This is a genomic window from Oscillospiraceae bacterium (assembly GCA_009780275.1).
Classification (GTDB): Bacteria; Bacillota; Clostridia; order Oscillospirales; family UBA929; genus WRAI01.
In genome coordinates this window covers 1-57,671 of sequence record WRAI01000004.1, presented here as the reverse complement: position 1 = coordinate 57,671, position 57,671 = coordinate 1, and the positions used below count along the sequence as shown (strand labels likewise).

Here is a 57,671-nt window from a genome sequence, read left to right as displayed (position 1 = left end):
CGCCTTAATGCCCTCTTCAGCCAACACCGAGCAATGCATTTTAGCAGGCGGCAAGCCGTCAAGCGCCTCAGCTAAACGTTTATTGGTCAGTTGCAATGCCTCTTCAATGCTCTTGCCTTTAATCAACTCCGTCGCCATTGAACTGGTCGCCACCGCTGCGCCGCATCCGAAAGTCTGAAATTTAACATCAATAATCATATCATTTTCAATTTTAAGATAAATTTTCATAATATCGCCGCACTTCTGGTTGCCGACCTCGCCGACACCGTTGGCATCGGCAATTTCGCCAATGTTGCGCGGACTGTTAAAATGCTCCATAACTTTATCGCTGTACATGTATATATTTTCTCCTTAGTATGTTATTTCTGTCACGCATCTAGCTATTCGTGGCATAAATGCTTCCTATTCCGGCCTCAACGGTGACATCGCCCGCAGTCGCTCAACAACAATCCGTAATTTTTCAACAATATATTCCACATCGTCATCTTCCGTGCTTTCGCCAAGCGATAATCGCAACGAACCATGTGCCACTTCATGCGATATGCCCATTGCCAATAATACATGCGACGGATCAAGCGACCCACTTGAACACGCCGACCCGCTCGACGCACAAATGCCGTGGCTGTCGAGCAGCAGTACCATCGACTCACCCTCAATATATTCAATGGTAAACGACGCCAATCCCGGCAGTCGCTCAATTGGGTGACCCGTCAGTGTAGTATAGGGGATTTGCAATACGCCTTTAATCAATTTGTCCCGCAGCGCAACCAGCCGCTTACTTTCGGCATCCATGTTATCAACAGCATACTGCAACGCCGCTGCCATGCCCACCGCGCCCGCAACATTTTCCGTACCTGAACGCTTATTGCGCTCTTGCCCGCCGCCGTGCAGCAATGCGCCGATTTTCGTGCCTTTTTTGATCACCAACGCACCAACACCGCGCGGCCCGCCGAACTTATGCGCCGCCATTGACAGCAAATCGACACGCGAGGCGTCAACTGCAATATGCCCGACGGCCTGCACCGCATCGGTGAAAAACGGCACGCCCTTCTCACGGCAAATATCGGCCATCGCATCAACATCTTGGATTGTACCGACCTCATTGTTTGCCGTCATGCAAGTTGCCAGCACAGTATCGTCGCGCAAAGCGTCGCACATCGACTGCGGTGTGACCATACCGAACTTGTCGCAGGGCAGCACTGTTACTTCATAGCCATGCGATTTTTTCAGATATTCCACAGCGTATAATACAGCATGGTGCTCAATGGCCGACACAACAATATGCTTGCCGTCGCGCTTTTCAGCAACCCCTTTCACCGCCCAATTTCCTGCCTCAGTGCCGCCCGACGTGAAAAAGACTTCCTCGGGTTTAACGTTCAAGCAATCGGCAATTGTGCCCCGTGCTTGTTCAAGCGCACGGCGGGAATATCCGGCAATGCTATACATCCCGTTTGGGTTGGCGTAATGCTGGGTCAAAAACGGCATCATGGCCTCACGCGCCGCTGCGCATAACGGTGCAGTCGCCGCATAATCAGTATAAATAATGGGTTTGGTCATAGACTCTCCTTTGTGTATATCGTAGGGACAGATAGCAATCCGCCCATTGCACAAATATATAACGGGGTGATGGCACCGCCTCTACATAGTTTACCCTATTCTTTGAATAAAATCAAGTACTTAATGTCGCCCCCGGATAATAATGCGCCAAAATCTCGCGCCACCCGCTGCCATCCGTGGCCATAGCAATCGCACCCTGTTGACTCATACCCACACCATGCCCCCAGCCGCGCACACTAAACGCAAATCCATCCCCATCTACACTGATTGTAAAATTCGCTGAACGCAACCCTACCAAGTTTCGTAGCTGCACGCCACGCACACTTACACCACCAACGCTTGCCTCCATAATGCCACCTGTCGTGCTCCGCTCAACACCGGTAATCCATGCATCCGGCGCAGCAGACAAATCAGCCTCAGGCCACTCAACCAAAGCCTTGGCACGAAAGTCGGCAACAGCAATTGTCACCTCACTTGCAAACCCGTCCGCGTCCGCGCATCCCGCACTCTCTACCCCCGACAAATATGGGTGGTCACCACCCCAAACATCGACAATATTCTCAGTATGGCCCGCGCTGATGGCATGATACACTGCCAAAATCGGCGCGTCACGATACAACAGTACCATACCGTCAGTCCCACGAATAGCTCGTTCAAATATAGTCTGATTATATTCGGCATCAGTATACGCCGCCCAACGTTCCATAGCCTCATCGCGCGGACGGAACGCCAAGCAATGCGTATGATGGGCGCAAATATCCGCGCCGCTCTCATGCAGATCCCACTCGCGATTCCGTTCGATATTTCGCAACGCAAACGTCCGAATGGCAACCACTTGCGCCTTCAACGCGTCAAGCGGTGCTGTAGGCTCCATCTCACCTCCCAATACCGAAAAAATATAGTCACTCATGGTCATGGTCGCCACCGATCCATCGGACAGCTCTACATTGATGGTGGTTTGAGCGTCCCAAAGCGTCTCTTCACCATCATTTAAAATATCCGAATTGGCCCCTTCCGCGGGTGATGGTCTATCGGATATCATAACGTTTTTTCCACCTCGCAGCACCGTAAATAACGGCATAACAAAAACCACCACAAGCAACAGTGTAGTTAAGATAATCAATCGTTTAAGCATACATTTTCCTCCGTATGTAAGCACACCCTGCAACATTATATTCAAGCCTGTCCACAATATACTTGTAAATCCATCCAAACTATGATATGCTACATATAAGCATTGGAGGGGTCATTATGAGCCTATTTTTACTCAGCCTGATTTTTGGCATCGCAGGCGGCACGCTGCGAGCCTTAGAATTGCGAAACGCCTTTGGCGATATTGACGCCGTCGGACGTATGCCTGAACCTTGGCATGTCTTAACCATTGCCATGATTTCCCTATCAGTTGTCTTCGTGGCATTGGCGTGGGTGTTTTCACGGCGAGAGAGTAAGCTCATACCACAAATATTCCCGCGACTGCTCCGTCTGTTGGCGGGTTTGGTACTGACCACCACGGCCGGCTATGAACTCTACCTTGCCATTACTATAACACCACGCGCCGAATGGTCGCAACTGCTCTATGCGCTGTTGTTCTTGCTGGCGGGGCTGGCCGTGTTGATGGCTTCTGTCAATGCCCTGCGCTGCAAAGAGTTTCAATACAGCCTGGCTTATCTAATTCCTGTCTTTTGGAGCTGCTTCCGGTTGATGAACGCCTTTTTTCAACATGCCGCCAACCCCATCGCCAACAGCTACATCTATTCTCTGTTCAGCGACATCGCGTTGGCATTGACACTGTTGTTTTTCGCCGGCTGCTATTTCGCTAACAGGCGCGGCAAGACCTTGCGTTTCGCGGGCGGACTGGCATGTTTTTTTGGTATAGTCAGTTTTCTTTCACCGTTACTTTACCGCATGCAAAACACGGCACTATCCACTCTACCGCATGTCGGCTTTTCACGGACATATCCATTTAACCGCGAGGCAATGCTTGTCGATTTGGGTGTATTCGCCTTTACAGCACTGTTCGGTGCAGCGGCGCTATTGACCGACGGTAAAATATCCATGACCGCCGCCGAAGAGCTTCCTTCCGAAAACATTTACCCCGGCGTACCGCCAATAACATCCGATCCACCGTCATCAGCCGAGTTCATTGTGGAAAACACGTCCCCGCGCCCACCGCAATCTACAACCTTATCCACAAATGACACACAGCATGATGACATTAGCATGCCGATGGCACCACGCGAACCCGAACAACACGTCGAAGAAGACATCTCTATGGACGACATCAACGCCATGCTCACACGTCTGGGCATCGACACAACTGAGGAGGAATAGCGCCATGCCCGCCACTTCCGTTGAACAACTGCAAGCCTTGCCGTACGGCATTGTCGCCCTACACGTCACCAGCGGCCGTCCTGTTTATGCCAACGCAACGGCACTTGAAACATTAAGTGTGACAACGCTTGACGCCATGGGCCGTTGGTCAATTTCCTGCCGCCCCGATGTCGTTGACCCGCCGTTGTTTGATGCCGTGGCCATTGTCGAAATTACTGACCAACCCCGTGTACGTCTGCAAGGCACATGGGTGCCATTGCCATTAAATGACATTAGCGACAGCGACGCGCTGGCACTTTTTGTATTGCACCTCACGCCATTGGTACATCCGTGGCGACAAATGCTCAAAGAAATCGCGGCAATGGACAGCGCTTTGCCACTATTAGCTGCCCCTGCTCCTGCCGAAAATCTCCGACCTACAGCAAAATGCCATCACAACCTTGACGAACACGATGAACGTCTGCTGTGGGAACGGGCACGCTTTGCCGCACTGACATGGGCTATTGAACAAGGCCCGCGGGCGGTTTTGCTGTGGGATGCCGAATCTGGTGTTGTCAATTATGCATCGGAAAACATTGAAAAATGGGGTCTCAGTGCGCCCATTTATATGGATGAATGGCTCAAACTGGTACACCAGGATGATCTGCCTGAACTAAAAGGCGGACGCGCGCGCTTAAGTAATCCGGACGCTGACATCACCGTCTGGTCGTACCGCATCCGCGGCAACGATGACGCAATACTCACCATTGGCGAGCATTCACGCCGCGTACCGGCGCCTGACAATATCGCATTGGTCTGCACAACATTAGAAAACCGCACACTACCCACCGCGCGGCGCAACATAGACCCATTGCGAGAAAGCCGTGGCGGCACGCGCAGATGAGCGCCGAAATCGCGGCGTGCCGAGATCGCCGCACTCTGCAAAGAGGCGCAAAGTTAGCCATCGCAACCGTGCTGACGTTTGCTTTTTTCAGCATATTGACAACCGTCGTCGACAACACTGTACGACGCGACCACTGGCATACAACGGCACTTTTAGCGCCCACTCCGTTTAACACCTATTCTTTACAAGCCGAGCGTTGGTGGCAAGGTCACTTAGATTTGGGTCAACTCTGCGACAGTTGCCAACAACACCTTTATCATCGCTGTCAAGACTTCTACGGTCTGGAGCTTGCACGCTTCAACGGGCAATATTTCAACAGTTTCCCACCCGTGCCAACCGCCACGCACTTTTTGCTCTATCCCATCTTCGGTTTACACCAGCCTGACCGGGTTATCGGTCTATTATATTTGCTCACAGGCGCGGTTTTCCTCGCGCTTTTTTTAATGCGGCATATGAATGAACGCGCGGCAATATTTTGGGCATTTTTCGCCGCATTCGGCAGCAATTTTCTGCCTATCACTGTCCACGGCGGCATATGGTATTTGGCGCAAAATATGGCATTCATGTTCTGTTGTCTGGCACTGTGGGCAATTGATTCGCCCAAGCCAAAACTTTGGCCATCGGCGTTTTTATTTTGGGCGTTGGCGGTAGGTTGTCGACCGTTTCAAGCAATTTATCTGCCGTTGTTGGTGTGGTGGCTGTGGCGAAACTGCAAACAATACGCGAGCGACCATAATGATGTGCCGAGCGCACAGGGGCGTATTCCCCACAAAATATTTGTATATTGCATTATCCCTGTTGCCGTCGTCGCCATTGCGTTGATGTCATTGAATTTTGCGCGTTTTGGCAATCCGTTGGAGTTTGGTCATAATTTCCTGCCTGAGATGCTCAACGCGCCGTATGGGCAATTTAGCTGGCGATATGCTTTCATTTCGGGCAACAATCAAGCTGCCAGCAATTTGGCTGCTGTATTGCGTCTGCCCAACATTGAAGGCGGACAACTTATCTTTCCGGCGTTTGACGGCTTCTTCTTCCCACTGGCAAATCCGATTTTTATTGCAGCGTATGCGTCAGTATTTGCGCTGGTGCGCAAACAGAAGATAGAGGATAGAGAACACGGGATAGAGCGAGAGCGTGGATTTTTTTGGATGGTACTGGGGCTCTCCACACTCCAAATGCTCCTCTTTCTTTTCCACACATCCAACGGCGGCTGGCATTTTGGCGTACGATATTTCGCAGACGCCATACCGTTTTTGGTATTGCTCATCCTCGCGCGCAAAAAAACAGCACCACGCATTGCTGACATGGTGTTGTTTGTATTGGCAATTTCATTACAGATATATGGCACGCTGGGGTGGTTGGGGGATTGGTGGCGATAGGGCGGCCGTGCACGAGGCGCGACAGACTAGAACAACCCCGCAATCTCTCCGCCGCCACTCACATCAATCATTTCCGCCGACGGCACTTTCGGCAATCCCGGCATGGTAATCATATCGCCTGTCATTACGACAACGAAGCCGGCGCCTGCCGACAATTTTACACCACGTACCGTCATGGCAAAGCCGCTCGGCGCATTGCGCAATGTTGGTGTATCGGAAAAAGAATACTGCGTCTTGGCAATGCAGACGGGCAAATCACCAAAACCTTGCTCTTGCAGCCGTGCCAACTCTTTTTCAGCGGCAGGCATGAATGCCGTGCTTGCCGCACCGTAGTAACCCTCAGTCAGAGCGATGACTTTATCTTTCAACGGCAATTTTAAGTCATACACAAACCCGCAAGTCGGCTTGTCCATCACGTCAATGACGGTTTGCGCCAACGCCATCATGCCCTTGCCGCCCTGCGCGTGACCCTCGGCGAGTGCCACGGGAACACCACGCTCTGCGCATGCGTCGAGCAATGCGGCAATCTCTTCTTGGCTGTCATTGCCGAAACGATTGATCGCCACAACCGCAGGCACACCAAGCTTTTGCGTGACGTTATCGTAATGCCGCCAAAGGTTATCAAGTCCTCTAACCAAGGCATCGACGTTGGGCTGCCCAATGTCTTTTTTCTCGACCCCGCCGTGGAACTTCAACGCCCGCATTGTGGCAACAATCACGCAAACGGACGGCGCAATGCCCGCCGAACGGCACTTGATATCGATAAACTTCTCAGCGCCCAAATCAGCGCCAAACCCCGCTTCGGTGACGACATAATCGGTCAACGATAACGCCAACTTCGTCGCCGACACGCTGTTACAACCATGCGCGATGTTGGCAAACGGTCCGCCGTGGATAAACGCAGGCGTATGTTCCATCGTCTGCACCAAATTCGGCAAAATGGCATCACGCAACAACGCCGCCATGCTACCCTGCGCACGCAAGTCGCCGGCCGTGACAGGTTCACCGGCGCGATTGTATGCCACAACAATGCGCCCCAGCCGCTCTTTCAAGTCAGCCATATCAGTGGCAAGGCACAGAATCGCCATGACCTCGCTGGCAACGCTAATCTCAAACTTATCCTGCCGCGGGAATCCATTGGGCTTGCCACCGAGCCCTACAACGCAGTCACGCAAAGCGCGGTCATTCATGTCAAGGCAACGTTTCCAACTAATTGCACGCACATCAATATCCAACGCGTTGCCGTGATGGATATGGTTGTCCAACAACGCGGCGAGCAAATTATTCGCTGCCGTAACGGCATGAATATCACCCGTGAAGTGTAAGTTGATGTCCTCCATCGGCACGACCTGCGCCATGCCGCCGCCCGCCGCACCGCCTTTGACGCCGAAAACAGGCCCGAGCGACGGCTCTCGCAAGCACAGCGACGTATTCAGCCCCAACTGCGACAGCCCGTCGGCAAGCCCGACGCTCGTCGTCGTCTTGCCCTCACCCGCAGGCGTCGGCGTAATGGCACTGACCAAAATCAGTTTGCCTTTGGGTTTGCGTTCTGCGGCGCGCACTTTGGCCTTGTACTTGCCGTAACACTCCAACTCATCAGCCGTCAAGCCAACCTTTTCGGCGATTTTCGTAATGGGCTGCATGGTACAACTGCGAGCGATTTCGATGTCGGTTCTCATGATATTTTCTCCTTTGTACGCCTATTGTGGTAATGTAATAGTCACCGCCGATGGCGGTAGCGCGTCAAACTCTGCGCGAAGGCGTGTAATAATCTGCCATCGCAAATCTTCCCGCACCCCACCTGCCGATTGCTCAAATGGGTCGCTTTCGCCTTGCGCCCATTCAAAGTATAAATCGATGTCAAGGTCGAACGGCCCTTTATTCCAACGATACAATCGATGGAAACCAACATCATCGCCCCACGGGCTGTCGTAATACACCAAGACATCGGGAAACCCGTTGCCATCAAAATCAATTATGTTAAAATCCATCGCCCACAGCGTCCACACCTGCCGTTGATCCCATTCCGTTTGCCCCAAATCTCTGGGGTGCAAATGCAGAATTGTTGACGGCATATTGCGCCACTCCCCATCTCGGGTTAACAAAGAACCTACCATCTGATTGCTGTGAAAAAATAACGGCGATCGCGACGGCAACACAAACTCAGATGGCGTATCCCATCTCACCGCATGGAATGTTTCTGTATCCTGATTATACACCCCAAAATAGTCGGAAAACGCCTGCACTGTCACCAACCGCCGCACAAACGCCTCAATCTTCGCCACAGCCGATGCCTCCGTACCGTCCCACACCGTCCAAGGCGGCAAAATAATCTCTACCGTTGACGGTAAACTTGCAAAATATGCAAGGATGTTTTTGGTGATTTCTTCTGCCAATTCGTCCATACGAAGTTCGTAAATTGCCACAAGAAGGTCGTCATCAAAATAGTCTTCATCGTGTTGCGGAAACGCAGGAAAATACGCCATCAAATGCGCCGCAGAAGCAAAATCCATGCCCTCATCTGTCATTGTCACATAATAATATGTGCCACCCCCCCACCAATGGTGCGATGGTCCGTTATCACGCAAAATCAAATTGCCCTGATTGTCATTAAAGAAATTCAAATGCCCGCCCTCAAACACCTCGCGATACTCGCCGTCAATAAACTGATACACCACCGAGAACATATGAGAACTTCCTACCGCTAGAAACATCACAACAATCACCGGCTCATCGCTATCATCGAGGTCGAAAAGGAAAAAATTACTTGCGCTGCCGTCATATTCAACCGTATGCACTTCATCATCGCCGTCCCACGACCACGAATACTCAAATGTTCGCAGAAATATCCCATCGGTAATCAGCTCACCGTCACGGTCGAATACGATAACATCTTCTTCGCTCCAAGTGCTACTCTCAAAATGCTCACCGCCAAAGCGACCACCGGTAAAATACAACGGCGGTTGCGTCAACTCGTCAACATAGGCCCAATAACCGTGCGTTCTGGCATAAAACGCGCCGCTATCCATATCATAAAAGCCGTCATACACCGAAAACATCGTCACAAACTGCCGCAAAAAAAGCTCTGCCTCTGCTTCGCCGCCTCTCGGCAAAACTTCCGGCGGCCGTGTTGTATGTACCGCGCCTTCCGGCATATCCTCTTGCACCACAAAAAACACAATGCCCACCGCAAGTCCAAACGCACACACCACAGTCGCTGCAAGAATAATCATAATTTTCTTCATGGATGGCTCCTTTATATGTAGGGCTCCCCCCGTCCCCGTTTCTGCATTATTAATTACAACCTGCCTGCGGCGGCCAACGTATGCTTCATCAACATCACCCGCGTCATGGGCCCAACGCCGCCGGGTACAGGCGTGATATAGCTTGCCACTTTCTCCACGCCTTCAAAATCCACATCGCCTGCCAGCTTGCCGTCAGAAGTTTTATTCATGCCCACATCAATTACTACCGCCCCCGGCTTGACCATGTCGGCAGTAATCAAGTGCAATACACCGACAGCCGCGACCAAAATATCGGCACGGCGCGTCACCTCAGCAAGGTCTTTGGTACGCGAGTGCGCCACTGTCACCGTGCCGTGCTTTTGCAGCAACAACATGGCCTGCGGCTTGCCCACAATGTTGCTCCGCCCGACCACAACACACTCTTTGCCGGCAATATCAATACCGTACTCTTCCAGCAGCAACATCACGCCCGCCGGCGTGCCCGGCCAAAAGCGCGGCCTGCCAATCATAAACAGTCCAACATTTTCGGGGTGGAAACAATCGACATCTTTTCGCGGATCAATGGCTTGCAGCACTGCCGCCTCATCAATATGTTTCGGCAACGGCAACTGGCACAAAATGCCGTCAACAGCACTGTCGGCATTGAGCTTAGCAATCAATGCCAGCAATTCTTCGGTTGTCGTTGCGGCAGGCAAATAGTGCGCATGCGGCGTAATGCCGCACTCTTCGCAGTCGCGAATCTTCCATTTAACGTACACTTGCGACGCGGGGTCGTCGCCGACAAGCACAATAGCAAGCCCCGGCTTACGTGCCATACCGCCAACTATTTTGGCAATTTCTTTCTTATGTTTAGCAGCAATCGCCTTCCCGTCCAGTAATATCGCCATTAATTATTCCTCACTGTCATCATTATCGTCAATTTCCAACACATCGGGCAGGTCATTGATATCAACCAACTCATGCGCTTCGGGCATAGACTCAGCCATCTCAGCGGCAACCTCCTCAACATCGACTTCGATAAACGCAACATCATCTTCGTCTGCAGTTTCATTCACTGACACATCAACTTGCGGCATGTCATCGTCAGACGCATCGGTTTGCGAGGCAGTGGAAACAATATCCTTTTCAACAGGCTCGGCAATTGCCTCATCATCGCAAGGCGCACTATCCTCATCACATGGTGAGTCAGCCACGACAGATGCGGCAACCGCCGCCGGCGTCCGCAACAATAGCAACATACCAATCACACCAATCGCCGCCATACCAATCGCAACCGCCAAGCTGGTATTCACGCCACCGACAAACAGCACATAGCTCGGCGCACGCATCGTTTCAAATACCGCACGACCTGCGCCATACCACACCAAGTACATCATAAATACTTGCCCATTGCGCGTACGCTTTTTGGACAACACGTGCAGCACAATCAGCCCTAAAATACACCACAATGATTCATATAAGAACAGCGGATGCACATAGCTGTACGCCCCATCAGCTTGCATGATACCCATACGCCACGGCAAAGCCGTTTCAATGCCGTAGACTTCTTGATTAATAAAATTGCCCCAACGCCCTACAGCCTGCCCGATCAACAATCCGAGCACGCCGAGGTCAAACATGGCCAACGTGTCAATTTTGCGCACACGACAAAAAATCCATGCCGTCAATACCGCACCAAATATCGCGCCGTAGATAGCAACTCCACCATCCCATACGGCAAAAACGCTGCCTAGCGTTTCCCAGAACCCCTCAGCACCGCGTGTCGTCGCATCCCAGTTAAACGCCACAAAATAGAGCCGCGAAGCAATAATCGCAGCCGGCAACACAAAAAACATCATGTCGAGCAACTGCTCTTGCTTGATGCTCATCTTTGGTGCGCGTTTCATACAATACAACAGCGCAAGCACCACACCCAGTGTGATAAGTACGCCGTACCACTGAACAGGCAACCGCTCAGTCACGGCGCGCTCGATTTCAACTTGGAATCCAAAGCCGGGAAAACGAATTGGTGGCATTGTTTGTACCTTCTTTCTTATTGTTTTTTATGTATATAGGGGAGCACCCCCCGCCCCTTACAGGGCACCCCCTTTCAAAGAAGGGGGCAAAGAACGCAATGCAAATCCCACCCCCCTTTCGACAAGGAGGTGGCGGACTTTTGACATTTCGCTTGTTGGCAAAAGTCGATAGTCCCGCAGAGTTGGGAAGTTATACCTACCCCGCAGGGTCAATCCGCGACAAACACATCCGCTCAGCCGATAACATTGTATCCAACCGCGCCATCACAGCCTCAATTGTCATATTCTCAAAAATTTCGGGAAACGTAAAGGCGTCACGCTTATTAAAATGCGCATTCATCGCATTGCGGCACAATGCTTCACTGTCGTCAAGTTGCCGCAGCCATTGTCCATATGCTGCACGTTTAAGCCGCACAAAGTGAGCAGTGTCTACACCCGTTTTTTTCACGCGTTGCCATTCATCCAGCAACGCTGCTTGAAACGCCGCAGGGTCGCGGCTCTCACCACCAAACAACCCGCACGCGCCGCCCGAAAAGCCGAAATAGCCATACTGATAGTTATCATTGATCAACCCCTCGGCGTACAGCCGTGCATATAACGGGCTGGACTTACCTGCAATCAGCTCGCACGCCAAATCACTTTCCAGTTCAGCGCAGAAGCTATCGTAGCTTGATGGCGACAACTTGCACCCCAACATGAACAGCGGCAACCCTACAGCCATGTGTTTTTGATAGACAGACATTTTTGCCTTGGCGTGGTTCTCATTGCCGTATTCACGCACCACATCGCCCACCGCAGGCGCACCGCCCGGCACAGCCTCGGCAATGCGGCAAACTTCGTCAATATCAACATCACCCGCCACGCACAACGCCATCTGCGCGGGGTTGTAGAAGTGTTGATAACAGGCATTCAGTGTTTCGTCAGTAATTTTTGCAACCGAGTCCTGTGTGCCCGCAATCGGCACACTGATGGGATGTTCGGCATATAATCCCGTCAGCATATTATAGAAAATCATGCTGTGCGGGCGGTCTTCAATCATCTTAATTTCTTGCCCGATAATGCCTTTTTCCTTCTCGACCGTTTCCGGCGTAAAGTACGGCGTGTTAACAAAGGTGAGCAACGCCGTCAAATTCTCCGCAAAGCGCGAGGTACATTCAATCAAATAGGCCGTTAAATCGACTGACGTATAAGCGTTGGGGTTGGCGCCGTTTGCCGCCAGCGTTTCCAGTGCATTTTGCCCGTCGGGCATATCGAACATCTTATGCTCCAAAAAGTGCGCCACCCCGTAGGGCGTATGATGCGTCACGCCGTTGGCGGTAAAATTCACGTCCACGCCGCCATAATGCGTACCATACAGCGCAAACGTCTTATGATATCCCGGCTTTGGCAGAACATACACATTCAGCCCGTTGGACAACACACGATGATGGATGGCTTGGTTTAATTTGTTATTCATCATGACCCATCACCTCGCAAAAAATAAACCGTATCCAACGACATACCTTGCGCCGCTTGCGCCACCTGCTCAACCGTCACAGCGCGGCACAGTTCAATAAATTCTCCCGCACTGTACTTAAATCCACCCACAGCCTGTCCCAGCGCAAATTCTTCAAGCTCAAACGGGCTGTCCTCAACTGCCGTGTACAACGTTTCAACGGTATTAAACGCCGCTGTCATTTCATCTTGTGTAATATCGCCATCACAGCACTTTTTCCATTGTTCCAAAATCTCTTTGAGTGCCTTGTCGTACTGCCCAAAGTCAATACCTGCCTGCACAAACATAATACCCTTCCATTTATCAATCACCGACTGCGCAAAGTAACACAGCGACAACCTTTCGCGCACATTGACAAACAGTTTTCCTGTCAAGCTGCCACCATAGACCATGTTTGCCATAAATGCAGCGGGAAAATCATCCAACGGCGTACGAAACCCCAGTACAAGATTACCCTGTCCCACATCCATGCGCTCTTCATGCGTCCGCGTTTTCTGCGCCGCCGGCACAATTTGCGTACTGGTGATTTCAAGTACACTGCGCGGCAAAGCTTCTAATTTTCTTCGCAGCAATCCCTCAATCCTCGCCCGTGGCACGGTCCCGCAGTAAAAAATTTCAATTTGCGACGTTGCCAGTACATCCTGCCACGCTTGATATAATTGCTCATTTGTTATATTGGATGCAACATCACGCTGCCCCAAGCTATGGATACCGTACGCTTCATGACTGCACATCAACGCGGTTGCAGCGTGACGAGCATATCCGATTTTGTTGTTGATCAACGCATCAATCTTGTCAACCAAATTGCTTTGTTCGCTATCGAAATAATCGGTTTGAAATTTTTTGCCGTCCTGCACGGGCAATAACAGCGTATCACACAGTAAGCTCAACACATTTTGTAATTGCGCCTCACCATCGGGCGTGTACGTGCCGTCAACAAAATCGGCCTGTAAGCCGATACACTGTACTTCGCCTTTTTTGCGTACCATCGGCGTAATCTTGGCGCCATACAGCTCATCTTGTCGTGCAGCGTATTGCTCCATGTTGGGATAGTCTTGCGTGCCGCGGCGCAAAATAGATGGCAGCATTGCGTTCTGCGATGCCGTTTGTGCATTTAGATTGCGCAATAAATTCACCGATAAACAACTGCTCTTGAATTTTTCGGTTTGCACGGCGGTGAGATATACACCGGGCATAATGGCTATGCGTGTCATAAAGTTTCTCCAATATATAAGTTAAAAAATTGCCGAATCCGCTTCGCGGATGCTTTCTCTGTGTTCCTTACAATATCATGTTCATTCGCCAAATCATTATACAACACATTGCCATATTTTTCAAGCGCAACCGAATTTTTTCTGTGCCAGACGCGTCAATACCGCTCGTAACGTAATTGGACAATGCTTCCAAGCCATTTTCCCTCGCTTTTGCCACGTTTTCGGTAGAGTAAGCGACACCTTTTTTGGTCAAAGTAACGGCGTCGAAAGGCGAGGTGACTCAAAAATGCGAAAAAAAACTATCTCTTTTCTCTTAGCAATTTCAATGGTTGTGACCGTCAGCATCGGCATGGCGCAGCCATTGCCGGCTGAGCTGATTCCCATGGGCAATGCCATCGGCATCCAGGCACACATCAACGGCGTGATGGTCATCGGCTTGACAGCCGTTACCACCAACGCCGGCGAACGTACACCCGCGCAAGACGCCGGCTTAAAGGTCAATGATACGATTACTCATGTTAATGATACCGAAGTCGAAAGCACACAAGACTTCCATGCCGCCGTGCAACAAGCCGACGGCAGTGCGATCAAATTAGGCGTCACTCGGGACGGCAAGACGCTTACAATTAAGATAACGCCTGCAAAAGTGCAAAACGACACACAATACAGGCTGGGCGTGTATATCCGCGACCGCATAGCAGGCATTGGCACGGTAACGTACTTTGACCCCATAAGCAATCGGTTTGGCGCGCTGGGCCATGGCATTCATGACCCCGAAACGAGCCAGCTTCTCCCACTCGAAAGCGGCACGGTTTCGCCCGCCGACATCATTGATGTCAAACGCGGACTGCCCGGCGACCCGGGCGAACTGCGCGGTAGCTTTGACCTCAACGACCACATGGGCGATTTATACAGCAACACCGAAAACGGCATTTTCGGCACGACAAAACCATCGGCTATACCATCAAAAAACAAACCGCTGCCCATCGCGCAAGATAGCGAAATCAGCACGGGCATGGCGACAATATACTGCCAAGTTTCCGATGATCAAGTGCGGCAATACGACATCGAAATCATACGCCTGCTAGGCAACCGCGATTCACGCAATATGATTGTCAAAGTGACCGACCCTGAGCTGATTGCCAAAACTGGCGGTATCGTACAAGGCATGAGCGGCAGCCCGATTGTACAAAACGGTAAACTCATCGGCGCGATTACTCACGTGTTCGTCAACGACGCACAAAAAGGCTACGGCATCTTTATCAGCAACATGCTAAAATCCGGCGAATCTAAGTGTTGCATAGATCACGCGTCGGCAGCCTAACATTGTAGGGGCGGGCTTTCATGCCCGCCCGCTGTGCCTTTACTCATTATTTATCAACGAAATAATTTCATGAATCAAAAACATTCGATTATCCAGCTCGGCAATTTTATCAGCGCAGAGTATCAGTTCGTCGCTCAAATGCTTTGGAATTTCTTCTTTGTACTTGTATTTGGCTTGATGTTCCAGTGTTGCCCAAAAATTCATCGCTTCTGTACGGATTTGTATTTCAATCGGCAAAGTCTCTGTCGTGCCCGAATGATATATTGTAATTTCCAAAATAATATGATAACTGCGATACCCGCTGGGCTTTGGGTTGGTCACATAATCCTTTTCGCTGATAATGTTTCCGTCGGGCATTTCCCGTATCAAATCGACCAAAAAATAAATATCTTTGGCATACGAACAGATAATGCGAATACCGGCAATGTCATTCATATGCTTTTTGGCATTATCGGCGGTCAGTGCAAGTTTCTGTTTATGCAATTTCCCCGCAATGCTTTCCGGCGACTTGATGCGTCCTGCAATATATCCGATAGGATTAATGTTATCACCGTATTTGAACGATTCGTGGATAACACTCAACTTAGTCAGCATGGTCCGTTGCGCCCACTCGTAAGAGAGCAGCAGCTTTTTCAGACGCACAAATTCCTCATCACAAAATTTTACAATCACTTTTTATCTCCTCTGTGTCGTATCATCAGGCAACGTTATGGTAAAAGCCGCACCGCCATTATTTACATTTTCCGCTGTCACCCAACCGTCGTGGCGGTCAGCGATTGACTTGACAATAGACAACCCAATGCCTGTGTTTCCGCCCATACCCTTATAAAAACGCTCGAAAACATGGGGCAGGACTTCAGATTCTATGCCATTACCATCATCTGCAATGCGGATAACGATATTGTTATCTTCCTTTCGGCAAGAAAGCGTAATCGTGGACATGGCATAGCGGATTGCATTGGAGATAAGATTATCGACAGCCCGCGCCATCAACTCGGCGGAACATATATAAAAAATGGCGTCATCATCAGAATCAAAGCTAAAAACAATTTGCTTTTTATCGGCAACAGCCTGTTGCCGCGCAGTGCACGTTTTAATGACCTCTTTCAAGTCAACCTTCTCGGCAGCGTAGAGCGTTGCGATGCTATCAACATTGTCAATTTTAGCGATGTACAGCAAGTTTGCAACCAACTCGGACAATCTATCAGTTTCCTCCAAAATGGTCTCACCCGCCTGCTTTGCGTCCATCAGGTCGTAAATAATGCCTTCGGCGTAAACTTTGATGGACATTAACGGCGTGCGCAACTCATGTGAGGCGTTTTGGAAAAAGTCTTTTTGCGCACTGTCATATACCCCCAACTGTCGCACCGATTTATTCAAAGCAGCGTTTAAGTTTTCCAGCTCAATGTCTCGAAAGGTGAAGTCATTTGTATCAAAATTGCCGTTTCCTATCCCCAACGCAAACTTACCCAACCTTTCAATGGGGCGCGTGATAGAGTTGGATAAAAAGTAAGTGACAACCACAGACACAACAAACATAATCCCGACCAACACAAACAGCGTTATGCCCGCTCGGCCGGTCGTGTCCTGCTCGGCGTAATAATAGCTGTCGCTGGCCGAAAGCAGCCGAATGGCGATATTGAATCCCACCGCCAGCACCAGCAGCGAAAAGAACAGCACCAGCGAAAACGCCGCGAGAATTCTTTGACGCAGCCTTGCTTTCTTTTTGTCCTTATGCACTCTCATTGGCTTCTCCGCCCTCTTGCATCGTGTCCACCTGCTCGGCGTACATCTCCTTAGCAAACTCCATACGCCTAAAAATCGCCTTAATGCGCATGGTGAGTGCCATGGGACTGAATGGCTTGGTTAAGTAATCATCACTGCCCAAGTCTAAGCCGGTGGCGTAATCCAAGTCGCTATCCCGTGCCGTCAGCATAATAATCGGCACCGAACTGATTTTTCGCAAGGCTTTGCAAACAACAAAACCGTTTGACCCCGGCATCATAATGTCTAAAATGACTAAGTCGGCAGGATTTTTAGAAAAGGCAGCCAACAGCAAATCGCCATTTTCAAAATCCTCGACAACATACCCCGCACCCTCCAAAAAGGTCTTGATGCCCAACCGAATATTGGTTTCATCGTCCGCGATGTAAATCTTCTTTGCCTCGCTCATTCAAGTATTTCCTTTCCTTTGCCTTTTAACAAATAGTGTCACACCTCGCGACACGTGCTATCCGGCATGCTACTCGCTGCTTCATTATATCAACAGCGGTCGCGCTTGTCAAAGCAGTGTCGGCTGCCACTTCTACAACGCATACCCCCCCCATATGACGCATACGCTTGACCAAGGAATTTTCAAAGTTTCGGAGGCTCTCTATGCTCTCTTGGTCTTGGATCATCATGGTGGCGGCTTCTCTGGGCTACGCACTGCTCACAGGCAATGCGGCATCCCTTGCCACAGGCGCGTTTGACGGTGCGGCGCAGGCTGTGCAACTATGCATCGCTATGGCAGGCATTCTTTGCCTGTGGTCGGGCGTAATGGCGGTCATGCGGGCATCGGGACTTGCAGGTGGATTAGCAAAATTGCTTTCGCCTGTGCTGGGCCTGATTTTTCCCTCGGCAAGACATGACAACGAGGCGATGGAGGCCATCAGTGCCAATGTTTCGGCAAATTTGCTGGGGCTGGGCAACGCAGCGACGCCGGCAGGCGTACGTGCGGCAAAGCGGTTGCAAAAAATCAATGGCGATGGCAGCTTGGCCTGCAAAGATTTAGTGGCCCTGCTTGTCATGAACACAGCCTCCATTCAGCTGATTCCCGCGACCGTTGGCGGCGTGCGTGCATCACTGGGCGCGGCGTCGCCATTTGATATATTACTTCCTGTGTGGCTGACGTCGATTGTCGCTATGGCATTTTCACTGGCGGCGATTAAAATATTGCAGGCGTTTTCTTCAAAGATTGACAGCCAATGCCATAATGTGCTATTATAAGTGTAAATTGGATGCATTGTATGTCTATGCAAGAAAGGATGATAACTTATGTCCAAATTCTGCACAACCTGCGGCAAAGCTTTTATTTCTGGCGACAAATTCTGCCAACAATGCGGCGCAGCGGCCGTCTGTGAAACAACCGCGTCCGTTACACCTGAACCCCTAATACAATCCACGCAATCCGCTACAGCATATTATCCATTTCTGCGCCCGCAGAATCCTGCTAAAGGGCGCATATTCTTGCTTGTTATGGGCATCCTGTACGTTCTTGCGGGCGCATCCGGCATAATGGTAGCACTTTGGGGGCTGGTTGGCGGCGGCGACATTACCGCTATCTTTACCGAGCTTTTCAATGATCTTTCCGGCCTTTACTACGACCTTGGTATAAACGGCGGATTTTGGGATTCGTTTATTCCAACGGCGACGACCACAATGTGGACGATTTACTTTGGTTTTGCAGCGCTTGTCGGCGGATTCGACTTGTTTATAGGCATTATGGGCATCACCAACCGCGAAAAACTGGAAAAAGCCAAATTCTTGCGCACGCTGGCTATCATTTCAATGGTGCAGATCGCGATTTCCGCTGTACTGGTCGCGCTGGCATGGGGCGGCTGGTTCGGTCTCGCCATAGGATTTGGCGGCATGTTTGCATTTATATACCCGGTGCTGTACCTCGTCGGCGCACAACAAAACCTGAAAGCGCATCAAGAAAAGCAATAGGCCAGACCTCTATTCCAAAGACCGCCCCCCATGGCGGTCTTTTTTTGTTATGTAAGCATATGGTTGTACATATGGCAACGAGTGCTTGCCAATCACGGCGCGTTAAAATTATCGCGCCCTACGAGAGGGATGCAGCATGACACTTATCGGCTCAATGACCGTACCACTTATCCTGCTGCTCGTTGCCGCGCACGGGCTGTCACGGCGTGTTGACGTTTATGGCAATCTCGTTAGCGGCGCGGGCGACGGGTTAAAAATTTTGCTCAACATCATCCCCGCACTCATCGCGCTACTCACCGCCATCGGCATGATGCGCGCCAGTGGGCTGCTCGATTGGCTGACTGTTGCCGTCACGCCTGTGTTTTCGTTTCTGGGCATTCCGCCGGAAACGGCACCACTTGTGCTATTGCGCCCATTTTCGGGTAGCGGCGCGTTAGCGTTGGGAGCCGACATTATGCAAACGCACGGTGTTGACAGCCTCGCCGGACGCACCGCCGCCGTCATGCTCGGCTCAACGGAAACGACATTTTATACCATGACCGTCTACCTCGGCGGCGCAGGCGTTTCAAAGGCGAAATTCGCCTTGCCGGTAGCGCTGTTAAGCGATTTAGTCGGCATGACGGCGGCGGCGTTTTTTGTGAGATTTTTTAGTTGACATAATTTTCATGGCATGGTAAAATTAGACCATGGATGAAATCAAAAAATTACGCCAAGAAATCGAGCGGCACAATCGGCTCTACTACGAGTTGGATGCGCCGGAAATTGCCGACCATGAATATGATGCAATGATGCAGCAATTGCGTGAATTAGAGGCGATGCACCCCGAATTACAGTCGCCTGATTCGCCCACACAAACAGTCGGCGGACGAGCGAGCAATGCCTTTGCGCCCGTCGCCCATGACCCGCCGCTGGATAGCTTAAACGATGTTTTTTCGATTGAAGAATTACAAGCCTTTGATACGCGTTGCCGCGAAGGCTTATCAACCACACCCGAATATATCGTCGAGCCCAAAATCGACGGATTAACCGTTATCTTACGTTATGAAAGCGGAAAATTTGTCCAAGCCGCAACGCGCGGCGACGGCAAAACAGGCGAAGACGTCACACACAATGCTTTGACAATTGAAAACCTGCCCAAAACACTCGACAATGTCCCCACAACACTTGTCGTGCGCGGCGAAGTTTATATGCCCAAGTCCGTCTTCACCGCAATCAATGCCGAGCGCGAACTCAACGAACAACCACTTCTTGCCAACTGCCGCAATGCCGCGGCAGGCGCGTTGCGGCAAATCAACGCCGATATTGCCGCCGAACGCAAGCTATCAGTGCTGGTCTACAACATTCAAGCCATGTCCGATGCTTTGCCCGCAACACAGGTTGAGTGCTTGAAACTCTTGCAACAGTTTGGCTTTGAGGCGTTTGCGCCATCTGTTTTCCAAGGCGTTGTGCAGGTACATGAAACCATTGAACAAATCAGCAGCGCACGCGAGACGTATCCATACGACATCGATGGTGCTGTGGTCAAAATCAACAGCCTTGCCCAACGCCAACAACTCGGCCGCACAAGCAAAGCCCCGCGCTGGGCGGCGGCATATAAATTCCCGCCCGAAGAAAAAGAAACTATCCTTGAAGCCATCACCATTCAAGTCGGACGTACCGGCGTACTGACGCCCAAGGCAACACTTGCACCCGTGCGACTGGCAGGCACGACAGTCACGAGCGCCAGCCTACACAACGCCGGGTTAATTGCCGAAAAAGACATCCGCATTGGCGACACCGTCACCGTGCGCAAGGCAGGTGAGATTATCCCTGAAATCGTGCGCGTAAATGTAAAATTTCGCCCCAATAATACACCAAGTTATCAATTCCCCACAGAGTGTCCCGCCTGTGGGTCAATTGTCGTGCAAATTGAGGGCGAGGCGGCAACACGTTGCCCCAATGCAACTTGTCCCGCACAAATTCATCGGCGCATTGCACACTTTGCCTCCCGCACAGCGATGGACATCGAGGGTTGCGGCACATCTACCGTTGAGCTGTTGCTGGCACACAAGCTGGTAACCAACGTTGCCGACCTCTACCGCTTGACCGTCGAACAATTGGCCGAGCTGCCACGCTGGGGGCAGAAATCAGCTGAAAATTTAGTGCAGAGCATTGAGCAATCGAAGTCGCGCGGACTGGCGCGAGTGTTGTTCGGGTTGGGCATTTCCCAAGTCGGACAACGCGCCGCACAGGTGCTGGCAGGCAAGTATGGCAGCATGACAGCATTACAAACCGCCACCTTAGAAGAATTGACCGACATCCGCGACGTTGGCGGGGTGACAGCACAGTCGCTGCATTCATGGCTGGCGTTGCCGCAATCGCAGGATTTACTACAGGATTTGCAGTCAATCGGCGTTACTATGACACAAGAAAAAACGCAAGTTAGCAACACGTTGGCGGGCAAAACGTTCGTGGTAACGGGGAAGTTGGCAGGCCTGTCGCGCGACGAGGCACACGCATTGATTGATAAACATGGCGGCAAGGTGACCGCCGCGGTGTCGAAAAACACCGATTTTGTGCTGGCGGGCGAGGACGCGGGGAGCAAATTAGACAAGGCAACCAAGTTGGGTGTGGCCGTGTTGAGTTTGGATGAGTTTTATGGTATGATAGGTGTGTAATTTTATCGGAGGGCATGCTTACATGAAAAAAATCATCCTATTGGCTCTTGCGACCACGGTTGCGGCGTTTGTCATTGCCGTCGGCATCCTTTTTTTGCAAGCGCCGCAAGACGGCCGTGATATGTACAACAACTTTACCCCGTCTGCCGAAACATCGGCGGAAATAACGGAGTTGACAGTTCTAGCACCGCCGGCAGAAGTTAACGTTTCGGCGTTGCGCAGTGCGTTAACGGCGTATCGGGATTTTTTGCAGGACGAAATCGCGCGGGTCGGATCATCCCCGCCTGATGAGTTTGGCAATGAAACAGTGCCAACGATCCGATATGCCCGGCTTATCGACTTTGACAACAGCGGCATCCCTGAACTATTGTTGCGTTGGTACTATCCGGCAGGGGTCGAGAGGCCCTTCCTCATTTTTCGCTACAACGGTGAGGTTGAGCAAATTTATCAGGGTTGGGAGATCAGTGATGGCGGCGATTCAGTGCACTATGAAACTGTTGTGTTGGCCGATGGAGAGAGTTTGCTTGTAGGAGTTTATTCTCACACAATAGATGGCTTTAACTCCGATACAAGTCGCGCATACCTTTTATTGGTTGAAAGCGACGAGTTTATGCCTGCGCTAATTGGCTCTGATGAAAACTATGAACTAAATATTATCGAAACACACATTTACGACTGGCGCGCGCCTTTCTGTATAAATGAATTCATCAACGACCTCGGCGCACAAATCGCAGCCTTGTAGAGGACGTTCCCAAGATACAATCCGCGGGATGCGCCTTGTTGCGTGCCCCTTACCACACAGGAGGCTACCTATGCCGATTGACTTTAATGATGATAACGAATTAGAATTAGAAGAACGCGTGATTTCCACTCGCTCAACAACTGCCGACGAAAACGAGCTGTCACTGCGTCCGCAGTCGCTTGACGAGTATCTGGGACAGGAAAAACTCAAAGAAAATCTGTCAATCTACATCGAGGCGGCGCGTATGCGAAGCGAGCCGCTTGACCACGCTTTATTTTACGGCCCGCCGGGGTTGGGCAAAACCTCGCTCGCCCACGTTATCGCCAAAGAGATGGGCGTCAATATGCGCGCCACATCGGGGCCGGTGTTGGAACGCCCCGGCGATTTGGCGGCCATTTTGAACGGCCTGCAAGCCTTTGATGTTCTATTTATAGACGAAATCCATCGCCTCAACAGCACCGTTGAAGAAATCCTCTATTCGGCGATGGAGGATTTTGTTATCGACATCGTGCTCGCCAAAGGGCAGGGCGCAAGCGCGATACGTATGCCAATACAAAAATTTACGCTCGTCGGCGCGACAACACGGGCGGGACAAATCCAGTCGCCGTTACGTGCACGGTTCGGCATGGTAGAGCGGCTGGAAATGTATTCGACCTATGAACTAATGGCCATTGTCAAGCGTTCGGCGGGCATTTTATCCATCGCCATTGAAGAAGACGGTTCGCGTGAAATCGCCTCACGCAGCCGCGGCACACCACGTGTTGCCAACCGGCTGCTGCGGCGAGTACGCGACTTTGCGCAAGTTGTCGGCGGCGGTATCATTACACGCGAGCTTGCCGACCATGCCTTGGCAAAAATGGCAATCGACACACTCGGCCTTGACGAAACCGACCGCAGTATGTTGCGCTCAATGATTGACAATTACGGGGGCGGCCCTGTGGGGTTGGACACATTAGCGGCTACAATTAACGAAGAATCGGTAACCATCGAGGACGTATATGAGCCGTATTTGCTGCAAATGGGGTTCTTGAACCGCACGCCTCGCGGGCGTGTTGTGACGCGCAAGGCGTATGAGCATTTGGGGCTGACGTATATCAGCAACGATGGGCAGATGACGCTATGAGCTACGCATTCACACGCGGTGACGTTGCCGAATCGCTGTCGATTATGCGCGAGGCGGCAGCTTGGATGTTTGAGATCGGTCAACCAAACTGGCCGCTGGACGACGATTATTTGTCGCAGCAAAACATCGGCGCGCCGGCTGAAGAATTTGTCGTTATGTACGACGAATGCGGCAGCAGCGTTGGCACGTTGGTGCTTAGCCCTTTGCGCGACAACGACAGATGGCTGTGGCAGCGCTTGCCGGTTGGGCCCTACGGCTTTCTGCACAAAGTGGCCATTCGGCGCGCCTATGCCGGACAAGGTTTGGCCAAAAAAATGATGCAGTATGCCATCGCCGAATGCAAGGCCATGGGGTTTGCTGCATCTTATCTCGATTGCAATGCCGACCGTCCAAAAATCCGCGCTTTTTACGAGGACTTGGGCTATATTTTGCTGGAAGTGCAAGCGCTGCCCAACCATCCGCGCGTTAAAAATGCGGCGCTGTATCGGCTGGGTTTGTGAGTAACGATGAGTTTTCTACTTTTACGCTCACCCGTTGATTTCTCGCTTGCTTACTTCAAAACATCCCTATGCCGTACCAAGTAATCAACCCCTGACCAAAGTGTCACGGCTACCATCAAATACCCCGCCCATAACGCCAGTTGCGATGCCGTTTCGGCGCTATGCCCCAGTAAGTTATATAGTTGCTCTGTACCGATAACCAAAATAAAAATCGTGCAAGAAATTTGTACGATGGTTTTTAGCTTGCCCGAAAAATCCGCTGCCAATACTTCGCCTTTTGCTAGCGCCACCAAACGCAGCGACGTAATAATAAACTCCCGTGCAATAATCAACATCGCTGCCCACGACGCAAGGTGTCCGTGCTGCACAAAAATAAGCAGCGCCGCTGTAACCAGCAATTTGTCCGCCAAGGGGTCAATAAACTTTCCAAATGTCGTGACTTCGTTGTATTTGCGCGCCAAAAAGCCATCCACCCAGTCGGTAGCACTGGCAACCACGAAAATAATGACGGCCGCAACGGTTGTTGCTTGTGTGCCCGCCAGCAACAAAATCATAAACGCCGGAATCAGTGCAATCCGCGCCAATGTCACAATATTTGCCTTAGTTAACATATCGTTGTTACCTCCGTGGTTGTTTGCGGAATGCCTGAGATTTTCTTAACCCAATTTCGCTTTTATATCTTCTACAATTTGAGCCAAAACCTGCTCCCGCTCCGTAGATGCATCATACATCGTAAAGCCATACTTCACCAGATAATCAGACATATGTTGACCGGATGACATAACGTCTTCATATACCCATCTCAAGTCATCATCACTAAAGCCATATGTCCAATCGTTTTTAGTATCGTATTTTTTGATATCGCTGATAAACTCATCTACTGTTTTCTTATTCTGCATCAGTCCTATAAGGATAAAATTTTCTTTTAACTTTTGTATCCCATACGTTTTCAGAATAGGCAGCATCTTTTCAAAATCAACATAGCCACCTTCCAAAACAAACGCATTTCCTTTTACCGCGCCATGGCTGTACGGCAGCAATCCTCGCCCGTCAGCCGAAAAAAACGCACCAAGAAAGTGACCAAGAAACGGCGCCAAATTAGCGCTTGTTTTTTCTCTGTCCCAAGCAAGCCGAATATCCAGCTGCGGATATGCCTCTTGAAACACGGCGACAAGTTTGTCAAGGCCAATGACAAAATATCCTAGCTCTTCGCCTATTTCTCTTGCCAATGTTGATTTGCCGACTCTTGCCGGACCTGCAATGATTATGTTTTTCAACATGACACCTCTAAAGGCAAGAAGAACATACATTTTCCTCGATGCAGCATACGCGTTAAACGCCTAATTAACACGCTACACCGCCTCGCCGTACAAATCCCCGTCAACAACATCCTCAATCGCCACACTGACAAAATCACCTGCATTGACGTCACCATCAGCTATAAAAAACACCTTGCCGTCCACTTCCGGCGAATCGGCATACGAACGTCCAAACCAGCACTCGGCATAGGCGTCATATCCCTCACACAGCACTTCAATTGTCGTACCAATTTTCTGCGTGTTAAACTCATCCATCAAATCCAATTGCAGTTGCTGCAATTGCGCCTGCCGCTCCGCCGCAACCGTTTCATCCACTTGGCCCGACATCGCGGCGGCCGGCGTACCCTCCTCAGGGCTGTACACAAACACACCGGCACGTTCTATCTTATGCTTGCGCAGAAAACGATATAACCGTTCAAACGCCGCATCATCCTCGCTCGGAAAGCCCACCATGACAGTCGTCCGCAGCACCACATTGTCAATTTTCCCACGCAACTTGGCAAACAACGCATCAAGCTGTTCATAGCTGTCAGGGCGATTCATGACGTTCAACACGCCATCATCAACATGCTGTATGGGGATGTCCAAATACTTGACAACTTTCGGCTGTTTGGTAATCACGTCAATCAACCTATCATCGAGCAACGACGGATAAAGGTAATGCAAGCGAATCCAATGCAAGCCCTCAATCTCACACAATTTTTCCAACAACTCAGCCAATTTCGGCTTGCCGTACAAATCTTCCCCGTAGCGCGTTGTGTCTTGTGACACAATTATCAACTCACGCACGCCATTTTGAACAAGCTTTTCAGCACTTGTCACCAAATCTTCCATCGGTGCGCTGCGAAACGGTCCTCGAATTTTCGGAATGAGGCAGTAAGCACAATGGTTGTCGCACCCCTCACTGATTTTCAAATACGCCGACGCGGGCGAGCTCGACAGCAATCGTTCACCAACTACAACAGGGCTGTCCAACCCATCAACAGCCACAGGCCGCTGCTTGGCCACAGCATTGTTAATAATTTCAACGGCCTCTTCTACACGCCCGCAACCAACAATACCGTCCACTTCCGGCATTTCCACTAAAATCTCATCCTTGACCAGCTGCGGCATACAGCCTGCCACCACAAGCGTATGCAATTTGCCCGACTGCTTCTGCTGCGCCAACTCGAGGATTTCAGCAATGGCCTCCTGCCGCGCCGACTCCAAAAACGCACAAGTATTTACAACTGCCACTTCGGCCTCGTGCGCATGAGTTGTGGGTGTATACCCCGCCTGCGTCAACAAATAGAGCATCCGCTCACCGTCAACGGTATTTTTTGCGCAGCCCAAGGCTACGAATAGTAGTTTCATGTATATTCCTCTTTCTTCAAAGTATACCGTAGACCCCGCACATCCTCATCACTGCCTCTGTACCGCCGCACACGATTTCCATCTTCCAAGATCATGCCTATTTTTTCCATCACTCTAACCGAACTATGGTTTCGATGATCACAACTCGCGATCAGTTTCTCCATACCCAGCATATCAAAAGCAAACGCTTTCAGCGCCTCAACCGCCTCGGTGGCATAGCCGTTGCCTTGGTAGTCCTTGTGAATGATCTAGCCAAGCTCACCCACTTGCCTATCACTCTCGTCAAGGTAGACTGAAACAGCACCGATATGCTGCTCGTCAAGTACGACGGCAAGCTCATAAAACGCAGGACTGCCTTTCTCCCACTCCGCCGTCACTCGCCGCAAAAACGCTTCGGTTTCCTGCTTTGTTTCGTTGGGCAAATGCACCATATATTCCGTGTTCGCCGCATCTCCCGCATAGCGATGTGCGGTGTCTAAATAGTTTATATCGAGCGGGCGCAGGGTTAGCCTTGCTGTGTGAATCATCATTGTTTCTACTCCCAGTGCGATATTCCCGCATTTATCTCATCCCAGCTAAACCCTCTGCGTGACAGCGCCGCCGCCGCCTTACGCCGCGTGTCCTCGTCGTTAACTTTACCGAGCTTGCTTCGCAAAATTTTCTGTATGGCGTCGTCCGGCTCAGGCAGCTGTGTTAACACATCCTCAATAATCTCCTCATCCACGCCGCGTTGCCGCAATTCCTGCCGAATGCGATACGACCCCTGGCCGCGCCCATGCCGCGTCTGTGCAAAAGACAAAGCATACTTAGCGTCGTCAACATACCCATAATCACGCAAATACGACAAGGTTGCATGAATGTCTGCCTCTTCATAGCCTTTTTCTTCCAGCTTGCTGCCCAGCTCATGCTCGGACAAAGCACGGCGACCAAGCATGGCGGCAGCAACTTCTTTGCACTTTTGCAAACTATCTGTCATAAACGATAAACATATTACTCATCGTCATCCGCTACAACAGCGATCGGCTTGCTCGCAGCAGCCGTTCCACTCGCTGCCGCAGGAGGTGTGGCTGCAGCAACCTGTGGCTTGGTATCCTTCACCGGTGCAAATTTCTTCTTGCCCTTGACAATCGACAAATTCAACTGACTCGCCTGCTCACGAATTTTGGCCTCCAAATCGGCGGCAATTTCGGGGTTGTCAAGCATATACCGTGTCGCGCTCTCACGACCTTGCCCCAATCGCGTATCGCCCATCGAGTACCATGATCCCGACTTCTGCACTAAGTCCAGCATTTGTCCCAAATCAACCAATTCGCCGGCACGCGAGATGCCCTGTCCAAAAATAATGTCAAAATCGCCCTCTTTGAACGGCGGCGCGATTTTATTCTTAACAACCTTAGCGCTCGTACGGTTGCCGATCGTGATATCCGATACTTTAATCGCTTCTTTTTTGCGCACGTCAATCCGCACGCTGGAGTAAAACTTCAACGCCCGCCCGCCCGTTGTAACCTCAGGTGACCCATAGACAACGCCGATTTTCTCACGCAATTGGTTGATAAAAATGACAACTGTATTCGTCCGTGCAATGCTGCCCGCCAGTTTCCGCAATGCTTGCGACATCAAGCGTGCGTGTAGACCAACAAAACTGTCACCCATATCGCCCTCAATCTCAGCACGCGGCACAAGCGCGGCAACACTGTCCACAACAACGACATCCAATGCTCCCGACCGCACCAGCGAGTCGGTAATTTCCAATGCCTGCTCGCCATTGTCGGGCTGCGCAACCAGCAAGTTCTCAATATCAACACCCAACGCTGCGGCATACTGCGGGTCAAGCGCGTGCTCAGCATCAATAAACGCCGCCTCACCGCCCATTTTCTGCGCCTGCGCGATGACGTGCAGCGTCAATGTCGTCTTGCCCGAAGACTCCGGTCCGTAAATCTCAACAATCCGGCCGCGTGGCAATCCGCCTACACCCAATGCCAAGTCGAGCGAAAGCGACCCCGTCGAAATGGCTTTGACATTTAGCCGCGCCTCCGACCCCAATCGCATAACAGCCCCCTCGCCGTAATCCTTTTTGATTTGCGCGAGCGCCGTATCCAATGCCTTTTTCTTGTCTGCTGACATAGTGTTATACCGTCCTTTTCTATTGTATTTTTCTCTTTCACATTTATGTAGGGACATTGCTCACAGCGTCCCGCCTACATACATTCTCGATGCAGAACATCTGATATGCATCCCTAATAATCATATCCGCAACGCAATCACTCGCTCAATCCCCTGCGTGTCTTTATGTGCCACTGCCTGCCAGCCCGGGAACAGCGCGATAATTTCCTCATGCTGCCCCAACCCGCATTCTAGCAACAGCATCCCGTACGGTGTCAGCAACTTAGCAGCATACGATGCCAGCGTGCGATAAAAGTCCAGCCCGTCACGCCCGCCGTCAAGCGCCAAGTGCGGCTCATAGTCGCGCACTGTTCTGTCGAGCTCCAGCAGGTCCTCGCGTGGTATGTACGGCGGATTGCATACCACCACATCATACAACCCCGGAGGACGCGATTGCAACATATCGTGCGGCAAAAGCGACACATTAACGCCCAATTTCTGCGCGTTCCGCAGAGCAACCCCCAGCGCCGCCGCCGAAATATCGCTCAATGTCAAATTGACAACCGAACATTTCATGGCAACTGTCAGCCCCACGCAGCCGCTACCGCAGCATAAATCCAACACTTTGGGCATATCTTTTCCGCTCGTCTCAACTGCCTCAATGGCTTGATTCGTCAGCACCTCTGTGTCAATCCGTGGCACCAACGTATCAGGCGTCACCTCAAACGTCAGCCCACAAAACTCCCACTGGCCCAAAATATATGCCAACGGCTCGCCTAACAACCGCCGCTTACACAGTTCCCGCGCACGGCGCACCTTTTCCGGCCAAACCTGCTCACGCGCCTCGACAACAAGTTCCTCTTTGGTCATACCAACCGCCAGTCCCAGCAATTCAGCAGCTTCCAACGCCGGATTGGCCGCCATTTCGCTCAACCGCTCGATCAACTCAATTTTTAACGTCGATATCGTCATAACTTAATATTCCTCAAGCCAAAATATGCAACTATTGTACCATATTCCTCAACACTTAGCAACCACTCACCGGTTGTAGCGTCATGTTCCTATCATATCTTACGGTGTCGCCTATTTGGTAGCTCTATTTTCTTACCAAGCATCTATCCCCTTCTCTTGCGGCACCACCTTTTGCATCGCCGCAATCGCCACTTCGATCATGCCATCGTCTGGCTCTTTCGTTGTTATCTTTTGAAACCACAGCCCCGGCGCGCGCAGCACACGGCTTAACCAATTGTCATTACGTCCCGCCCAACGGTTAAACTCAAATGCCAGCATCACCACAAACGGCAGCAATGCCAGTCGCAGGCCGATACGAATCAGCATATCCCCTGATTGCACCCAAAAGAACAGCAACATGCTGATAACAATCACATTCAATAGGAAACTCGTACCGCACCGCGGATGTAGCCGCGACAATTTACGAACATTCTCAACGGTCAACGTCTCGCCCGCCTCATATGTCGCAATGGTCATATGCTCAGCACCATGATAGGCAAAGGTACGGCGAATGTCTTTCATGAGCGACACCGACAACAAATACACCAAGAATACCAGTAAGCGAACAACGCCCTCAATAAATCCTCGCAGCAATGCGTTGCCGATCGGCAGCAACCCCACCAAAAACGTCGGCAAAATGGTAAACAACCCCACCGCCAACACAATGCCTAGTACCATCGCCACCGCCGTCAACAGCCCTTGCAGGGCTTTATTTTCCTTCTTCGGCATGCTTGCCTCGTCTTTGCCTTCTTTTGCAAAGAGGATACCGTCCGCAGGCGGCGGATGATTTTCCCCCGACGTGCCGTGCTCCTCTACACCACCGGCCTTTTCGGCCTCCTCCTCGGCCGCAAAAATATCAGCCGAGAAGTTCAATGCCTTCATGCCCAACTTCATCGACGAACCAAATCCAAACAACCCACGCAAAAACGGCCACGCCATGATATGTTTTTTGGATCGCGATTTTTGTAGATCCCACTCTTTGCTATGCAACTCACCTTTCGAGTCGCGCACAACAACAGCCGCCTTTTCCGGCCCGCGCATCATAATGCCTTCCAACACGGCCTGCCCGCCGATGGATGTGCGAAATTTTTCTGTCATGTTTAGATTCTCCTAACATTCGTAAGGGACGCACCCCCGCGCATACCGCACTTATTTTAATTATACACCATCACCGTCTATTTGTCCATTCTTGCCATCGAAATTTTTCCGTGCCACACAAAAGAGACTCTCCCGGCCAAACCTGGAAGAGTCTCTTACCAAAACTGTCTTATTCCGCCGGAAACGGGTCGACAAATACCCGCGTCCCCAACTCATTGTCCAGCGTCAACAACATCGCTTCATTGTCGCCAATCAACTTCAGCTTGTCGATAATCTCCGACGCACTGGCCTCTTCTTCGACCTGTTCATTGACAAACCACATCATAAACTGATAACAAGCGTGGTCGGATTCCTGCATGGCAAGCGTCGCAATGGCATTAATCAGCCTCGTCACTTTCTGTTCATGCTCCAATGTACGATCAAAAATCTCACGGATATCAACAAATGCCGTCTGCGGCAAATCAATAGCCGCGAAATTTGGTGCTTCGCCGCGCTCCAAGATATATTGGTAAATATGCGTGCCATGCGCCATTTCTTCCTGTGCCTGAGCAAACAGCCAATTCGACGCACCTTTTAGGCCCATTTGGTCAGCTGCCGCCGACATCGCAAGATACAGGTAAGCCGAATAATACTCAGCATTGACCTGTTCACTCAGCGCTTTGCGTAATTTTTCACTTATCATATGTAGTCTCTTCCCTTTCAATGACAATGGTTATACTTCTGTTTTCCACATGCCATGGAGGTTGCAATAGGCGTAGACAGCCAGCGGCTTGTCGCCAACAAAAGCAAACTTTGCCGTCGGAACGCTGCCGATTTCAAGGCCTTTGCGCTGGCCACCCTTTTCTGTCTCAACATAAATAAACGAGATATGGTGCGCCGCTTCCATCGGGTGCGGCACACTGCCAACATCAACGGCAAGCGTATCACCATCCATCGTCAAAGCCGGCAAATGTTTTTCTTGGCTGGCTTCCACTGTATTGGGCACAAGCTCCGTCATGTCCGCACCGCAGCATACCAAAGGAATGCCGTGGTCTTCAATCAGCCCAATCAAATTTTGACAGGTCTCGCAGATGAAGAATGTCTGATTTTTGCGCATACTATTCGCCCCTTTCTTTCGTCGCCGTGATACTCGTCAATCACCTTACAGTATTACATTACACCCCCCTTGCCCTTTTGTCAACCCCTAAAATGATAATCTTTTTATTATCTACTCGATGTGCTCTGCATCGCACTTAAAGTCCCCCCTTAACACCACCCGCAACATGATATAATGGCTCTATCACCCCCCCAAAAAACAACCACACCATTTATCATACTCTTGCTGCTCAGCACATTTGCGCTGGTCGACTCAACGGCGGCAGCAACACCGATATCATCGAATTCCGAGCAAACAGCATCGACTCCAATTGAGTTTTGGACTTGGAATACGACAGGCCAGGTCATGAATAAACCGAACACCTATCTTTTAACTGGTCCAGCCACGACAACCATCTGATATGTCAGGATTTGACCAGGCACCCGGATCATTTGTTTACTTTACGATCAGCGGCTCAACACTCACCATTACTGCTCCTAACGACAAAACCAACGAACTCCAACGCATACGCGAACACGACCCGCCCAACGAGCTCCGCCGCTAATTTCACACATAAAAAAAACGGGGCATATACCCCGTTTTTTTTACTATCTATCCCTATGTGCCAACAACCTATCCCAAGCGTCCATATCCACATCGGCACTCCCGTCCGGCACATTGCCCAACCGCCACAACGAAAGCCCCGCCAACCCGAACATATCGGCCAGCCGCTGCCGTTGCATGGTCGACACGGCATCTTCAAAAAACATCACGTTTTCTAAGTCATTATAAGTCCACACTGCGCGAGGGTTTCCCGACGCACCATGAGTCACTGTGGCATGCGGCAGTCGCCGTTCAATGGCGTCGTTGGTCGGACGCAACGGAATGCGATTCTGCACCACGCCGTCCCGCATTTGCCACTGCACGCCGGTAAATGACATCGCCAGCCATACATTGGCCGGGTCAGTCCCCGTCTCGGAGTGCGTCGCGGCATAGATGGCGTAATAAACATCGGCAATCGGCGAGGGCGGCGTACGCGTAGCCACTTCGCCCAAGAGAAGCTCTTCTTCCGACAGCGATTTAGCGTAATAGTCATGTGCCATAACAATCAAGCCGTCGCTATGCTCGCCCAACACACGAAAATCAAAGGCATCAAAGAATGGCATTCCCCGCCCCACGGCCGGATGCACACAAATCAATAGCCCAAATCCCTCGGGCAGTCGCGTACGCAAATCAATAATAAACTGCGAGTACGCTTCACGTGTCTCGGCACCACGCATTTCCTCAAAGTCCATCGTAATGCCGTCAAAGAAAATCCGTTGTCCGCTGACAGGTGAAATAACGCCATTTTCCGCCGCATCGACTAAGTCGTTCAGCGCCGACTCTCGCATGGTAGGGTCACGCACAATGTACGCCGCTGTCGTCATGCCGCCGTGATGCGCCATATTGCCTGCCACCATCAGATAAACAGGCACATTGTTTGCTCGTGCGCGCTCCATTGGCAAGGCGTAACCTAACGGAATGCTGTATTCATTGTCATTTTGTACACTGAGGTTAAACACCGCCTCACCGTCAATAATATCAAAACGGCTCCAACCCATGCTGACGACGTCAAGCGCGTCAATCATATGAATTTGGTCAAATGACGCAATGGCGTAAAACGCCGTCAAGCTGCTGGCACGCCTATCTTTAACCTCACGCACACCGTTGACAAAATGGGTCGCCTGCGCACGAGTAATAGATGCATCGTTGTTAAGGTTATCATTATTTTCCGCAAACCAACCAAATGTGTATCCCACATGCCTGCCGCCCCAGGCATCGGTAATGGCGTGAATGTCGAATAAATCATTGGCATAGCCAAACAGTACATCAGCACGAACGATTTGTATGTCTTCGACATCTAAATGCTCCACCGGCAGCCCCGCCTCCTGCAACAACACGCGAAACGCCGCGCCATCAACAAATTCATGGTCTCTACGGTTATTATTGCTGTTTGATGGAGTGCAAGCCCCGAGCAACAGCAGAGCAGCAAAAACAATCGCTGCCATCCTGCATTTTACATTCTGCATTATCAATTATACCGCTCCCTGTGCTTGCATCGCTTCGGCAACACGCAGAAAGCCGGCAATGTTCGCGCCGGCGACTAGATTGCCCTCACAGCCGTAAGTTACCGAGGCCTCAAAGGCGCGCTTATAAATGTCTTTCATGATAGCTTTAAGTCTAGTATCGACTTCTTCAAACGTCCACGACAGCCGCATACTGTTTTGCGACATTTCAAGTCCAGAAGTCGCCACACCTCCGGCATTTGCCGCTTTAGCGGGGCCAAAAGCAACATGATTATTTAAGAAATGCGTCACAGCTTCGGGCGTACACGGCATATTCGCGCCCTCGGCCACAAGGATGCAGCCGTTTGCCACAAGGGTTTTGGCATCATCGCCGTCGAGTTCATTTTGTGTGGCACAAGGCAATGCAATATCACAAGGTACAGTCCACACCGTTCCGTGACCGCGCGGCGTAAATGCCACACCTTTTTCCCGCTCGGCATAGACGTAAATGCGCGCGCCTTCGACTTCTTTGATTTGGCGCATTAGGTCCAAGTCTATGCCATTCGGGACATGGATAAAGCCGCTTGAGTCGCTCATCGATACCACAATCGCACCAAGCTCCATCGCCTTTTGCGCCGCAAAAATTGCCACATTACCGCTGCCGCTGATGGCAACTTTTTTATCCTTAAAACTGTCACCTTGTGCGGCAAGCATTTCGGCGACAAAGTAACACAGTCCATAACCTGTTGCCTCCGTGCGCGCCAAAGAGCCACCATAAGACAAGCCTTTGCCTGTCAACACGCCGGTAAACTCATTGCGTAAGCGTTTATACTGCCCAAACATGTAACCAACTTCGCGCGCGCCTACACCGATGTCTCCGGCGGGCACATCAGTATCAGCGCCGATGTGACGACTCAACTCAGTCATAAATGATTGGCAAAAGCGCATGATTTCACCATCGCTCTTGCCTTTGGGGTCGAAATCACTTCCACCTTTGCCGCCGCCGAGAGGCAGCCCGGTTAAGGCATTTTTGAAAATTTGCTCAAAGCCGAGGAACTTGATAACCGACGCCGTTACCGATGGGTGGAAGCGACAGCCACCCTTATAGGGGCCCAGCGCCGAGTTGAACTGAACGCGAAAGCCGCGGTTGACTTGTATTTTATTCTTATCATCCAGCCAACTGACACGGAATGACACCAGGCGCTCCGGCTCAACAATTTGGTCAAGCACTCCCGATTCGGCAAGCTCCGGATTCTTTTCCAACACCGGCTCGAAAGATTCCAATACTTCGGCGACGGCTTGCATAAACTCCGGCTCGCCAAGGTTTCGTTGTTCCACTTGTTTGTAAAGATATTGTAGTTTGTCGTTTTTCAACATGAGGATTCTCCTTTGCGCATTTTATGGGTTTTATTGTATGTGAAATTTGGATGTTTGTCAAGGAGAAGAACATATGGCCTTGCAGGATGTAATGTGTGAAAACACAAAAAGCAGGCTACGCCTGCTTTTTGTGTTTTGCGGACGAACACTGTTTTCCTTATGATACTTCTACATAGTGCGTCACTGCGCCCCAGCTGTTTGCCAGCATGACGTATTCTATTGTTACTGTTTGCGCCGCCAGAGGCGGCACAGCAAAGGTATGCGCCAACGCCGTTTCGCCGGCATGAGAATACTTCACGCCGTTGACGACAGGAATCCATACATCCTTGTTGTCGACGTAGCGGTCGCGGTACTCAGACCTTGCTTGCTCAATACTATCCAGCATGAACGGGTGGGTTAACAGATAGGTCTTGATAATATTGTCATTAGCATCACGCACCAACACACACCCGATACCGCGGCCTGAGCTCTGCTGATAAATCTTGACTTCGCGCGGGCTGTTGCTTGCGTTTTCGATGGTGTAGCTGTCGCGCATGGCAACCATCCAGTTGCATATGTTAGCGCCATGCCCCGCACCATCAGCATGGAAGCGGTCGATGCGGCGTGTGACACCTTGCTCATCAACACAAGTAAAGCCGATGATGTCGCTGCCCACCGCGCCGGGGTAGTTCTGCGGATTGAGGTTGGTTGTCCACTCAGCAGCATGTTCAATACGCTCAATGCGATTGTCGTATTTCGCATATGGCACAACATTTTTGTCCATGGCATACTCTGACACATAGCTGACCGGCAAACGGCCGGGCGGTGTAGCGTCGCCGATGCGCCATATCACAGCATTTTCGACGACAGCCAACCCATCACTTACGCCACCGTATTGTTCGGCGTGCGGGAATAGGTGCCCGCCGAGCAAGTCTTCACGCAGCGTATAGCCTTGCGGGTGTGGATCGTCGATGGCCGTTGGGTCGCTGTACACCAGCATGCTGCCTGTAATATTTTCACCGTCAATGCAGAAGTCGGCAACGCCGTTGACAGCTTGTAAATCGGCCTTGATGCCCACTTGTTGGTCGGCTGTACCGCCGACGTTGTAGTTGTTATAAGCGTCAGCACTCGTGCCGCCAATGACGTAGAAATGTTTGCCGGGCGGCAGGATGTAGGTCTCGGGGGTGAATGGCTTAGGAGCGTAGTCGACTAACCCGTTCAGTTCCCAGTGCCAGTTGACGTTGCCAACAGCGTCGAAATGGTCAACGGGGAGGGGGAACTTTTGTTGGTAATAGTCGGTGTAAGCCATTGTGCCACACCAATCACCAGAGGATTGGTAGCCAACGCGGCGCACTGTAATTGTTGCATCACGCTGTCCATTGTTTTTTAAGCGCAGGCCGAAATAAACGGGGATGCCGGTATGGTTGCTATGCTCAAAAATAGCGTGCCAGTTGCCTTGCATATTGTCGGCTTGCATGAGGCAAACACCTTCTTTTTGCCGCTTTTCATCCCGCTTTTGCGGCATTTCATCGCCATCAACCTCTGCTTTATCGGCTAAATCCCGCAAAATAACCTGTTCGGGGTTGTTGGAGTAGAATGTTTTGCCGCCTTGCTTTTGCTTGTAATGTACAGGCGCAGGGCGGAGCGGATTGCCTGTGTCGTGTTCGACAACTCTTTTTGTCATAAGAAAATACCGCCGTTTGCAATCATAGTGTCGCGGATGGTTGTGCCATCGATATCACAGACGTCTGTGCCATCCTTGACAGACGTGGCAGCAGCGATGCCGGCGGCTTCGCCCATGGCACGACAAGTCAGTTGGATACGCAATGCCGATTGCGCTAAGAAATCTGCCGACAGACAACGTCCCGCTACCAGCAAATTATCGTACTCAACAGGCAACATGCAACGGTACGGCACTTCCATAAACTCACCATCGGGCATGCCGCGCAGCAGTACGCCGTCATCCCAGCCGTGTATGTCGATGGGATAGGCCGTTTGCGCGATGGCGTCGTCGAACTTGCGGCAGTTTTTGTAGTCGTCGGCCGTCACGACATAACGCCCGACGATGCGGCGCGACTCGCGAATGCCGGGCATGGGCGCGGTGGAGAGGATAAAGGCATTTTCAAAGCCTTTCACATACTTGTTAAAAAAAGCCAGCAGCCGCTTCGCTGATGCGCGGCAGCGCATGATGACTTGCGACACACATTCGGCGTCATTGGCTTGATACAGTTGATACGCCTCGGGGCAGTTGAAAGCCAATACACCCTCCATGCCGGGCTGCCAAAAGGCCTGTATATAGGTTACGTCGGCAACTTCTATCACGCCATCATCGACACCTTTTTTGAGCAATGAGGTAAAACCGTGTCCCTCTTTGAGCCACTTCCACAACGACGCGAGATACAACCTGTCGGCCGCCACGCTCATGCCGGGCGCAACCTCTTCGAAGAAAGCATGTGCTACCGCGAAATTGATGCCGCCCATCATGAAGCGCAGTGACATCTGTTGGTTTTTTCCATTTTCGCCGGCTTCGCACGCCACGCCGGCATCGTTGGCCAGCACGGCATCGCCCGAGGCATCGATAAAGACATTGGCCTCGTAGCGCACCAGTCCATCACGACTGTGTACAATAACGGCCTTTATTTTCTTATCAGCCGTTTCGACAGCGATGTATTGCGCGTTATAGAGCAGTTTGCAATTGGCCTCGACGGCCATTTCTTCCAGCGCAAACTTCATCATTTCAAGGTTGAAATACCCGTCGTTTGTGCCGAAGCCGTTGCAATAGCCATCCGCTTTGAGACGTTTGGTCAGCTCTTTGCTAAGTCCCGACTGATCGATATTGTCAACCAAATGGTTGGCCATCAGCGGTGTGACCTGTGCCATGGTGGCACTGCCGCCGAGGGCACTTTCGCGCTCAATAATCAGCGCATCAGCACCTTGACGCGCCGCCGCAATGCCGGCCAGCGCGCCGGCCGTGCCGCCGCCGATGACAATGACGTCGTGTTTGCGGGTGGCTTTGATGTTGAGTGTGTTCATTTGTTTACCTCTTGTTGTTTTTGAGAAATTGGGCGTAGTTACGTCCTACGGCTTATTGTATGAATGCCTCTTTTTTTCTTGCCGGGCGGAAGTTACTTTGTATTTACAAAATAACCAAAGGATGGTGCCCTTCAGAACACTCCGCAAAGTTTGTGGGATGCAGAAGGCTTGACGCCGCCGCAACACGCGCATGGCATACGTTGTTGACTTTGGCGCCAAAGTCTATATGGAGCAATGCAGGAGGAAGGCGCCCTTTTCTATATATTTTTTAGTAAAAGGGGCGGCTGATGCCGCCCCTATATGCTGAAATTATGTTTGTCACGCCTTATATTCTCTATTTGAGAGTTTGGCCGCTCTTATTTCTTGTCGCCGCCTTTTTTCTTGGATAGGAGTAAGAAGACTACGACGCCGACCACGAGCACGCCTGCGGCGATGACAATGATAATCCATGTGTCAATACCATCGCTGTCGTTGTCATCACCGGGTTCGGGACTTGGCTCGGGAGTTTCTACCGGAGTGGGTTCAACGTCCTCAGTTGGGGTTCCCGTTTCATCGGTTGGTTCCGGCGTATTATTAACCGGAGGAGTCAAGTCACCCCAATCTTCATACACAGCTGTGGGTACGGTAATGCGGAAATCGCGCACGATTACATCGCCGCCAACAGGCCAGAATTGAATGCCGGCAAACATAAAGGTATCTTCCGGGAATTCAAGCCAATGGAAAAGGAAATCATCTTCACCGCCATCGGGGTCAGCGGTAACAGAAAAACGGCTGTCAAGAAATTGACGCATGGTTCTTGTGCCAATGTAATGGTGCGCCAAGAGGTCGCCTACGTGAGTCAAATAATCCTCAAAGTTGCCAAAATCATCATCTAAATCAACAAATGCGCCGACCACACGGATGGCATTTGCTGAATCGGTGTCCCAGTCAAAAATTTGAATCGCGGTGTTGTTCATGACTTCAATGTCGAAATGTACAATGATATCTTCCCAGTTTTCGATGGGCCAGTTCATTGCTTCGGCCGCATCGTCGCCAAATGCCAGTGTTGCGTTCGGCCAACCGGAGTTGCCTACGTTGCTAAAAGTGTAAACGCCACCTTCGTTGGTGACTTCAATTCTGCCGCCGCCGGCTGTCGCAGTATCGTCATCGGTTGCTTGGTAGAGTTCCCAGTCATCGGCTGACCAGTCCATAAGATCAAACAGAACAACATAATCTCCATTTTCGTCAGCTGCTGCGGGCATGACAATCATAGCCATGCAGAACACGACGGCTAAGGTAAGTACAAGGGCTTTGCGCAGATTTTTCATAGGGGGATCCTCCTAGATTTAATTGGTTTGCGCAGGGGCGGTTAATGCCGCCCCTGCATGATTAAAATTTTACTTGCGCTTTTTGCCAATCAGCAAGCCTGTGCCTGCAAGGCCGGCCAAGCCGGTCATAACGATCATGGCAACGCCGGCATCGGCTGTTGGAGGGTTGGGGCCGGGTGTGCCGGTCGGTGCTGCAGTGGGTGATGCTGTTGCGTCGGGGGCCGGCGTTGGAGTAGCGGTGCTGGGCGGTGCGGTGCCGTCTTCGCCGGGTTGGTTGTCTGAGCCGGCCGGGCCGATGCGGAGTTCACGGACGGTTATCTCAGTGCCGTTTGGGCCAACAGCGTGAATGCGAATGCCCGCGAGTTCAAGCGTGTCGCCGGTAAACGCGTTGGTTTGGATGGTGTGTTCAGTACCAACAGTTTCAATTCTTGTTACATTGTCCAAGGCCCACGCCAAACTTACATAGCCTTCGTATGTACCCGCTTTAATATCACCGACATTTGAGCGCTCAGCATCGTTGGGAACGATTGAGCGATTCATCGCCAACGATGACGCATCACCGCCAACTTCACCGTGGAAGAACGAGATGGCTGTTTCTGCGTTAGCAGGAACTGTAATATTGAAGAATAAGTACAGATTTCCCCATTCGGCTCGAGGAATCGAAATGATGTCATCTAACTCGTAGGTCGAACTCGGCCAACCGCCGTCTGCATTGGTGATCACAAGCGCGCCACCTGTGATGGCAGCTGTGGTGGTGCCACCATTACCTGCTCCAGGAAGAGAGCTTTCCCAACCAGCGACAGGCAGGGTTAACACATTGATTACGTTGTCCGTGTTTGCGCTTGCGGGGATTACCAGTGCCGTTGCCAGCATAAGAATCATGCCGACTGCCAAAATTCTGCGTAGTTTCATGTGGGGATCCTCCTCATTTTTTAATTGATTGTATGTAGGGACGGCGTTGGGCCGCCCCTAATAATGCGTCTTACTTTTTCTTTTTGCCAATCAACAGACCTGCGCCCGCCAAGCCTGCCAAACCAGCCATAACCGTCATGGTAATGCCGGGGTCAGCTGTCGGAGGGTTAGGACCGGGTGTGCCGGTCGGAGCAGGAGTGCCGGTGGCTGCGCCGGGGGTTGGGGTTGCCGTGCTAGGCGGCGGCGTGCTGCCTGTTTCGCCGGCAGCAAGAGGCGCGATACGGAACTCGCGGACGATTACATTGCCGTTAACGGCGGTAACGCGCAGACCGCCAAAGTCGAATGACGCTCCCTCAAACGGTGTATCAACGGTGTGAATCTCAGGTTCATTTTCGACAAAGTATCTGCTCGCCAGTGCTGTCGCCAAGCTGACTCGGCCGGTGTAAGTTCTTGCCGTAAGGTCAAAACTGCCCGGGTCTCTTTGGCTATCGTTCGGCTCGAAAATGCGGGTGATTCTTATGGTGTCGGCATCGCGCCCTTCACCAATGAGAAGTTCAAATGCCGCACCGGCTACGACTTCTACGTTGAAGTGGATATACAAATCTTCCCATTCATCTTGCGGAATGTCAACACGGTCGCCGGCGGCAAGACGGTATACCGCACTCGGCCAACCGCCACCTTGGTTGGTAAACGTCATTACACCGTCTGCGATGGTTGGCGTAGCAATGGTACCGTTGCCTGCCGCGGTAAGTTCCCAATTTGCAGGTACAGTGTCCATGATGTTGAAGACTGCGGCAGGTGCTGCACTTGCGGCCGGCACCAAGAACGCCATTGCCAACATAGCAACGATGCCAAGTGCCAAAATTCTGCGTAGTTTCATGGTTATTTTCTCCTTTTCTATTGTATTGTCGCGCTTTGTGATGCTTGTTACTCAGCGCTTCAATATGTGTGTTTTGTGACGGGAAGGGCGATGAATTATCGCCCTTTCTGTCATAAAATCCAAATGTTAGCCTATTCGCCGGCTAAGACTAAGCCATCGCCAATGTTCAGTCCGTTGACTGTGACGGTGCCTTCGCCTACGGCTTGAATCCACAAGCCGAGCAGCAATTGATCACCGAAAACTTGCAAATAACCGACTTGATTGCCTGGCTCAAGTGCCACAAGCGTCAGCTCGGCACCGTAAGAACCGTCGGCGTTGGCGCGATAGATGCGGACGTATTGCTCTACTTCGACATCAATGTCGTAGTAGATGCGATGCCCTTCAGCTACAAGAATGGGCTCATCGAACAAAATCGAAATGCTGGGCCAGCCGTAGCCTTCGCGGGTAATGACAATGGGTTCGCCCGCGCCGCCGGTTGCCGTGATTTCAGCGTCTTCATTGAGTTCGGGAATGCTGGGCGACCATGCGTCAGCAGGCAGTGAAAGCAAGTTGAACGGGCTGACAAAGGCTGTCGGCTCAGTACCGATACCCGGCTCTTCAGTGTCGCCGCCCGGCTCAACTGTTGTTGCGCCCGCGCCGGCCGTGCCGTTTCCGGGTTCATCGTTATCGTCGTTATCGCAGCCGACGAGAGTAAATGAGAGCGCGGCAATGAGCAGCAGTGCCAACGCAAGTGTTATAATTTTTTTCATGTTTCCCTCTCCTTACTTACGCTTCTTGCCAACCAGTAGGCCCGCACCTGCCAAGCCCGCCAAACCGGTCATGACAATCATGGCAACGCCGGCATCAGAGGTCTTAGGGTTGCCTTGTCCGGGCGCAGCTGTGCCTGTTCCGGCAGGAGGAGGCGTTGTTGCGGTTGTCCCCGGTGTCGGGGTTGCTGTTGTCGGAGGAGGCGTTGGGGTGGGGGTTTCGCCAGGCGGAGGCGGTTCGGGTGCACCTTCAACTAGAACAAGTTCATCGCCAATGTTCAGCCCATAGACGGTGAGTGTGCCGGAGTCACAAACCATTTGAATCCAAATACCATAAATATTTGGTGTGAAAAAACGTAACGAACCGGTTTGTCGGCCAGGTTCTAAACCTGCTATGGTAATTTCCATAAAGCTAGCTTCCGGCGATGGGGTACTGTTTGAGTCTGGTGCTATGGCTGCAAGAATGCGCACATAAATCGGCCGTGCATCTCCGGCTTCTCGCGTGAGCGCGATATCAAAATCGTAGTGCAGTTCGTGCCCCTCTTGTATCGCCATAGGACCATCAAAAAGAAACACCGCACTGGGCCAGCCATATCCCGTTCTGGTAAATACAATGGGATTGCCTTCGCCACCAGTTGTACTTACCGCCGCATTAGCAGCGCCGACCATTTGATCGGGGTGGTTAGTGCCCCACGCGCTGGCGGGTTGATCAGTAAACACAAACGGGCTTTGCGCCGGGGTTTGCGCCATTGCAGGGAGAAGTGTTAAGCTTGCCAACAGAAGCACTGTCAGGCTAAGCGTTACGATTTTTTTCATCTTACTTCTCCTTTTTCTTACCAATCAAGAAACCTGCACCAGCTAAACCGGCCAACCCGGTCATGACAATCATGGCAACGCCGGGGTCAGAAGTCTTGGGGTTGCCTTGTCCGGGCGCAGCTGTGCCTGTTCCGGCAGGAGGAGGCGTTGTTGCGGTTGTCCCCGGTGTCGGGGTTGCTGTTGTGCCAGGCGTCGGTGTCGGAGTTGCGCCATTTGGAGGGGTCGTGCCTTCGGCACCTTCGACAAAGCGAAGTGTCCTTACTTCAACTGTTGCGCCGTTAACAATTTGTACAGCAAAACCACGCACTCTCACGTTAGTATGGTTGTTGCGCTCGAAATAATAATTGGTGTCACCCTCGCCCTCACGATCCATGGCAATGGTGTCATTAAATTGACCTACGTTGAACGCATGACCACTTCTAGGGGCTTCACCTTCAACGGCCGGGAGCAAGATTGGCGTAATGTTTCCCGGTGACAACGGGCCTACATTGCTATCACCATCAAATCTGCCCGGTTCTTCAGTGACTAGCCAAAGAACGACGTATGCGGTAGCACCGCCGGTGACCGTCAAGTCGACTTCAAGCGAAAGGTCGGCAAAATCGTTGAGCGTTACCGGACTGGGCAGAGCACGAATAGCATTTCCATTTGGCCCCGGTGCCACAGTGAGTGGCCCGCCATTGCCACCGGTGGTGGATGGCCCGTGGGCGTGCTGCGGTGTCCACTCACCTGTCAGTAAGTCAAGCACTACGGTGGGCGTGTTTGCCGTTGCCGGCGCGACAGACAGCGCTGCAAGCAGCAGGACTGCCAAGAGAGTTGCGGAAATTTTGCGAAGTTTCATTTTGAATGTTCCTCCTTAGATTTTCTACGTTTTTTTTGTTTTGATTACAATGTTATATTGCAAGGTTGTGTCGCAAGAGCAAGCTCTATGCCTGCAAAATTAAGGCAAGCCTGTTTTGCACCAACCATATGCACTGATATGTACGCGCGAATGTGCGCGATTTTTGCCGGGGACATTTTGTTGCATCCATTATACTCAACTTCATTTGAAATTGCAAGCATTTTTTCACGGTTTGGTAAATTTTTTGTAATTCAATTGACTTGCTGTTTTCGTCAGTTGCACTTCAAATATGATTTCTTAAACAGTCAAACACATGATTTTCGGCTTTGTTTCTGCGAAAACTGCCTCTAAAGCCCTGCATTTTGCAACAGTTCAATGTCAACTGCGGGTCAAAAAATCATTTTTCGGCAGCCTTTTTAGCCGACGATGCCCGAGCGCTCTACACTGCGCATGAAGAAGCGTTGCGCTACTATATATAGTAGCAGCGGCGGGATGATAAACAAGAGCGCAGCAGCAAACGCCAGTACTGAGCCGCCTTCGGCGGTTGCGCGTTCACCCATTGGGTTTGTGGTGTAGATGGTTTGGCGGATGATGGACAAGCGGTTGCTCATCATGGCCATATTGCCGCTGAACATAAATTGTCCGAGATAGAAGTCCGACCAGTACCAAACAAAACTCAAAATGGCAGTGACCAGCATGGGGGCGCCGGCGTTGGGCAGCATGACACGCAGAAAAGTCGTCATTTCGCCACAACCATCAATCCGCGCAGCACTTTCAAGCTCTTTGGGCATGCTGCGGAAAAATTGATAATATAGCAGGATGAACAAGCCACTTCGTAAACCTACACCGAGCATGGCGGGCACATAATATACCCACTCACTGTCAAACAGCGTCAGTCCGCGCGGCACGCCGCTATAGAGGTAGCCCAGCGTATTACCAAGACCGAGGAAGTTAACATTTCGCATAACGTCCATGTACGGCACGAGGATGACCATAAAGGGTACGATGACGCTCAGCACGACGAGCAACATGTAGATTTTTTGCATACGCAGGCGGTAACGCGCCAGGCCGTAACCTGTTACGGCACAGGATGCCACCATCAACAGCGAACTGATGGTCACGATGCGGAGCGTTGACCACATAGCATCCCAAAATTCCATACGGTTCATGACGATACGGAAATTTTCCAACGTGTAAGTGATGGGCAGCCAGATGATATTGGGATTAAACATATCTTCAGCGGGGCGGAATGCACGGCTCATTAAAATCAAAATCGGGTAAAGAATAACATATGCCATACAAATCAAAAACACTGCGCGGAAGATGGCAAACAACCACTTTCCGCCCGTTTTTTGGACACGCAACTTGACTTGCTTGCGGCTGTCTTTAGCTTTGGGGTCGTTGAGCCAAGCTTTGAGTTTACTTGTTTCTTGCATCGTTTCTCCCCCCTTACTCGTTGTAGAACACGGCTTTACGCATACACAGCATAAATAAGCCGATAATTACGCCGATGACTAAAAACAGTACCATCGCCATGGCCGATGCCGCGCCCCAATCCAAACGAGGGCTGATTTCGGTCATAATGACGCGCATAACAGGGTTTGCCGGATTGGTAAAGGTGTCGATAATCGAGTAGATGACGACCAACATAATTGACGGCGTCACCATAGGCGCAGTAATTTTCCAAAATGAATCCCACGCGTTAGCGCCCTCAATGGAGGCAACTTCGTAGTAGGAATCGGGGATTGACTGCAAGCCGCTTAAGAACAAAATAATCTGCATACCTGTCTTCCATGTCAGGTCAAAAATGTCAGCCAAGGCCGTTGTCATTATGTCGACGGCCTGGGGCGGCAGCCCTATGCCGTTCAGCAAGTTGCCGATGGCTGCTGTTTGGAAAATGGCCTCGGTTTCGCCCGTGCCTGACATCAGGCGTTGGGTAAAAACGTCTTCGCGGATAATGGTGATGACAATGGATGATGCTACAATGACAGGCAAGAAGAACAGCGCGCGCGCAATTGTCCGTCCGTAGAACTTTTGGTTGAGTATCAGCGCAATGAAGAATGAGAACACCAAAATGATGATGACATCGCCGAACATTGAGCCGACCGATTCAATCAACGAACGCAAGAAATCGCGGTTTTCGCGGAAGGCGTAGTCGAAGTTGGTGAAACCGGTAAAGGTGAATGTCCGTGCTGAGATGTCAATGCGTTGGAATGACCAAAGAAAGGTATTGACAAACGGAATGACAAAGAAAGTGATGATGCCGAACAGCCACGGCAGCAGGAACAGGAATCCGGCGCGGCGGACTTTTCGCTCCAAAGTCAGCGGTTTGCGCGCCATTTTTGGCATACGAAGCTTCATACTACCTACCTCCTCCTGTCATGACCCAATCGAGCGGCGGCACTGTCACGCCGTTGTACGTTGCGGCGTTGCTGCCGTAGTTGACCTTGACGACGACGCCGTTGGAATATTCGACAACGGCCAAATCGCCGAGGCGTTGGTGTCCGGTAATTGTGGCGTTGCCGACTTGTTCGGAAAGGACGGCCAATACGCTGTAACGCTCAATGATTTGATCACGCATGATGTTATATTCCATGCTGAAATGGTGACGTGATGTCGTCCAGAGCAGAATTTGGTTGTCGCGATAGGTCAGTGTGTAGCGCAGTCCCGCGCCGGTTTCGATGTGCCGCAAGAAGTATTCGTGTGACAAATCGGTCACGCCGATAGACAGGCCCGAAAAGTTGACGTAGCCTTTGAGCAGTATCGGCAGGAAAGGCACTTCAGCGTCGAAAACGACGTTTTGGCTTGACATGAGCGACATGCCCAAAATGAAGTCAGCATAGGGTATCATGTAATCTGTCGCACCGTCGAAGGCCAGGCTGAACCCCTCTTGGTGCAGGCGGCGGATTTGCGCTGCCATTTCAAGTGATTGGCGGTCGCGCTGCATACCGTCGCGGGCAAAGTTTGAATATACTTCGGCCGTGTTTTCGTCCAGCAGAACGTGGGTGAGATTTTGGTTGCGCAACGAGCGCATGGTACGGTCGAATACACGCTCATATAGTTCGGGGCGGAACATGTACCACGGCGAACCGCCTTTGAACTCTACGTTGGTGACAATGCCGAACGGGTATACCTCAGCCGGCGCAAAGTTGGTCGCCAACGCTGTGTCGCGGAACCGTGAGAATCCATCACCCGAACGGCTGAATCCTTGCACGTTGACGCTAGGGAACACGGGAATGCCCATATCGGCCGCAGCGTTGACCAGATTGATAAAGCCGCGCTGACCGCCCAGGGCATTGTGCGGAATGACTTCCATACGCGGACGGCCGCCTCTCATGGTGTATCGGTTAAAGAACGCCACCATGTCGCCAACACCGTTGGCACGTAAATCGTTGAGGATATACTCAGCTTGTTCGAACGATGTCATAACCTCGATGCCCGTATAGTTGAAGCCCAAAAAGCTGCGCGGGCGCGTGACACCGCCGAAGAAGTCGACATAAAGCTTGTTTTGATAGTTGCTGTTGCGACCGAGACCGCGTTCAATCAACTGATCGCGGTAGAGGTTGGCAAGCTCAACGTAATCGACGGGATTTTCTTCATTGTCAACGGCAAAGCGGAAGTTGACGGTATAGGTCGGAATGTAGGCCGGGTCGGCACCTATAAAGATGACATTGTTGACCTCAACCGCCATCTGTCCGTACAGCGCAATACGCGTCCACGAGCGGTAATCGGCCGAGAAAAAGGCTTGGTTGTACGACGTATTCAATCCGGCAACCACCGCGTTGATTGTTGAAAGCGCCGCGCCGCTGGTAACTTCGGCGATAAAACCGCCGCCGTTCTTGACCATGCCGAACATGGGCAGGCGTACAGGCACGTAGCGGCTGGCAAAAATGTCGTTTGTCAGCGACAGATCATTGCTGTACAGAGGTTTTGTGTAACTTACCGACGGCGTCCAACGATCGGCGATATTTGTTTTTCCGTTATTGAAATTGATGAGTGCGCCGGCACCGTCGGGGATTAGCATGTAGCCCTCATCTTGTGCGCCGCCGGCGCCGAAGAAAGGCAGGAGACGGATATTGGCAACACTGGTGTAGGTGGGATGACCTTCGACATAATTTTCTTGCACTTCGTCGAACAAAATGCTTGCTTCAAAGCCGTCATCGGTCAGTGTAAAGGTGATGGGGATTAAGGCGTTAGCGGTGTTGAAGAATTTGTCGAGGCGAATGCCGTTGTCCAACATTGTCACGCTTACAGAGCCCTCGACAGCAGCAGGAGGGGCTTCGCCGGGTTCACCATCCTCACCAGGTGCGCCAGGCTCGCCATAAGGGCCATCTTCACCGTATGGGTCATCGTCATATGGGTCATCATCATATTCGTCGCTGCCAGAAATGTAGCCGAGGACTTCGGTTTCATCCTCATCTTCATCGGACGGGACGTCAGAATCATCACTGTTTTCGATGTTGTCATCGGCGTTGCCGACCATTTCACCGTTTTCGTCAGTTTCTTCATCTTCCGGCGCGGGTGCATGCTCATCTATAATGGCCTCGGCGCGATCGGCAATGTTCTCGGCTTGGGCACGCGGTGCGTCAAGACGCGCCGCGACGGCTTGCACGTCTTGCAATGCTGCGGCGAGTTCTATGCTTGCTACTAAGGCGCGGCCGCGTAGGTCGGCGCGGGCAGCTTCCAACGTCACGCGCTCAGCGTTGTCGACAAGCTGTTGTGTTGTGGTCTGCAAGTTCTGCGGCGTGGTCTCCGTGCCGGTACCATAGCCGTTCACCATGCTCAGCGCGGTCTGTGCCACAGTTGCGGCGTGCAACGCGAGCGCAGCATAGTCGGCGGCAGATTCTATTCTATTGGGGTCGTTTGCCAAGCCGATGGCAAGGTCGGCCACTTGCAGGGCAATTAACGCCGTAGCTTCAGCCGCATTTGCTGCGCGAACGGCGGATTGGGCTGTACCAACCGATGCCTCAACAGCTTGCGCGGCTGTGATGCGTTCGGCTTCGGTCGCAGCACGGGCAACTTGCCGCACCACAGTGGCGAGTTCACCCGTGTTGTTCGTGTTGCGCTCGGCAATCAGCGTTATGCGTTGCAACAGTTCAGCCATTTGCACCTGTGTTGCCTCAGCGTTCAACTCCGCTAATGTGGTTGTCGCCGATTCTACCGTGCGGTCGGCACGGTCGGCGGCGTTACGAGCCGTGGGCACGGCTTCGCGGCGAATTTGCGTCAGTGCGGCATCGTAGGCATTGAGCGCATCTTGCACTTCTTGCGGCAATGTTGTGTCAAAAGAGTTGGCGCTTGTGGGCGCGATGGCATTGCGTTGGATAAATTCCAACTGCAACAACGACCGTCGCACACGCAAAAACGCGCCGTTAGAGATATCATCGTCCTCGACATCCAGGGGGTTAGATGTCCACAGACGACCTGTATGTTTGTCTACAATGGCAATGTAATGCAGCACGGGGTGGTGGAACATGATGAACTGCTCGTTCTCGGCAACCTGTTCAAAATGCTCGCCGAGAATTTCTCGGCTGAGGATATCAAGCGCTTGGCTGATGTCAGCGGTTGGCAGACCGCGCGGACGCGCTGTCAGTTCAGCGGCTGTGCGCGTGACGGCAAAAGCTGCATTGTCATTGGCTTGGCGCAAATTCGGCGCGCAGGACAGCAGCATAAACATCGCCAACAAAATTGGGATGATGCGGAGGTGTTTGATTGTATTTGATTTTTTCATCTTAGCACCCTCCTATCAACCTCTGACGCGACGTTTGCGCCATTTTAAAAATACCATAGCACCGACGACCAGCGCTGCCGCTGCGATGACAATGGGCAATACCAGCGACATATCGGGCATATCATTGGGTCCGCTTCGTATTCGGAACATGGCTTCATCCCATATTGCACCGGCGAAGTCACGCAATTGCACAACCAGTGCTACCATCAAGAAGATAATGAAAATGACAATTGACATGCCGATCATGGTCAAGAGTATGGAAACAAAGGTGCGAATAAAGCCGAACATCTGCGTCTCTTTAATGGCCCAGTAGATTAGGATAAAACTCCACCACATGCCAATTTGCCAGATGTAGTTCATAATCATAAACTCATCCTGTGTCAAGATGTTAGACAGCCCTGTCCAGAGCAGTGAGCCGACTGACATGGGAATCAAGGCATAGCAGATACAAATCCACAGATTTCTGAACGTGGCTTTACCGACTAAGAATGTACCCAGCAACCAGTTGACCATGGTAAACAGGAAGTAGTAGCCCAGCGTAAATGCCAACAAGAAAGGCAAGCTGACGCCACCTTGGTTGGGTCCGCCAAAGTTCCAGCCACGCCATTGCATATTGACCAAGTTGACAAAAACATGGAACACCATACAGGCGTTTGCGAGCATCAGTGATTGCTTGTGATTGTAGCGCATTTCGCTGAACCCGTCGATGGGGTGGAATAAGCACCACAACAGATACCGGAACTTGCCGTGCTGGTCGTTTTCAACTTTGTTGATCACAATGATGCCGCGGCGGCGCAGAATGCCCCATACAAAAATCAGCACCAACAGCAGAATGAAGACGGTAAATGCCCAAGCGAAGTTATCGTTGATAATCTCCGAGCGCACATGTTGGAAAGCGCGGGAGTGTTGCGGAGAATAGAACGTCATACGGGCAAATTCCATTGATTGCTCAAATTCGCCTTGCAGATAGAAGATTTCAGCCGCTGCACGGTAGGCAAACGAGTAGTTGGGGTTGAGCTCAATGACGCGCAGCCAATATTCGAGTGAGTGCTCAAAATCACCTTCCATCCACAGCAGCTGTGCGGTACGGAGCATCCGGCCGAAATAGGTCGGCTCCATAACGGTGATGGAACGCGCACCGCGGTCAAGCACCATCAAACGATTGCCGTCAACAGCCAGCGCCACGGGGTCGACAAACGTGCCGCGCTGTGTACCGCGACCGCCAAAAATGTAGAGTTCGTGGCCTGTCGGCGTGTATTGGAACAGACGGCGGTGTGTTGAGTCAAGAGCGGTGATAAAACCGTCTTCATCGGCAATGACGGCGTTAAAACTCGTGTTTAATGGCTGTCCGCGCTCACGCACGAAGTCATCGCCGAAACGGCCGGTGTTTTCAAGCACATTGACCGATACACGGTTCATCTTGCGTACCAACTCTTCCTGAGAGGAGGTTGTGGGGCGGACGGCGTAGATGTACTGCCCGTCCGGTGCAATAAAGAAGTCAGCGTATTGGTTGGGCAAAATTGGCGGCGGCGGGAAGCGCACGCCGATGAGATCGAAGAAACCGCGCCAGGCAATCTCTATCGCCATCGCGCCGGTGAGCACGACATCAGCCGCGCCGAAATATTCGATAAACTCGCCCTCAGTGGTGAGGTGCATGATGCCGCCGTAGTCGTTTTCGCTCAGCAAAAAAATGTCACCGTTGTGGTCGGTTTGCACACTGATGGGCAGGAAACGCGCCAGCACTTGAATGTGCGCATCGGGTGCGTCGGCATCGGCACCCAAAAGTGCCGCTAGCACTTGCGGGTTATTCGGCACGCCAATTTGACGGATGTAGCGACCGTCCATATCGGTAATGACAATTCGGTGTCCGTCCCGGTCGGCAATCAAGATAAAGTGATTGGCGGGATTGGCGTCCTGCTTGTCAACCCAAATGCCGCGCGGACCTTGCAATGTGTCCGGCACATAGGTCACCGCCCCTGTAAAGGCATGAACTTCTTGTATGTCAGGCATACCGTGGATGATGATATCGCGCACATGGTTGAAATCAGGGTCAAGCACGACAATGCGTCCGGTAGCGTTTATGCCGTCGAACTCGGCGTCGGACACGCTGTTCATGATATACAAGTAGCCGTCGCCGTTGTTATCAGTGACAAAGACCATGTCTTGCGGATCAACCATTTGATACCCTGTAATGACATCAACTACACGGTACGGGTCGGGTATTGTTGACGGCACGCGATGCATACCACTCCCGAAGAATGAGTAGGTGTACGATTTTCCGGTATTTTCCGCCGCCGCAGGCATGCTGAGCAACACGGCCAGCATGAGTACGGCTATGAAGATGGATAACGCTCGTTTCAAATGCTCACGACCTTTCAAAGGTAGTTCTGAATAACAAGGACACTTATCGCGCCTCGTGTACGGCGATTCTAATCTTTAATCCCCGAGTGCGCCATAGTTTCAATGACTTTGGCCTGCGATATAGTGAAGACCAACACCGGCGGGATAATTAGCAGCAAACCTGCCGCCAAGCCGACGCCTGCACGGGCAATGCCTGCTGTGGCAATCTGCCCCATTGCGGCGGGCAAGGTTTTGAGCGACTCGGTAAAGACAACGTTTGTCGCGCCGACAGCCCAAATGCCTTGAAATTGGAAAATCAGAATCGTCATAATAATCGGGCGACAGTTGGGCATAACGACCTGCCAGTAAGTTCGGAAGTTTCCCGCACCGTCGATTTTCGCCGATTCGATGACGGCGTTTGGTATTGAGTCGAGATACTGCACGCAGAGGAACACACCCATGGTTGACGCCAGTGCCGGTAAAATAATGCCGAGTGACAGCGGATGATCAATCAAGCCCAATCCGGCTTGCACCATAAAGAGCGGCACCGCCGTAATGGGTCCGGTAAACATCAATGCCAACTGAATGATTGAATTCATGCCCTTTTTTCCGGGGAAATTATGCTTGGCCAGGGGATACGCCGCCATGGTGGCGATGAACAGATAAACGCTCGTTACCACCACCGAAATCCAAGCACTGTTGAAGAAATAGCGTTCAAACGGGACTTGCAGATTAGACAGCGCGTCACCCATAATGCGGAAATTTTCCAGCGTAGGGTCGCGCACAAAGAATCGCGGCGGGAAGAGGAAAAACTCATGTTGCGGCTTAAATGCCGAAATAATCATGAACACCAATGGAATGGCCATTATCGTCGCGAAAATCAATAAGATGAGAAACACCCCAATGCTGCCGCCCATGTTGCGGTTACTGCGGCGGTACTTGGCGTTTTTCTTCTTGGTTGCCTTGACATATTTAATTTTTGGGGTTTTAATTGTTGCTTCTGCCATCGTGTTTGTCCCCCCTTTACAGCTTTAACAGCTTGAATATAAGCTTTTTGCTCACCACAATCATGGCAAACAGCAGTACACCCAGCGCACTGGCATAGCCCATTTCGAGCCGGACTTGTGCATAATCATCAATCAAGTTCAAAATCGTCAGCGTTGAGTAGTTTGCTGAACCGAACCCGCCCGTTAACGCTTGCGTGACAGCACCAACCGAGAAGGCCCCGGCGATTTGCAGCACGGCCGCAAAGAGCAGCATGTTTTTCATATTGGGAATGGTGATGTACCACAACTCCTGCCCGCGGTTAGCGACGCCGTCCATGGTACCTGCTTCATATTGGCTTTCGTCGATGGACTGAAAGCCGGCGATAAACGCCAGAAAGCCGATGCCCAAACTCATCCAAAGCGATACGATAACGGCAATGGTCAAGTTGGTTTCTGTACTCGTCAACCACTGCACCGGCTCTTGTATGTATCCTATTCGCATCAAGAAGCCGTTTGCCATACCATACATGTCGCCACTGAACAGGAATTGCCAAATAAAGAATACATTGCCGGATACGCTCGGCGCGTAGAAGAGCACGGTCATCAAGACACGCAGTTTGCGCGGCATTTCGTTAATCAGCCATGCCATCAAGAAAGCAAAGACAAATCCGATAGGGCCGTTGATAAAGACGAATACCATGGTATTGCGCAATGCAATAAACAGCAATCTGTCGTCGGCCATGCGCATATAGTTGCTTGCACCCACGAAGTTGGGGAAGCTGAACAGATTGAAGTCAGTGAAACTCACGACAATGGCCGCCAGCACCGGAATGACGGTAAAGACGATAAAGAAGATAAAGAAGGGTGCAATCATGGCATAACTGCCCATGTTGTTCTTAATGCGATAGCCCAGTTTCAGCTTCTTGTGCGTTTCTCGCGGCGGCGGCTTTACAAATTTAACCACGTGCGAACCCCCTTACCGGCTCAATTCGGTGAATGCCACCGGGATAGCCCAATTCTTCCAGCGTACCGATAACATCACGTTCGGCAATATAGTGTGGTGAGCCGCTTGGGTCAAAATTAAACTCATTGCGTCGCCGCTCCAATTCGCGGTTGATATGCCCATTCCATTCGAGCAACATACGGCGCGGATCTTCGCCGTCAACAACTGACAATGTAAAGGCGCTGTTCAGCGCACGCGGCACATAGTATGAACCGGGCACTTCCGGTACAGCACGCACAAAGGCCAACTGCGTGTGAAGTTGATGCAACTCAGCAGGACCCCACGGCAACAGCTCAAAGGTATTCAAGTTTGCCGGCGTGTAGCGTCCACCGGGGCCGAGCAACGCCTCTTGCCGCAATCCGAACTGTGCTTGTACCTCGGCACTTGCCCACCATTGCATAAACGCCCAGCCGGCTTCGGGATCGCGAATATGGTCGAACATAACAGACGCCATGCCGGTAACGGGCTGGCTGCGGTCAATGAACCCGGGTGCGATGTCGTCACGCGGTGTGCCGGGGATGGGCACCATGCGCCATAGGCCGGCAATCTCAGGTGCCGCCATGGTAAGGAAGTTGTAGAAAGTGTAGCTGTTGATAACCATGGGCATTTCGCCGGTTCTAAAACGGCTGAATGCGTCATATTCGCGAGGCATACGGAAGTCGGTATAAAATTGCACTGCCGTCATAAAGGCTTCATAGGCAACCTGGGTATCAAGTGCCGTTGTCATTAAATCGTCGCTGTAAATATGACCACCATTTTGGAAGAGCAGGTTGGTAAAGACGCTGGCCGTTGTTGGGCTGGCAAGCAAACCTAAGTGTCCGACACCAACGTCCATATTTTGGTGACGCAAACGTTGCAGCACCGTTGTTGTCAGTTCTTCCCACGTGTTGGGTGCTTGCAAGCCGGCCTCGGCAAAGATATCCGTGCGGTAGAACATCATGACAAAGTCCATGCGCTCGGGAATGCCGTAGATTCTGTCTTCGTAAGCGAACGGCACGAACGCCTCGGGATGGAAGTCTCCGCGCATTTCTTCAAAGCCCGGGAATGTTGATAAATCACGCAACGCGCCGCGCATGCCGAAGTTAACGGGTGATGCGCTGCCTTGATTGAGTGCAATTTCGGGACCGCGCCCTGCCAATGTCGCCTCAATCACGGCGCCGGCAACCAAATCCAGTTGTATGACAATGCCGGGGTTGTTGGGCATAAAGTCTTGGGCAATCATTTCCAGCAACACTTGGAATTGCTCACGACCTGTCACGCCGGCATCCATCCACACGCGAACAACGCGCGCATCAGGATCGTCTCTGTGATGTTGATTCATGCCGAACGATGCCAGAAAGCGATTGAATCTATGTACCACTTCAGCACCGAAACCTGCCGCACCGGGCAGGCGCTCACCGCTTGTACCAGACAGCATAAGACTGTCAAGCAACAAAGGTTGTCCTTGCATGTTGGTCAGCACCAAACCGAGTTCACTGATACCGCTGCGGAAAATATCCAGTCGCGCGCGGCGCGTAATTCTCTCGGGGTGGGCAATCATGGCGTCAATGTTCTCAACCGCACGGCGCATTTGGCTGACGCCCGCGCCGGTACCGTCAAGGCTAACCAAGTCAATAATGGTGCTGATATTGTCGCGGATATGGTTCAGTCCTGCGCCCGTTCGGCGGCCGGTTTGCTCGTCATAAATCCCATCAATCAAGCCCGGGACAGTATGCTGCAAATTATAGTCGCGGTGGGGATCAGGCACAGGGCCGGTCAAGACCATAATGCGGCGATAGAGATGGTTCATGTCGTACAACACTTCGCGCAGCAAATGAACAGCAGGGGCAGAATCGCCCAATACAGCATTGAGCGTGATGGTGTTTTCACCTTCATTCAAAAATATCGGGTAGTCGAAATTAAAGACGCGGAAACCTTCACCGGGTCGGAAGTTCAAGCTTTGCGCTTCAGCAAACGGCACTTCGCCGTTGATCAGCAATTGCCGGTGTGAGTAGGCACCGTGGTTGAAATTTTGGCGGTAGCGCATGCCTAGATTGAAAAATCCAGATTGCGGTGCGGTAACCACCCATGTCGCCGATGTGTTCGGCAAGTCCCAGTTCATGCCGCCGTAAACATTAAGCAGCATATTGCGGGCGCTATACGGCGTAGTGTTAGGGCTGGACAGGTCGATGCCGGGGGCGATGAAGATAGAGTTTGTCCATGCCGCCAATTCGGCTTCATATTTCAGTGCCGACCCGTCAAAGAGTTGATAGCCCGCATGTTGCGCCTCATATTCGGCATGAGTGGGGATGACACGCGGTGCCGCCATACGAATATTGCGCAGATACACCGGCGCGGACGGCGAAATAATAGTTAGTGTATGCTCGCCTGCAGGCAAGTAAATCATAAAGGGCTCGACAAATAATGACTCACGATCGATGGCGCGGTAGTCTTGCCATACAGTGATAATTTCGATCATGCCGGGGTTGGTGTGGTTGCCCAACATATCAATTTGAAATTCATCACGGAATGTCGTGCCGTCCCAAACGAAATTTTCGTCGCGGTCTTCACCGTCAAGCAGGTAGCGATACATGCGCGCCAGCCCAAGGTTGCCGGCTTCGGTAAACGGCAATTCATCATTGAGCAAGAATCCAAAGATAATGTTAGTGTTGCCCATCGTTTGGGGCAAATATTCAAAGGCCAGATTGTATAGGCCTGCATTTTGCACAGTAAAAGTGAATTGCACCGTGTCTTCGTCGTAGTCAAATGCCAGCACATCGTCATACAACGTCACGTCTTGGGTTGCGGGCGCGGCAGCACGCACCTCATCGGATTCCCGATAGGCGGCATAGCTGTCTTCGTCGCGGGTAATACCGGCGAGCAAATTTTCAAGCTCCACGGCGGACAGTCTATCCACACGGTCGGCTTGTGTTGAGGGAAATAACACCAAAATGAATGCGGCAACAAGCAGTAAAGCGGTTAGGTTGCGTAGGCGCATAAGGCAGCACCTTCCTTTAATTCATAATGTAAAAACGCAGTATGTGAATCTTGTGCGAAGGACAAGAGGGACTTACAGGGGCGACGTTGCCGTCGCCCCTAACAAGAAGCTAATTATTCGTCATCATCTGCCGAGTCGTTATCGGAGGCAGAGTCGTCATCCTCTTCCGGAGGCGCGGCAACCTGCTGTTCATCGTTGTCGTCTTGGCGCACCGTTTGCGCGTTGAAGCGATCGATTTCAGCTTGGAATAACGGGCGTGCCGCGTCAATAAGGGCTGCTACGGTAAGTGTACCGTCACCGTGATGGATGTGGTTGGTGATGGACTCGCCAACGATGCGGAAACTGTCACCAACGCCTTTTACCGGATCCATGACAATAATGGCATTTTCACGGTTCCATTCAATCATTTCTTTCTCTTCATCGGTCAGCCAGTCAATCAAGCGATCAGGCTGGCCAGTCGGATCAAGCCCTTCGGCACGTTGGTTCAAGCCGATGATCGTCATCAAACGGATAAACTCCGCTGCACCGACAGGTGAGCTGGCACGCGCCGTGATAGCGTTGGCCAAACCGTA

General features: G+C 51.6%; 50 protein-coding genes and 2 pseudogenes (1 of these 52 running past the window's edge). 12 read left to right on the top strand and 40 right to left on the bottom strand.

From position 1 onward, the window contains the following. The 3 genes from nifU to spoIID form a co-directional block, all read right to left on the bottom strand. Positions 1-336, bottom strand: the 5' portion of a protein-coding gene (gene nifU, locus FWE06_02310; GenBank protein ID MCL2546014.1) for a Fe-S cluster assembly scaffold protein NifU. The gene continues 90 nt to the left of window position 1, outside the view; the window shows 336 of its 426 coding nt (coding positions 1-336); it begins with the start codon at positions 334-336; the stop codon falls past the left edge of the window. Between the two features lie 66 nt (positions 337-402). After that, positions 403-1,557 (bottom strand): aminotransferase class V-fold PLP-dependent enzyme, encoded by a 1,155-nt coding sequence (locus tag FWE06_02305; protein ID MCL2546013.1) that lies wholly within the window; start codon positions 1,555-1,557, stop codon positions 403-405. A gap of 112 nt (positions 1,558-1,669) precedes the next feature. Further along, positions 1,670-2,692 carry a stage II sporulation protein D gene (gene spoIID / locus FWE06_02300; GenBank protein ID MCL2546012.1) on the bottom strand — a complete coding sequence of 341 codons (1,023 nt, stop codon included), beginning with the start codon at positions 2,690-2,692 and terminating at the stop codon, positions 1,670-1,672. A gap of 116 nt (positions 2,693-2,808) precedes the next feature. Here spoIID and FWE06_02295 point away from each other — a divergent pair, with 116 nt between their 5' ends. The 3 genes from FWE06_02295 to FWE06_02285 are packed head-to-tail and all read left to right on the top strand — an operon-like array spanning position 2,809 to position 6,150. Continuing rightward, positions 2,809-3,888 (top strand): hypothetical protein, encoded by a 1,080-nt coding sequence (locus FWE06_02295; GenBank protein MCL2546011.1) that lies wholly within the window; start codon positions 2,809-2,811, stop codon positions 3,886-3,888. Positions 3,889-3,892: 4 nt separating this feature from the next. Beyond that, positions 3,893-4,771 carry a hypothetical protein gene (locus tag FWE06_02290; protein MCL2546010.1) on the top strand — a complete coding sequence of 293 codons (879 nt, stop codon included), beginning with the start codon at positions 3,893-3,895 and terminating at the stop codon, positions 4,769-4,771. Then, complete coding sequence (locus tag FWE06_02285; GenBank protein MCL2546009.1) at positions 4,768-6,150, top strand: hypothetical protein; 1,383 nt, start codon at positions 4,768-4,770, stop codon at positions 6,148-6,150. Before FWE06_02290 ends, FWE06_02285 begins: the two co-directional genes overlap by 4 nt. A gap of 26 nt (positions 6,151-6,176) precedes the next feature. On the opposite strand, the gene FWE06_02280 is transcribed toward FWE06_02285, so the two are convergent. From FWE06_02280 to FWE06_02255, 6 genes are all read right to left on the bottom strand, one after another. Beyond that, entirely contained in the window at positions 6,177-7,829 is a 1,653-nt protein-coding gene (locus FWE06_02280; GenBank protein MCL2546008.1) for a formate--tetrahydrofolate ligase, read from the bottom strand. Between the two features lie 21 nt (positions 7,830-7,850). Then, entirely contained in the window at positions 7,851-9,395 is a 1,545-nt protein-coding gene (locus FWE06_02275; GenBank protein MCL2546007.1) for a hypothetical protein, read from the bottom strand. A gap of 53 nt (positions 9,396-9,448) precedes the next feature. Then, the gene (gene folD, locus FWE06_02270; GenBank protein ID MCL2546006.1) at positions 9,449-10,282 is read right to left on the bottom strand and encodes a bifunctional methylenetetrahydrofolate dehydrogenase/methenyltetrahydrofolate cyclohydrolase FolD; all 834 of its coding nucleotides are present in this window, start codon (positions 10,280-10,282) and stop codon (positions 9,449-9,451) included. Positions 10,283-10,285: 3 nt separating this feature from the next. Beyond that, positions 10,286-11,410 carry a prolipoprotein diacylglyceryl transferase gene (lgt, locus tag FWE06_02265; GenBank protein ID MCL2546005.1) on the bottom strand — a complete coding sequence of 375 codons (1,125 nt, stop codon included), beginning with the start codon at positions 11,408-11,410 and terminating at the stop codon, positions 10,286-10,288. 196 nt (positions 11,411-11,606) lie between these two features. Continuing rightward, a complete protein-coding gene (locus FWE06_02260) occupies positions 11,607-12,869 on the bottom strand; it encodes an insulinase family protein (protein ID MCL2546004.1) in 1,263 nt (420 codons plus the stop codon). After that, entirely contained in the window at positions 12,866-14,119 is a 1,254-nt protein-coding gene (locus FWE06_02255; protein MCL2546003.1) for an insulinase family protein, read from the bottom strand. Before FWE06_02255 ends, FWE06_02260 begins: the two co-directional genes overlap by 4 nt. A gap of 286 nt (positions 14,120-14,405) precedes the next feature. On the opposite strand from FWE06_02255, the gene spoIVB reads away from it, so the two are divergent. Next, positions 14,406-15,443, top strand: coding sequence for a SpoIVB peptidase (gene spoIVB / locus FWE06_02250; GenBank protein ID MCL2546002.1), 1,038 nt, complete (start codon positions 14,406-14,408; stop codon positions 15,441-15,443). A 39-nt stretch (positions 15,444-15,482) separates the two neighbouring features. Here spoIVB and FWE06_02245 read toward each other — a convergent pair whose 3' ends face one another. The 3 genes and pseudogenes from FWE06_02245 to FWE06_02235 form a co-directional block, all read right to left on the bottom strand. Further along, positions 15,483-16,115, bottom strand: a complete 633-nt coding sequence (locus FWE06_02245) for a GTP pyrophosphokinase family protein (GenBank protein MCL2546001.1) — start codon at positions 16,113-16,115, stop codon at positions 15,483-15,485. A 3-nt stretch (positions 16,116-16,118) separates the two neighbouring features. Further along, positions 16,119-17,189, bottom strand: a complete 1,071-nt coding sequence (locus tag FWE06_02240) for a HAMP domain-containing histidine kinase (GenBank protein ID MCL2546000.1) — start codon at positions 17,187-17,189, stop codon at positions 16,119-16,121. 106 nt (positions 17,190-17,295) lie between these two features. Further along, positions 17,296-17,616 (bottom strand): annotated as a pseudogene (locus tag FWE06_02235) (response regulator). A 203-nt stretch (positions 17,617-17,819) separates the two neighbouring features. Here FWE06_02235 and FWE06_02230 point away from each other — a divergent pair. From FWE06_02230 to FWE06_02200, 7 genes are all read left to right on the top strand, one after another. Then, positions 17,820-18,431, top strand: coding sequence for a spore maturation protein A (locus tag FWE06_02230; protein ID MCL2545999.1), 612 nt, complete (start codon positions 17,820-17,822; stop codon positions 18,429-18,431). 48 nt (positions 18,432-18,479) lie between these two features. Continuing rightward, a complete protein-coding gene (locus FWE06_02225) occupies positions 18,480-19,151 on the top strand; it encodes a zinc ribbon domain-containing protein (GenBank protein ID MCL2545998.1) in 672 nt (223 codons plus the stop codon). A gap of 136 nt (positions 19,152-19,287) precedes the next feature. Next, positions 19,288-19,806: a spore maturation protein gene (locus tag FWE06_02220; protein ID MCL2545997.1), complete on the top strand. Its 519-nt coding sequence runs from the start codon at positions 19,288-19,290 to the stop codon at positions 19,804-19,806. A 31-nt stretch (positions 19,807-19,837) separates the two neighbouring features. Next, positions 19,838-21,808: an NAD-dependent DNA ligase LigA gene (gene ligA, locus FWE06_02215; GenBank protein ID MCL2545996.1), complete on the top strand. Its 1,971-nt coding sequence runs from the start codon at positions 19,838-19,840 to the stop codon at positions 21,806-21,808. A gap of 22 nt (positions 21,809-21,830) precedes the next feature. After that, entirely contained in the window at positions 21,831-22,550 is a 720-nt protein-coding gene (locus FWE06_02210) for a hypothetical protein (GenBank protein ID MCL2545995.1), read from the top strand. Between the two features lie 70 nt (positions 22,551-22,620). Then, the gene (gene ruvB, locus FWE06_02205; protein ID MCL2545994.1) at positions 22,621-23,673 is read left to right on the top strand and encodes a Holliday junction branch migration DNA helicase RuvB; all 1,053 of its coding nucleotides are present in this window, start codon (positions 22,621-22,623) and stop codon (positions 23,671-23,673) included. Beyond that, positions 23,670-24,173 (top strand): GNAT family N-acetyltransferase, encoded by a 504-nt coding sequence (locus FWE06_02200; GenBank protein MCL2545993.1) that lies wholly within the window; start codon positions 23,670-23,672, stop codon positions 24,171-24,173. The genes ruvB and FWE06_02200 overlap by 4 nt, the downstream gene beginning before the upstream one ends. Before the next feature lie 50 nt (positions 24,174-24,223). Here FWE06_02200 and pgsA read toward each other — a convergent pair whose 3' ends face one another. The 10 genes and pseudogenes from pgsA to FWE06_02150 all read right to left on the bottom strand — a co-directional run bounded on the left by pgsA (position 24,224) and on the right by FWE06_02150 (position 32,153). Continuing rightward, positions 24,224-24,784, bottom strand: a complete 561-nt coding sequence (gene pgsA / locus FWE06_02195; GenBank protein MCL2545992.1) for a CDP-diacylglycerol--glycerol-3-phosphate 3-phosphatidyltransferase — start codon at positions 24,782-24,784, stop codon at positions 24,224-24,226. A 45-nt stretch (positions 24,785-24,829) separates the two neighbouring features. After that, complete coding sequence (locus FWE06_02190; GenBank protein MCL2545991.1) at positions 24,830-25,453, bottom strand: hypothetical protein; 624 nt, start codon at positions 25,451-25,453, stop codon at positions 24,830-24,832. Between the two features lie 72 nt (positions 25,454-25,525). Continuing rightward, complete coding sequence (gene rimO, locus FWE06_02185) at positions 25,526-26,845, bottom strand: 30S ribosomal protein S12 methylthiotransferase RimO (protein ID MCL2545990.1); 1,320 nt, start codon at positions 26,843-26,845, stop codon at positions 25,526-25,528. Beyond that, positions 26,842-27,372 (bottom strand): annotated as a pseudogene (locus FWE06_02180) (GNAT family N-acetyltransferase). The gene rimO and the pseudogene FWE06_02180 overlap by 4 nt, the downstream one beginning before the upstream one ends. 8 nt (positions 27,373-27,380) lie before the next feature. Further along, entirely contained in the window at positions 27,381-27,821 is a 441-nt protein-coding gene (locus FWE06_02175) for a recombination regulator RecX (protein ID MCL2545989.1), read from the bottom strand. 14 nt (positions 27,822-27,835) lie between these two features. Next, entirely contained in the window at positions 27,836-28,969 is a 1,134-nt protein-coding gene (recA, locus tag FWE06_02170) for a recombinase RecA (GenBank protein MCL2545988.1), read from the bottom strand. 120 nt (positions 28,970-29,089) lie between these two features. Beyond that, on the bottom strand, positions 29,090-29,920 hold the full coding sequence (prmC, locus tag FWE06_02165) for a peptide chain release factor N(5)-glutamine methyltransferase (protein MCL2545987.1): 831 nt from the start codon (positions 29,918-29,920) through the stop codon (positions 29,090-29,092). A gap of 132 nt (positions 29,921-30,052) precedes the next feature. Further along, complete coding sequence (locus FWE06_02160; GenBank protein MCL2545986.1) at positions 30,053-31,057, bottom strand: DUF1385 domain-containing protein; 1,005 nt, start codon at positions 31,055-31,057, stop codon at positions 30,053-30,055. Between the two features lie 169 nt (positions 31,058-31,226). Beyond that, positions 31,227-31,739: a ferritin gene (locus FWE06_02155; GenBank protein MCL2545985.1), complete on the bottom strand. Its 513-nt coding sequence runs from the start codon at positions 31,737-31,739 to the stop codon at positions 31,227-31,229. 30 nt (positions 31,740-31,769) lie between these two features. Continuing rightward, on the bottom strand, positions 31,770-32,153 hold the full coding sequence (locus FWE06_02150; GenBank protein ID MCL2545984.1) for a desulfoferrodoxin: 384 nt from the start codon (positions 32,151-32,153) through the stop codon (positions 31,770-31,772). 400 nt (positions 32,154-32,553) lie between these two features. Between FWE06_02150 and FWE06_02145 the strand changes: the two genes are divergently transcribed. Then, positions 32,554-32,697, top strand: a complete 144-nt coding sequence (locus FWE06_02145; protein ID MCL2545983.1) for a hypothetical protein — start codon at positions 32,554-32,556, stop codon at positions 32,695-32,697. A 43-nt stretch (positions 32,698-32,740) separates the two neighbouring features. Here the strand turns inward: FWE06_02145 and FWE06_02140 are convergent, their stop codons facing one another. The 18 genes from FWE06_02140 to FWE06_02055 all read right to left on the bottom strand — a co-directional run. Beyond that, entirely contained in the window at positions 32,741-34,201 is a 1,461-nt protein-coding gene (locus FWE06_02140; GenBank protein MCL2545982.1) for a glycosyl hydrolase family 18 protein, read from the bottom strand. Positions 34,202-34,207: 6 nt separating this feature from the next. Then, the gene (gene gdhA / locus FWE06_02135) at positions 34,208-35,554 is read right to left on the bottom strand and encodes an NADP-specific glutamate dehydrogenase (protein ID MCL2545981.1); all 1,347 of its coding nucleotides are present in this window, start codon (positions 35,552-35,554) and stop codon (positions 34,208-34,210) included. A gap of 157 nt (positions 35,555-35,711) precedes the next feature. Next, positions 35,712-37,217, bottom strand: a complete 1,506-nt coding sequence (locus tag FWE06_02130) for a hypothetical protein (GenBank protein MCL2545980.1) — start codon at positions 37,215-37,217, stop codon at positions 35,712-35,714. Next, positions 37,214-38,566 carry an FAD-dependent oxidoreductase gene (locus FWE06_02125; GenBank protein MCL2545979.1) on the bottom strand — a complete coding sequence of 451 codons (1,353 nt, stop codon included), beginning with the start codon at positions 38,564-38,566 and terminating at the stop codon, positions 37,214-37,216. Before FWE06_02125 ends, FWE06_02130 begins: the two co-directional genes overlap by 4 nt. Before the next feature lie 356 nt (positions 38,567-38,922). Next, on the bottom strand, positions 38,923-39,873 hold the full coding sequence (locus tag FWE06_02120; GenBank protein MCL2545978.1) for a hypothetical protein: 951 nt from the start codon (positions 39,871-39,873) through the stop codon (positions 38,923-38,925). Positions 39,874-39,942: 69 nt separating this feature from the next. Then, positions 39,943-40,785 (bottom strand): hypothetical protein, encoded by an 843-nt coding sequence (locus FWE06_02115; GenBank protein MCL2545977.1) that lies wholly within the window; start codon positions 40,783-40,785, stop codon positions 39,943-39,945. 70 nt (positions 40,786-40,855) lie between these two features. Next, entirely contained in the window at positions 40,856-41,665 is an 810-nt protein-coding gene (locus tag FWE06_02110; protein MCL2545976.1) for a hypothetical protein, read from the bottom strand. 131 nt (positions 41,666-41,796) lie between these two features. After that, entirely contained in the window at positions 41,797-42,414 is a 618-nt protein-coding gene (locus tag FWE06_02105; protein ID MCL2545975.1) for a hypothetical protein, read from the bottom strand. Positions 42,415-42,426: 12 nt separating this feature from the next. Next, the gene (locus FWE06_02100; GenBank protein MCL2545974.1) at positions 42,427-43,227 is read right to left on the bottom strand and encodes an LPXTG cell wall anchor domain-containing protein; all 801 of its coding nucleotides are present in this window, start codon (positions 43,225-43,227) and stop codon (positions 42,427-42,429) included. Position 43,228: 1 nt separating this feature from the next. Beyond that, positions 43,229-44,065 carry a hypothetical protein gene (locus FWE06_02095; protein MCL2545973.1) on the bottom strand — a complete coding sequence of 279 codons (837 nt, stop codon included), beginning with the start codon at positions 44,063-44,065 and terminating at the stop codon, positions 43,229-43,231. 416 nt (positions 44,066-44,481) lie between these two features. Continuing rightward, positions 44,482-45,501, bottom strand: a complete 1,020-nt coding sequence (locus FWE06_02090; protein ID MCL2545972.1) for a carbohydrate ABC transporter permease — start codon at positions 45,499-45,501, stop codon at positions 44,482-44,484. A gap of 13 nt (positions 45,502-45,514) precedes the next feature. Beyond that, on the bottom strand, positions 45,515-46,426 hold the full coding sequence (locus FWE06_02085) for a sugar ABC transporter permease (protein ID MCL2545971.1): 912 nt from the start codon (positions 46,424-46,426) through the stop codon (positions 45,515-45,517). Position 46,427: 1 nt separating this feature from the next. Beyond that, positions 46,428-49,793 (bottom strand): DUF5696 domain-containing protein, encoded by a 3,366-nt coding sequence (locus tag FWE06_02080; GenBank protein ID MCL2545970.1) that lies wholly within the window; start codon positions 49,791-49,793, stop codon positions 46,428-46,430. Between the two features lie 15 nt (positions 49,794-49,808). After that, positions 49,809-52,154, bottom strand: coding sequence for a YIP1 family protein (locus FWE06_02075; GenBank protein ID MCL2545969.1), 2,346 nt, complete (start codon positions 52,152-52,154; stop codon positions 49,809-49,811). 68 nt (positions 52,155-52,222) lie between these two features. Beyond that, a complete protein-coding gene (locus FWE06_02070) occupies positions 52,223-53,140 on the bottom strand; it encodes a carbohydrate ABC transporter permease (GenBank protein MCL2545968.1) in 918 nt (305 codons plus the stop codon). A 16-nt stretch (positions 53,141-53,156) separates the two neighbouring features. Then, positions 53,157-54,083, bottom strand: coding sequence for a sugar ABC transporter permease (locus tag FWE06_02065; protein MCL2545967.1), 927 nt, complete (start codon positions 54,081-54,083; stop codon positions 53,157-53,159). Beyond that, positions 54,076-57,099 (bottom strand): extracellular solute-binding protein, encoded by a 3,024-nt coding sequence (locus FWE06_02060; protein MCL2545966.1) that lies wholly within the window; start codon positions 57,097-57,099, stop codon positions 54,076-54,078. Before FWE06_02060 ends, FWE06_02065 begins: the two co-directional genes overlap by 8 nt. A 113-nt stretch (positions 57,100-57,212) precedes the next feature. Further along, positions 57,213-57,671 (bottom strand): hypothetical protein (locus FWE06_02055; GenBank protein MCL2545965.1); only part of this gene is annotated, 459 nt, incomplete at its 5' end.

What these genes read in the sequence shown, in the direction of transcription:
- FWE06_02305 (MCL2546013.1), bottom strand. Translation starts at nt 1,557, where the DNA reads ATGACCAAACCCATTATTTATACTGATTATGCGGCGACTGCACCGTTA.
- spoIID (MCL2546012.1), bottom strand. Translation starts at nt 2,692, where the DNA reads ATGCTTAAACGATTGATTATCTTAACTACACTGTTGCTTGTGGTGGTT.
- FWE06_02295 (MCL2546011.1), top strand. Translation starts at nt 2,809, where the DNA reads ATGAGCCTATTTTTACTCAGCCTGATTTTTGGCATCGCAGGCGGCACG.
- FWE06_02290 (MCL2546010.1), top strand. Translation starts at nt 3,893, where the DNA reads ATGCCCGCCACTTCCGTTGAACAACTGCAAGCCTTGCCGTACGGCATT.
- FWE06_02285 (MCL2546009.1), top strand. Translation starts at nt 4,768, where the DNA reads ATGAGCGCCGAAATCGCGGCGTGCCGAGATCGCCGCACTCTGCAAAGA.
- FWE06_02280 (MCL2546008.1), bottom strand. Translation starts at nt 7,829, where the DNA reads ATGAGAACCGACATCGAAATCGCTCGCAGTTGTACCATGCAGCCCATT.
- FWE06_02275 (MCL2546007.1), bottom strand. Translation starts at nt 9,395, where the DNA reads ATGAAGAAAATTATGATTATTCTTGCAGCGACTGTGGTGTGTGCGTTT.
- folD (MCL2546006.1), bottom strand. Translation starts at nt 10,282, where the DNA reads ATGGCGATATTACTGGACGGGAAGGCGATTGCTGCTAAACATAAGAAA.
- lgt (MCL2546005.1), bottom strand. Translation starts at nt 11,410, where the DNA reads ATGCCACCAATTCGTTTTCCCGGCTTTGGATTCCAAGTTGAAATCGAG.
- FWE06_02260 (MCL2546004.1), bottom strand. Translation starts at nt 12,869, where the DNA reads ATGATGAATAACAAATTAAACCAAGCCATCCATCATCGTGTGTTGTCC.
- FWE06_02255 (MCL2546003.1), bottom strand. Translation starts at nt 14,119, where the DNA reads ATGACACGCATAGCCATTATGCCCGGTGTATATCTCACCGCCGTGCAA.
- spoIVB (MCL2546002.1), top strand. Translation starts at nt 14,406, where the DNA reads ATGCGAAAAAAAACTATCTCTTTTCTCTTAGCAATTTCAATGGTTGTG.
- FWE06_02240 (MCL2546000.1), bottom strand. Translation starts at nt 17,189, where the DNA reads ATGAGAGTGCATAAGGACAAAAAGAAAGCAAGGCTGCGTCAAAGAATT.
- FWE06_02230 (MCL2545999.1), top strand. Translation starts at nt 17,820, where the DNA reads ATGCTCTCTTGGTCTTGGATCATCATGGTGGCGGCTTCTCTGGGCTAC.
- FWE06_02225 (MCL2545998.1), top strand. Translation starts at nt 18,480, where the DNA reads ATGTCCAAATTCTGCACAACCTGCGGCAAAGCTTTTATTTCTGGCGAC.
- FWE06_02220 (MCL2545997.1), top strand. Translation starts at nt 19,288, where the DNA reads ATGACACTTATCGGCTCAATGACCGTACCACTTATCCTGCTGCTCGTT.
- ligA (MCL2545996.1), top strand. Translation starts at nt 19,838, where the DNA reads ATGGATGAAATCAAAAAATTACGCCAAGAAATCGAGCGGCACAATCGG.
- FWE06_02210 (MCL2545995.1), top strand. Translation starts at nt 21,831, where the DNA reads ATGAAAAAAATCATCCTATTGGCTCTTGCGACCACGGTTGCGGCGTTT.
- ruvB (MCL2545994.1), top strand. Translation starts at nt 22,621, where the DNA reads ATGCCGATTGACTTTAATGATGATAACGAATTAGAATTAGAAGAACGC.
- FWE06_02200 (MCL2545993.1), top strand. Translation starts at nt 23,670, where the DNA reads ATGAGCTACGCATTCACACGCGGTGACGTTGCCGAATCGCTGTCGATT.
- pgsA (MCL2545992.1), bottom strand. Translation starts at nt 24,784, where the DNA reads ATGTTAACTAAGGCAAATATTGTGACATTGGCGCGGATTGCACTGATT.
- FWE06_02190 (MCL2545991.1), bottom strand. Translation starts at nt 25,453, where the DNA reads ATGTTGAAAAACATAATCATTGCAGGTCCGGCAAGAGTCGGCAAATCA.
- rimO (MCL2545990.1), bottom strand. Translation starts at nt 26,845, where the DNA reads ATGAAACTACTATTCGTAGCCTTGGGCTGCGCAAAAAATACCGTTGAC.
- FWE06_02175 (MCL2545989.1), bottom strand. Translation starts at nt 27,821, where the DNA reads ATGACAGATAGTTTGCAAAAGTGCAAAGAAGTTGCTGCCGCCATGCTT.
- recA (MCL2545988.1), bottom strand. Translation starts at nt 28,969, where the DNA reads ATGTCAGCAGACAAGAAAAAGGCATTGGATACGGCGCTCGCGCAAATC.
- prmC (MCL2545987.1), bottom strand. Translation starts at nt 29,920, where the DNA reads ATGACGATATCGACGTTAAAAATTGAGTTGATCGAGCGGTTGAGCGAA.
- FWE06_02160 (MCL2545986.1), bottom strand. Translation starts at nt 31,057, where the DNA reads ATGACAGAAAAATTTCGCACATCCATCGGCGGGCAGGCCGTGTTGGAA.
- FWE06_02155 (MCL2545985.1), bottom strand. Translation starts at nt 31,739, where the DNA reads ATGATAAGTGAAAAATTACGCAAAGCGCTGAGTGAACAGGTCAATGCT.
- FWE06_02150 (MCL2545984.1), bottom strand. Translation starts at nt 32,153, where the DNA reads ATGCGCAAAAATCAGACATTCTTCATCTGCGAGACCTGTCAAAATTTG.
- FWE06_02145 (MCL2545983.1), top strand. Translation starts at nt 32,554, where the DNA reads ATGTCAGGATTTGACCAGGCACCCGGATCATTTGTTTACTTTACGATC.
- FWE06_02140 (MCL2545982.1), bottom strand. Translation starts at nt 34,201, where the DNA reads ATGCAGAATGTAAAATGCAGGATGGCAGCGATTGTTTTTGCTGCTCTG.
- gdhA (MCL2545981.1), bottom strand. Translation starts at nt 35,554, where the DNA reads ATGTTGAAAAACGACAAACTACAATATCTTTACAAACAAGTGGAACAA.
- FWE06_02130 (MCL2545980.1), bottom strand. Translation starts at nt 37,217, where the DNA reads ATGACAAAAAGAGTTGTCGAACACGACACAGGCAATCCGCTCCGCCCT.
- FWE06_02125 (MCL2545979.1), bottom strand. Translation starts at nt 38,566, where the DNA reads ATGAACACACTCAACATCAAAGCCACCCGCAAACACGACGTCATTGTC.
- FWE06_02120 (MCL2545978.1), bottom strand. Translation starts at nt 39,873, where the DNA reads ATGAAAAATCTGCGCAAAGCCCTTGTACTTACCTTAGCCGTCGTGTTC.
- FWE06_02115 (MCL2545977.1), bottom strand. Translation starts at nt 40,785, where the DNA reads ATGAAACTACGCAGAATTTTGGCAGTCGGCATGATTCTTATGCTGGCA.
- FWE06_02110 (MCL2545976.1), bottom strand. Translation starts at nt 41,665, where the DNA reads ATGAAACTACGCAGAATTTTGGCACTTGGCATCGTTGCTATGTTGGCA.
- FWE06_02105 (MCL2545975.1), bottom strand. Translation starts at nt 42,414, where the DNA reads ATGAAAAAAATTATAACACTTGCGTTGGCACTGCTGCTCATTGCCGCG.
- FWE06_02100 (MCL2545974.1), bottom strand. Translation starts at nt 43,227, where the DNA reads ATGAAAAAAATCGTAACGCTTAGCCTGACAGTGCTTCTGTTGGCAAGC.
- FWE06_02095 (MCL2545973.1), bottom strand. Translation starts at nt 44,065, where the DNA reads ATGAAACTTCGCAAAATTTCCGCAACTCTCTTGGCAGTCCTGCTGCTT.
- FWE06_02090 (MCL2545972.1), bottom strand. Translation starts at nt 45,501, where the DNA reads ATGCAAGAAACAAGTAAACTCAAAGCTTGGCTCAACGACCCCAAAGCT.
- FWE06_02085 (MCL2545971.1), bottom strand. Translation starts at nt 46,426, where the DNA reads ATGAAGCTTCGTATGCCAAAAATGGCGCGCAAACCGCTGACTTTGGAG.
- FWE06_02080 (MCL2545970.1), bottom strand. Translation starts at nt 49,793, where the DNA reads ATGAAAAAATCAAATACAATCAAACACCTCCGCATCATCCCAATTTTG.
- FWE06_02070 (MCL2545968.1), bottom strand. Translation starts at nt 53,140, where the DNA reads ATGGCAGAAGCAACAATTAAAACCCCAAAAATTAAATATGTCAAGGCA.
- FWE06_02060 (MCL2545966.1), bottom strand. Translation starts at nt 57,099, where the DNA reads ATGCGCCTACGCAACCTAACCGCTTTACTGCTTGTTGCCGCATTCATT.